The 56,357-nt window shown below is 59.2% G+C and carries 57 protein-coding genes and 3 pseudogenes; 20 read left to right on the top strand and 40 right to left on the bottom strand.

Features of this window, described 5'->3' with window-relative positions:
* From HHL24_RS26435 to HHL24_RS26450, 4 genes and pseudogenes are all read left to right on the top strand, one after another.
* Positions 1-438 (top strand): annotated as a pseudogene (locus HHL24_RS26435) (hypothetical protein); the annotation flags it as partial.
* Positions 439-1,138: 700 nt separating this feature from the next.
* Positions 1,139-1,813 (top strand): hypothetical protein, encoded by a 675-nt coding sequence (locus HHL24_RS26440; protein ID WP_169488303.1) that lies wholly within the window; start codon positions 1,139-1,141, stop codon positions 1,811-1,813.
* 951 nt (positions 1,814-2,764) lie between these two features.
* Positions 2,765-3,482 (top strand): annotated as a pseudogene (locus tag HHL24_RS26445) (transposase).
* Between the two features lie 30 nt (positions 3,483-3,512).
* Complete coding sequence (locus HHL24_RS26450; RefSeq protein WP_169488305.1) at positions 3,513-3,731, top strand: hypothetical protein; 219 nt, start codon at positions 3,513-3,515, stop codon at positions 3,729-3,731.
* A gap of 182 nt (positions 3,732-3,913) precedes the next feature.
* On the opposite strand, the gene HHL24_RS26455 is transcribed toward HHL24_RS26450, so the two are convergent.
* Positions 3,914-4,540 carry a tyrosine-type recombinase/integrase gene (locus HHL24_RS26455; protein ID WP_169488306.1) on the bottom strand — a complete coding sequence of 209 codons (627 nt, stop codon included), beginning with the start codon at positions 4,538-4,540 and terminating at the stop codon, positions 3,914-3,916.
* Between the two features lie 383 nt (positions 4,541-4,923).
* Positions 4,924-6,072: a peptidyl-alpha-hydroxyglycine alpha-amidating lyase family protein gene (locus HHL24_RS26460; protein ID WP_169488307.1), complete on the bottom strand. Its 1,149-nt coding sequence runs from the start codon at positions 6,070-6,072 to the stop codon at positions 4,924-4,926.
* 500 nt (positions 6,073-6,572) lie between these two features.
* On the opposite strand from HHL24_RS26460, the gene HHL24_RS26465 reads away from it, so the two are divergent.
* Positions 6,573-7,631 carry an NAD(P)H-dependent flavin oxidoreductase gene (locus HHL24_RS26465; RefSeq protein WP_169488308.1) on the top strand — a complete coding sequence of 353 codons (1,059 nt, stop codon included), beginning with the start codon at positions 6,573-6,575 and terminating at the stop codon, positions 7,629-7,631.
* Positions 7,632-8,015: 384 nt separating this feature from the next.
* On the opposite strand, the gene HHL24_RS26470 is transcribed toward HHL24_RS26465, so the two are convergent.
* Positions 8,016-8,582 (bottom strand): hypothetical protein, encoded by a 567-nt coding sequence (locus HHL24_RS26470; RefSeq protein WP_230417587.1) that lies wholly within the window; start codon positions 8,580-8,582, stop codon positions 8,016-8,018.
* Here HHL24_RS26470 and HHL24_RS26475 point away from each other — a divergent pair.
* A pseudogene (locus tag HHL24_RS26475) lies at positions 8,580-9,665 on the top strand (helix-hairpin-helix domain-containing protein); the annotation flags it as partial. The gene HHL24_RS26470 and the pseudogene HHL24_RS26475 overlap by 3 nt on opposite strands.
* 22 nt (positions 9,666-9,687) lie before the next feature.
* Here HHL24_RS26475 and HHL24_RS26480 read toward each other — a convergent pair.
* The 7 genes from HHL24_RS26480 to HHL24_RS26510 form a co-directional block, all read right to left on the bottom strand.
* Complete coding sequence (locus HHL24_RS26480) at positions 9,688-9,987, bottom strand: HigA family addiction module antitoxin (RefSeq protein ID WP_407947528.1); 300 nt, start codon at positions 9,985-9,987, stop codon at positions 9,688-9,690.
* Between the two features lie 240 nt (positions 9,988-10,227).
* The gene (locus HHL24_RS26485; protein WP_169488310.1) at positions 10,228-10,464 is read right to left on the bottom strand and encodes a hypothetical protein; all 237 of its coding nucleotides are present in this window, start codon (positions 10,462-10,464) and stop codon (positions 10,228-10,230) included.
* A gap of 178 nt (positions 10,465-10,642) precedes the next feature.
* The gene (locus HHL24_RS26490; protein WP_169488311.1) at positions 10,643-10,960 is read right to left on the bottom strand and encodes a hypothetical protein; all 318 of its coding nucleotides are present in this window, start codon (positions 10,958-10,960) and stop codon (positions 10,643-10,645) included.
* A 14-nt stretch (positions 10,961-10,974) separates the two neighbouring features.
* Positions 10,975-11,313, bottom strand: a complete 339-nt coding sequence (locus HHL24_RS26495) for a hypothetical protein (protein WP_169488312.1) — start codon at positions 11,311-11,313, stop codon at positions 10,975-10,977.
* A gap of 71 nt (positions 11,314-11,384) precedes the next feature.
* Positions 11,385-12,035 carry an RES family NAD+ phosphorylase gene (locus HHL24_RS26500; protein WP_169488313.1) on the bottom strand — a complete coding sequence of 217 codons (651 nt, stop codon included), beginning with the start codon at positions 12,033-12,035 and terminating at the stop codon, positions 11,385-11,387.
* On the bottom strand, positions 12,028-12,771 hold the full coding sequence (locus HHL24_RS26505) for a hypothetical protein (protein ID WP_169488314.1): 744 nt from the start codon (positions 12,769-12,771) through the stop codon (positions 12,028-12,030). The genes HHL24_RS26500 and HHL24_RS26505 overlap by 8 nt, the downstream gene beginning before the upstream one ends.
* Before the next feature lie 167 nt (positions 12,772-12,938).
* A complete protein-coding gene (locus HHL24_RS26510) occupies positions 12,939-13,934 on the bottom strand; it encodes a GlxA family transcriptional regulator (protein WP_169488315.1) in 996 nt (331 codons plus the stop codon).
* An 864-nt stretch (positions 13,935-14,798) separates the two neighbouring features.
* Between HHL24_RS26510 and HHL24_RS26515 the strand changes: the two genes are divergently transcribed.
* The 3 genes from HHL24_RS26515 to HHL24_RS44850 are packed head-to-tail and all read left to right on the top strand — an operon-like array spanning position 14,799 to position 16,699.
* A complete protein-coding gene (locus tag HHL24_RS26515) occupies positions 14,799-15,200 on the top strand; it encodes a hypothetical protein (RefSeq protein ID WP_169488316.1) in 402 nt (133 codons plus the stop codon).
* A gap of 7 nt (positions 15,201-15,207) precedes the next feature.
* On the top strand, positions 15,208-15,861 hold the full coding sequence (locus HHL24_RS44845; protein ID WP_329606747.1) for a DEAD/DEAH box helicase family protein: 654 nt from the start codon (positions 15,208-15,210) through the stop codon (positions 15,859-15,861).
* 46 nt (positions 15,862-15,907) lie between these two features.
* Positions 15,908-16,699, top strand: a complete 792-nt coding sequence (locus tag HHL24_RS44850) for a 3'-5' exonuclease (protein ID WP_329606748.1) — start codon at positions 15,908-15,910, stop codon at positions 16,697-16,699.
* Between the two features lie 287 nt (positions 16,700-16,986).
* Here the strand turns inward: HHL24_RS44850 and HHL24_RS26525 are convergent, their stop codons facing one another.
* The 5 genes from HHL24_RS26525 to HHL24_RS26545 form a co-directional block, all read right to left on the bottom strand.
* Positions 16,987-17,556: a phospholipase D-like domain-containing protein gene (locus HHL24_RS26525; RefSeq protein WP_169488317.1), complete on the bottom strand. Its 570-nt coding sequence runs from the start codon at positions 17,554-17,556 to the stop codon at positions 16,987-16,989.
* 130 nt (positions 17,557-17,686) lie between these two features.
* Entirely contained in the window at positions 17,687-20,008 is a 2,322-nt protein-coding gene (locus HHL24_RS26530; protein WP_169488318.1) for an AAA family ATPase, read from the bottom strand.
* The gene (locus HHL24_RS26535) at positions 19,996-20,532 is read right to left on the bottom strand and encodes a hypothetical protein (protein WP_169488319.1); all 537 of its coding nucleotides are present in this window, start codon (positions 20,530-20,532) and stop codon (positions 19,996-19,998) included. Before HHL24_RS26535 ends, HHL24_RS26530 begins: the two co-directional genes overlap by 13 nt.
* 79 nt (positions 20,533-20,611) lie before the next feature.
* Positions 20,612-21,958: a metallophosphoesterase family protein gene (locus HHL24_RS26540; protein WP_169488442.1), complete on the bottom strand. Its 1,347-nt coding sequence runs from the start codon at positions 21,956-21,958 to the stop codon at positions 20,612-20,614.
* A gap of 301 nt (positions 21,959-22,259) precedes the next feature.
* Positions 22,260-23,657, bottom strand: coding sequence for a recombination directionality factor (locus HHL24_RS26545; protein ID WP_169488320.1), 1,398 nt, complete (start codon positions 23,655-23,657; stop codon positions 22,260-22,262).
* 745 nt (positions 23,658-24,402) lie between these two features.
* On the opposite strand from HHL24_RS26545, the gene HHL24_RS26550 reads away from it, so the two are divergent.
* The 3 genes from HHL24_RS26550 to HHL24_RS26560 all read left to right on the top strand — a co-directional run bounded on the left by HHL24_RS26550 (position 24,403) and on the right by HHL24_RS26560 (position 26,863).
* The gene (locus tag HHL24_RS26550) at positions 24,403-24,996 is read left to right on the top strand and encodes an AcaB family transcriptional regulator (RefSeq protein WP_169488321.1); all 594 of its coding nucleotides are present in this window, start codon (positions 24,403-24,405) and stop codon (positions 24,994-24,996) included.
* A gap of 105 nt (positions 24,997-25,101) precedes the next feature.
* Complete coding sequence (locus HHL24_RS26555; RefSeq protein WP_169488322.1) at positions 25,102-26,112, top strand: hypothetical protein; 1,011 nt, start codon at positions 25,102-25,104, stop codon at positions 26,110-26,112.
* A 148-nt stretch (positions 26,113-26,260) separates the two neighbouring features.
* Positions 26,261-26,863, top strand: coding sequence for a bactofilin family protein (locus tag HHL24_RS26560; RefSeq protein ID WP_169488323.1), 603 nt, complete (start codon positions 26,261-26,263; stop codon positions 26,861-26,863).
* 299 nt (positions 26,864-27,162) lie between these two features.
* On the opposite strand, the gene HHL24_RS26565 is transcribed toward HHL24_RS26560, so the two are convergent.
* The 5 genes from HHL24_RS26565 to HHL24_RS26585 form a co-directional block, all read right to left on the bottom strand.
* On the bottom strand, positions 27,163-27,339 hold the full coding sequence (locus HHL24_RS26565; RefSeq protein WP_169488324.1) for a hypothetical protein: 177 nt from the start codon (positions 27,337-27,339) through the stop codon (positions 27,163-27,165).
* 5 nt (positions 27,340-27,344) lie between these two features.
* Positions 27,345-28,052 carry a hypothetical protein gene (locus tag HHL24_RS26570; protein WP_169488325.1) on the bottom strand — a complete coding sequence of 236 codons (708 nt, stop codon included), beginning with the start codon at positions 28,050-28,052 and terminating at the stop codon, positions 27,345-27,347.
* Between the two features lie 43 nt (positions 28,053-28,095).
* Positions 28,096-28,578: an adenylate kinase family protein gene (locus HHL24_RS26575; protein WP_169488326.1), complete on the bottom strand. Its 483-nt coding sequence runs from the start codon at positions 28,576-28,578 to the stop codon at positions 28,096-28,098.
* A 152-nt stretch (positions 28,579-28,730) separates the two neighbouring features.
* Complete coding sequence (locus HHL24_RS26580; protein WP_169488327.1) at positions 28,731-30,461, bottom strand: ATP-dependent helicase; 1,731 nt, start codon at positions 30,459-30,461, stop codon at positions 28,731-28,733.
* A gap of 5 nt (positions 30,462-30,466) precedes the next feature.
* Positions 30,467-31,399, bottom strand: a complete 933-nt coding sequence (locus HHL24_RS26585) for an ATPase (protein ID WP_169488328.1) — start codon at positions 31,397-31,399, stop codon at positions 30,467-30,469.
* A 157-nt stretch (positions 31,400-31,556) separates the two neighbouring features.
* Here HHL24_RS26585 and HHL24_RS26590 point away from each other — a divergent pair, with 157 nt between their 5' ends.
* Entirely contained in the window at positions 31,557-31,931 is a 375-nt protein-coding gene (locus tag HHL24_RS26590; RefSeq protein ID WP_169488329.1) for a hypothetical protein, read from the top strand.
* A 34-nt stretch (positions 31,932-31,965) separates the two neighbouring features.
* Here the strand turns inward: HHL24_RS26590 and HHL24_RS26595 are convergent, their stop codons facing one another.
* From HHL24_RS26595 to HHL24_RS26690, 20 genes are all read right to left on the bottom strand, one after another.
* Positions 31,966-32,499: a DUF4400 domain-containing protein gene (locus HHL24_RS26595; protein ID WP_230417576.1), complete on the bottom strand. Its 534-nt coding sequence runs from the start codon at positions 32,497-32,499 to the stop codon at positions 31,966-31,968.
* Positions 32,500-32,560: 61 nt separating this feature from the next.
* Entirely contained in the window at positions 32,561-32,821 is a 261-nt protein-coding gene (locus HHL24_RS26600) for a hypothetical protein (RefSeq protein WP_169488331.1), read from the bottom strand.
* Positions 32,778-33,257, bottom strand: coding sequence for a hypothetical protein (locus HHL24_RS26605; protein WP_206003034.1), 480 nt, complete (start codon positions 33,255-33,257; stop codon positions 32,778-32,780). The genes HHL24_RS26600 and HHL24_RS26605 overlap by 44 nt, the downstream gene beginning before the upstream one ends.
* A 44-nt stretch (positions 33,258-33,301) precedes the next feature.
* Complete coding sequence (gene traD, locus HHL24_RS26610; RefSeq protein WP_169488333.1) at positions 33,302-35,170, bottom strand: conjugative transfer system coupling protein TraD; 1,869 nt, start codon at positions 35,168-35,170, stop codon at positions 33,302-33,304.
* Complete coding sequence (locus tag HHL24_RS26615; protein WP_230417577.1) at positions 35,167-36,411, bottom strand: TraI domain-containing protein; 1,245 nt, start codon at positions 36,409-36,411, stop codon at positions 35,167-35,169. Before HHL24_RS26615 ends, traD begins: the two co-directional genes overlap by 4 nt.
* A 45-nt stretch (positions 36,412-36,456) precedes the next feature.
* Positions 36,457-37,656 carry a type IV secretion system protein gene (locus HHL24_RS26620; protein WP_169488334.1) on the bottom strand — a complete coding sequence of 400 codons (1,200 nt, stop codon included), beginning with the start codon at positions 37,654-37,656 and terminating at the stop codon, positions 36,457-36,459.
* Between the two features lie 72 nt (positions 37,657-37,728).
* On the bottom strand, positions 37,729-38,781 hold the full coding sequence (locus tag HHL24_RS26625; RefSeq protein WP_169488335.1) for a type IV secretion system protein: 1,053 nt from the start codon (positions 38,779-38,781) through the stop codon (positions 37,729-37,731).
* 36 nt (positions 38,782-38,817) lie between these two features.
* A complete protein-coding gene (locus HHL24_RS26630; RefSeq protein WP_230417578.1) occupies positions 38,818-39,582 on the bottom strand; it encodes a type VI secretion protein in 765 nt (254 codons plus the stop codon).
* 16 nt (positions 39,583-39,598) lie between these two features.
* The gene (locus HHL24_RS26635) at positions 39,599-42,061 is read right to left on the bottom strand and encodes a VirB4 family type IV secretion system protein (protein ID WP_169488336.1); all 2,463 of its coding nucleotides are present in this window, start codon (positions 42,059-42,061) and stop codon (positions 39,599-39,601) included.
* Between the two features lie 13 nt (positions 42,062-42,074).
* Positions 42,075-42,395, bottom strand: coding sequence for a VirB3 family type IV secretion system protein (locus HHL24_RS26640; RefSeq protein WP_169488337.1), 321 nt, complete (start codon positions 42,393-42,395; stop codon positions 42,075-42,077).
* A gap of 9 nt (positions 42,396-42,404) precedes the next feature.
* Positions 42,405-42,767 (bottom strand): TrbC/VirB2 family protein, encoded by a 363-nt coding sequence (locus HHL24_RS26645; RefSeq protein WP_169488338.1) that lies wholly within the window; start codon positions 42,765-42,767, stop codon positions 42,405-42,407.
* Between the two features lie 11 nt (positions 42,768-42,778).
* The gene (locus tag HHL24_RS26650; RefSeq protein ID WP_169488339.1) at positions 42,779-43,834 is read right to left on the bottom strand and encodes a CpaF family protein; all 1,056 of its coding nucleotides are present in this window, start codon (positions 43,832-43,834) and stop codon (positions 42,779-42,781) included.
* Between the two features lie 286 nt (positions 43,835-44,120).
* Positions 44,121-45,464: a vWA domain-containing protein gene (locus tag HHL24_RS26655; protein WP_169488340.1), complete on the bottom strand. Its 1,344-nt coding sequence runs from the start codon at positions 45,462-45,464 to the stop codon at positions 44,121-44,123.
* Between the two features lie 7 nt (positions 45,465-45,471).
* Complete coding sequence (locus HHL24_RS26660) at positions 45,472-46,401, bottom strand: hypothetical protein (RefSeq protein WP_169488341.1); 930 nt, start codon at positions 46,399-46,401, stop codon at positions 45,472-45,474.
* 107 nt (positions 46,402-46,508) lie between these two features.
* Positions 46,509-47,585, bottom strand: a complete 1,077-nt coding sequence (locus tag HHL24_RS26665) for an ATP-binding protein (protein WP_169488342.1) — start codon at positions 47,583-47,585, stop codon at positions 46,509-46,511.
* A 359-nt stretch (positions 47,586-47,944) separates the two neighbouring features.
* Positions 47,945-48,241 carry a hypothetical protein gene (locus tag HHL24_RS26670; RefSeq protein ID WP_169488343.1) on the bottom strand — a complete coding sequence of 99 codons (297 nt, stop codon included), beginning with the start codon at positions 48,239-48,241 and terminating at the stop codon, positions 47,945-47,947.
* Positions 48,242-48,310: 69 nt separating this feature from the next.
* Positions 48,311-48,853: a hypothetical protein gene (locus HHL24_RS26675; protein ID WP_169488344.1), complete on the bottom strand. Its 543-nt coding sequence runs from the start codon at positions 48,851-48,853 to the stop codon at positions 48,311-48,313.
* A gap of 72 nt (positions 48,854-48,925) precedes the next feature.
* Positions 48,926-50,719, bottom strand: a complete 1,794-nt coding sequence (locus HHL24_RS26680) for a phosphoadenosine phosphosulfate reductase domain-containing protein (RefSeq protein WP_169488345.1) — start codon at positions 50,717-50,719, stop codon at positions 48,926-48,928.
* 210 nt (positions 50,720-50,929) lie between these two features.
* Complete coding sequence (locus HHL24_RS26685; protein WP_169488346.1) at positions 50,930-51,205, bottom strand: hypothetical protein; 276 nt, start codon at positions 51,203-51,205, stop codon at positions 50,930-50,932.
* Between the two features lie 229 nt (positions 51,206-51,434).
* A complete protein-coding gene (locus HHL24_RS26690) occupies positions 51,435-51,989 on the bottom strand; it encodes a hypothetical protein (RefSeq protein ID WP_169488347.1) in 555 nt (184 codons plus the stop codon).
* A 549-nt stretch (positions 51,990-52,538) separates the two neighbouring features.
* Here HHL24_RS26690 and HHL24_RS26695 point away from each other — a divergent pair.
* The 7 genes from HHL24_RS26695 to HHL24_RS26720 all read left to right on the top strand — a co-directional run bounded on the left by HHL24_RS26695 (position 52,539) and on the right by HHL24_RS26720 (position 56,273).
* Positions 52,539-53,309 (top strand): hypothetical protein, encoded by a 771-nt coding sequence (locus HHL24_RS26695; protein WP_206003035.1) that lies wholly within the window; start codon positions 52,539-52,541, stop codon positions 53,307-53,309.
* Between the two features lie 29 nt (positions 53,310-53,338).
* Complete coding sequence (locus HHL24_RS26700; RefSeq protein WP_206003036.1) at positions 53,339-54,484, top strand: transporter substrate-binding and LysM peptidoglycan-binding domain-containing protein; 1,146 nt, start codon at positions 53,339-53,341, stop codon at positions 54,482-54,484.
* A gap of 194 nt (positions 54,485-54,678) precedes the next feature.
* On the top strand, positions 54,679-54,807 hold the full coding sequence (locus HHL24_RS44630) for a hypothetical protein (protein ID WP_268966741.1): 129 nt from the start codon (positions 54,679-54,681) through the stop codon (positions 54,805-54,807).
* A gap of 154 nt (positions 54,808-54,961) precedes the next feature.
* Entirely contained in the window at positions 54,962-55,354 is a 393-nt protein-coding gene (locus HHL24_RS26705; RefSeq protein WP_169488348.1) for a hypothetical protein, read from the top strand.
* Positions 55,355-55,393: 39 nt separating this feature from the next.
* A complete protein-coding gene (locus tag HHL24_RS26710; RefSeq protein WP_169488349.1) occupies positions 55,394-55,726 on the top strand; it encodes a hypothetical protein in 333 nt (110 codons plus the stop codon).
* A 56-nt stretch (positions 55,727-55,782) separates the two neighbouring features.
* Positions 55,783-56,013 carry a hypothetical protein gene (locus HHL24_RS26715; RefSeq protein WP_169488350.1) on the top strand — a complete coding sequence of 77 codons (231 nt, stop codon included), beginning with the start codon at positions 55,783-55,785 and terminating at the stop codon, positions 56,011-56,013.
* 14 nt (positions 56,014-56,027) lie between these two features.
* On the top strand, positions 56,028-56,273 hold the full coding sequence (locus HHL24_RS26720) for a hypothetical protein (RefSeq protein ID WP_169488351.1): 246 nt from the start codon (positions 56,028-56,030) through the stop codon (positions 56,271-56,273).
* Positions 56,274-56,357 lie beyond the last annotated feature (84 nt).

Here is a 56,357-nt window from a genome sequence, read left to right on the forward strand (position 1 = left end):
CGCAGCCTCACGGGTAGCAAAACCGGCCTGCTGCCGGGGGCCGGACTTTTTGCAAGGAACAACATGACGATCGCTGTCGATCCGCGTACGGACGAGTTATTCGTCTACAACCAGACCGCGGACGTGACGCAGATCCAGGTGAGCGTTTTCGCCGCCAAGGCGAACGGCGACGTGCCGCCGGTACGGACAATCAGCGGTCCAGCCACGGGAATCACTGGCTCTGGCTTGCCGGGAAACAAGATCGCCATCTCCTCGGACGGGCGGCTCCTTGATGCCGAGCCGAACCTGCGCATTCTCGCGTTCGCGCCGGGAGCAAGGGGGAATGTGGCGCCGTCTCAGGTCATCGAGGACTCCACCCCCGGTCCAGTCACCCTGGGCGGGATCGCGGTCCGGTCGAGAGGAGGCCGGCAACATGATGGAAATGACGATGATCAATGAAACGGACGAAGCTGGTGGCAAATAATCCGATCAAACTTAGGCCTCTAGCAACCAACGGCCGCTTTGGGTAAATCTGAAGGTCTGTTCAGGGTCGCAAGTACTCATCCGGTTGCGGTGAGACCGGTCATTCGCGTCCGCCGACGCGCGAATGACAGGAAAGCGATCCGTAGCCGCTTGACCAACGCCGATACTCGAATGACGGCAATGGCCGAACCGCAGCCCTTCCGTCGAATAGGACGCGCCTTAGGAAAACGCAAACGACAGGCGCCCTACCCCGGCCCGTTTGCCACGGTATCGCCACCACGCAATTGCCGCGATAATCCATCTCGCCACATCTGTTACCCGAGAATTGGGTGGCTCGCGGCCGCCCCCTTCAAGCCTCGAAGGCCCTAGATCGGGCCGTACCTTGCCGCTCGTCTAGCCATCGAACGGTGCTTACCAGGAGCGGCAGCACACGGACACATTGCCTTCGTTCGGACCAACGTCGCTACCCGTCCGCTGAAGAATCGAACCGGCCGGAAACTTTTGATGCCCCCTCTCCCGGGGCGGGGCCGACGAATGACTGGTTCGGCACGGGCTGTCAAGATGCGCACCGCCCCATCGAAGCGTTTGTGGCGAAAACACACACCGCATTTTTTGATCTGAATACCCGCAAACGATTGCTTATACTCTGTGCACCTCTTTCTCCGAGGCGCATCGTATGCGGCATGAATGGCTTGAATATCTCCAGCGACTCGACTGGAACACTCCGATGATTTTGGCGCTGGCGTCAGGGGCGGTCGGCTCTGTCATAACGCTCGCGTGGATCTCAGCAAGGGACGCCAAGGAGCGCAAGCGTCAACGACGCGAGACTGCATTGAACCTTGCGTTATCGCTGGAAAGCTACGCTCGAACCTGTCGAACAATGATGCATAAGGCCGCTTGGGCAACAGCGGAGTCCACCAGCCCTATCAGCCGCGATGCCAGCAAGGGCGTCGCCGTCCCGGCCTTTGCCTATCCGGACAAGGTTCAGTGGCACGTCCTGAGCCGCAAAGTTATCTCCGAGCTGCGCGAATACCCGGCTACGGTGCATGCCGCTCGGGAGTATGTGGAAGCGTTCCGCGAATTCGGTGAGCCGATCGACCTTTGTGGCCAGGTTGAATACGAATGTGCTAAGGCTGCGATGGCAGCGTTAGCACTTGCCCGGACCACGCGCCGGCGGCACGGAGGCGCGACGTGGAAACCGGGCGCCAAGGATTCAGCCATGGAGCGCGAACTGTCCGACTTCATCGCGAGCGCTGAAGAAAAGCGCAAGGCGTCGCTCGAGCATCGAATGGAGTCCACAGTTGGTCGGCGAGCTGATGCGCAACCGTTCAAACAGGCGCTAAGCGCCTGAGGCCTAGACGAGACAAGCGGATATCACTCTGTCAGGCGTTTCACGGCCCTGAACTGCCCTTCTTGCAGTCGTCACGTCACCGGCCGCTTCCTCGGTCTTACGGACATTAGTGTCGACGACCGTCCTACGACATGTCTTTGATCCGCTATACGACGAACTGGTCTTCCACGCTTCCTCGTAGTCAGCGTTGATAGCCGAGTTTCAGCGCGCCGTCATGGCAAGGATGTCTTGTGCGTTGGTACGCGGACCAGAGGGTGGCGCTCTCCGAGATGACGAACACTGGCTCGGTGACCCGGCAGGCAGCCCTTCCCCATTAGCACTAGCTGAAAGTCATGGCTGGAGGCAACGTGTGCGCCTCCAGCGCCCTGCTCGGCAATCCCCTCATCGCGCGTTGCGCGCCTTTACTTCCAGGCACCGAAGACGCCACCGGCGATTTATCCGGTGCGGTTAGACCACCGCTCCATGTGGCGCCAGTTTCCGGGTCTCGGCAATTTGTCTGTAGATTGCCTCTCGCAACGGCAGCCGAGTCCGTCCTGACATTGGCCGCCGCCCGAGGTCTCGGATTGGAGGCGATCGGTATCGTTCGGATACCTACCGATGAAATTCACGAACCACATTACACTGGGTTTTGACCGGTTCTGGTGGGATGCGAATGGCGACCGGGGCGCTTCGACCGCTGCACCGTCTTACTGCCCGATGTATTGGTGCCGGATGGCGTGCAGGCAGAGCATCTGGAGGTGTATAGCGCGGCGCTACTACTCAGCGGTGGCATAAAACAGATGCTTGTTGCGATCGGCAAATCAGCGAAAAGAGACCAGAAAAAAGGCCTGTTCGTGACACAAACGCGCGCATATGACCGATAGAATTTCGTCCTATACACACGTGACGCACTGTCGCGCGTTCGATATCTGTCAGATCACTTTCTCACATCGGATTTCCGGTTAATTCAGCATGACACGGCTTGCACGGCACTACGTCCCAGAACAACCGCAGCACGTTATCTTGCAGGGGCTCACGGGGCCCACATTCCTGGACGAAGGAGACTACCTGTACTTCCTCGCCTGCCTGGCAGACGCAGCGCGCGTCGCCGATCTGGCAGTCCACGCATGGGTACTCATGCCTGACGCGATACAGTTCCTCGTTACTCCTTCATACGAGTCAAGCGTGGCCGTGGCGATGCAGGCGATCGGCCGTCGCTATGTCGAGACCTTCAACCGCCGCCATGGACGCCGCGGTACGGTGTGGCGTGGCGGGTACCGGGCGACAGTGATTGAGCCCGATCGGTATTTCCTGCTCGCGAGCCAGGTCATCGATCATGCGCCAGTGCGCAACCGCCTTGTAGCCGAGCCGGGAAACTACCAGTGGTCTAGCTACACGCACCACATCGGGCTGCGTGTCGATAACTTCATCAAGGACCATCCACTCTACCGGGCGCTCGGCAATACGCCGTTCGAGCGCCACCAGGCTTACCGCGATTTGGGCGTACAGCCTATTGACGAACGCGAGGTCAATAACCTGATGCAGTCGACGCTCAAGGGCTGGGTGCTCGGAAGCGCCGCGTATTGCGAGTGGGCGGCGCAGACAGCCAACCGGCGTTTGATGCCTCTGCTGCTGCGCGACCGGCCGCCCCGAGGCTCGCACGACACGCGCCCTCGCACACGTGCGCTAACCAAAAGATAAACAAGCAAGGAAACCTTGCTTGTTTGAGAGGTGCTACGTCAGGTCAAAGCGTTTCAATCCGCCCGGCCGCGGTCCCGAAACCACCCTGCCCATCGCGTTCATCGTCGAACGCGGTGGCCGTACGGGAATACGCGGTCACGTCGACCGGTCTGTCCTTTTGCCCGAGCCGAACTCGAATATCCTCATTCTCGGGGTCGAAGAGTTCATGGCAGTGAAGGCATTCCTGCATGGTGACTGAGCGTGCCGCCGCACTTCCTGTTTTTGTCGTTTTCCGTACCACGTTGAGACAAACTACTGGGCCATCGAACATCGAACTACCGCAGCCGACATAAAGCAGCCATTCGAGTGGCCGCGCATTCAGTCGATCCGATGACCGGACATGGCCGGACAGTGTCCCCTTACTGTCCGGCCGATCGTGGCTTAAGCCTCCGTCTGCTCTGCCATCTCGAGCGCATCGTCGACCTCGATGCCCAGATATCGCACTGTACTTTCCAATTTCGCGTGGCCAAGTAGTAGCTGTACCGCCCGCAAGTTTTTCGTGCGGCGGTAAATTAGCGACGCTTTGGTTCGCCGCATGGTGTGCGTCCCGTATGCCGTATCGTCAAGCCCGATCGACCCTATCCAGCGATGCACCAGGCGGGCGTATTGACGCGTCGAAAGGTGCGGCGATCCGTGAATGCGACTCGGGAACAGAAAATCGGAAGGCGACAGTCTCGCTAACTTGATCCAGGCTTCCGCGCTATCTCGGGTTAGCTCGGTGATTTCGAACTGAACCGGCCGTTGCGTCTTCTGCTGCGTGACCGTTGCCCGTGAAGCAACGCGCTGACCAAGGCAGATATCACGCACTCGCAGCTTGGTCAGATCGCACGCTCTCAACTTGCTGTCGATGGCCAGATTGAACATCGCAAGATCGCGCGTTCTTGCCGCCAGTTGCAGACGGATCCGGATCGCCCAGATTTCTTTCAGTTTCAGCGGTGGCTTCTGCCCCGTCAACTTGCCTTTATTCCAGGGCACACGCGCTGCACTGAGAACGGTAGTCGCGTCCATGACAATCTCCTTTCAAGTGAAGGGAGTGCCAGTCTGCGCCGATCACCGGGGACGATAACCGACCCAACTCAGCCGTTCAACCCAGCGCAGCCTCGACGGCCGCTATCAGCGGTACAGCGGCCATCCGCCAGGGCAAGTCGAACAACTGGCGATCGAAAGCGGGCGATCGCCGTCCCACCGGCGAGTTGGCCCATCAACCACTTCCAGGTCAACAAGCCTGTTCTACACAGTGTCATTGCGCACCGACTTTCGCAAACTCGGTTGGACGCGACGCGCTGCGTTATTACCTCCTGATTCTTATCAGATCGTCCGGCATGCTGGGTAGCCGTCTGCCGGCTTGACTTCGGCAACTGATCGTTGGCCCTGTTCGACCCAAGCGCGGATCAAGCGTGCAGAATCAGCTTCTGCACGCGCCAGTTCAGCAGTTCGGCGACGAACAGCACATTCTCCGACGGGCACGCCATCTGATGAATCCAGCCGAATTGCTTCGGCTGCTTGCCTGATTTGCCGAGCATGCCGAGCAGCTTGCCGTCGAGCGTCATCTTGTAGATACGGCCCGGAAAAGCGTCGGCGCTATAGAGCACCTGATTCGGTCCGGGCGAGATGCAGATGGCCCACGGCGAGCCTGGCGCAAACGTGCCGGCCGCGATTGCCGCTTCATCCGGCATGTTGCCGATCGCCGGACGTGCATCGGGCGGCACGGGAACGTCGATCGTTAGTTGCCGCTGGAAATTACCTTCCGTGTCGAACACCTGAATGCGCCGGTTGCTGCGGTCCGCGACATAGATGTTGTCGTGCGCATCGAGCGCGATGCTATGCGGCGTATGAAACCGCCCCGGGCCGGTGCCGCGGTCACCCCAAGACTTGATCCAGTTGCCGTCGCGATCGACTTTCGCGACGCGCGAGTTGATATAGCCATCGCTGATGTACGTATTGCCTGCGACGTCCCACGCGACGTCGGTCACCTGGCGGAAGCGGCCGGGCTCGGCGGGCAGCGGCGGGTTCGGGTGCTTTAGCGGGCCGGTGTCTTCGTCGGCGGCTTCCTGCTTGCGGCCGAACACCATTGCGACGCGTCCATCTGGCGTGAACTTGATCACCATGTCGGAGCCTTTGTCCGTCACCCAGATGTTGTCCTGCCGGTCTATCTTGACCGTATGCGCGAACGACCATGCATACAGGTTGTGTCCTATCTCGCGGATGAAGCGTCCGTCGGGCGCGAACTCCAGAAGTTGTGCCGCAGCCGCGCCATAGGCTGGCCCATTCGTGTTGCCGCGTGACAGCACGAAGATGTGCCCATGCGAGTTGAGCGCGACACCGGAGCATTCGCCGAGATACGTGTCTTTAGGCAAATGAACGGGATCGGCAATCGAGTCGTAAGCAATCGACGGCACCGGTTGTGCGTCCGCGAAAGCCGGCGGCATCACGAGTCCGGCAGCGGTGCCGGCAATAAGGCTCATGAAAGTACGGCGACTCATTGCCCTATGCTCGGCGCTGCCACAGCACGGGCAAAACGGCCCATATTGCTCGCTCATCCGGTGTCTCCTGTGTGGTGTGTCACGTACTGCCTGGGACTAGCGTACTCAACGTACGGAACGTGCAGAGGCAATCGTAGTGCACAAAACGCTTAATAGCTAAGTCGCCTTTCGGGTCGCGGCCCGGCTGTGCGTTGAAGCTTGAGCGGTGACACCCGCACGCGGCCAAAAGGCGGCTTCCCCATGTGCACCGGACATCTGAGTGTCAGCTTTTGCGCAAAGCCTGGCGGCCGGAGTTGGCCGTGTTCGGGCGGATGCGTTGAGCGCATGCTGACCCGTCAACTGCCGTTCGCCGCGCGGCAGCGGTATCTCAAAAAGGTTCAATGGCCAAGCCTGACTTTTGTCCTCGTGTGCACCGTCGAGCTCGTACGGCCACTTGGGATCCGTAGCGAGCACCTTGTTATTGGTGTGCAAGGTGCTCGCGCCGTGCCCGAAACGCGGTTCGCGACTATGCTGTATGGGCGATGTGAGGATTGAACTGGATCCACGGAGGGCCGACCATGAACGCCAACGCAGCGCCTTTCTCGACCACGCTGACCCGCTTGCTGGCCTGCCGTCATCCGATCATCTGCGCGGGCATGGGCGGTCCTGCGCGCGCGGAACTGGCCGCAGCGGTATCGAAGGCGGGCGGCTTCGGTCTGCTCGGCATGGTGAGGGAATCAGCCGCGACGATCAAGCAGGAGATCGCGGCGGTGCGTGCGGCGACCGACCAGCCTTTCGGCGTGAACCTCATTCCAGGCGGCACGAAGCCCGAACTGCTCGATGCCGAACTCGACGCCTGCCTGCGGGCACGCGTTCCGGCGATGTGTTTCTTCTGGGACGTGTTTCCCGATGTCATCGAACGCGCGAAACAAGGCGGCGCGCTGGTGCTTTATCAGGTCGGCTCGCTCGACGATGCACTAGAGGCGGAGCGTGCTGGCGCGGACGCGATCATCGCGCAAGGCGTCGAAGCGGGCGGACATGTGAGAGGGAACGTGGGGCTGTTGACGCTGCTGCCCGAGATCGCGTCGCGCGTGCGCGTGCCGGTGGTGGCTTCGGGCGGAATTGCCAATGGCGCAGGTCTCGCGGCGGCGCTCGCGTTGGGCGCAGCCGGTGTGCATTGCGGGACAGCGTTTCTCGCGACGCACGAGTCGTACGCGCATGAGTATCACAAGCAACGCATCGTCGATGCCAGCGCGGGCGACACCGTTCATACGGACATCTACGCGATCAACTGGCCGGCTGGCTCGCCCGTGCGTGTGCTCGCTAACAGCGTGACCGACGAGGTACGTGATCATCCGTTCGGCAACGATCCGTATTCGTTGCCGGGCGAAGTGATCGCTGAAGACGAATGGGGACCGATACCGAAGTACAGCACGGTCTCACCGTTGCGGAGCACTACGGGCGAGTTGGAAAAGATGGCGTTATATGCGGGTCAGTCCTCGGCACTGGTTCATGCGCGTGAGTCGGCGGAAGAAGTCATCCAGCGGATATTGAGTGAGGCAGTCGGGACTCTTGATCGCTTGCAGGCTCAGCGCCTCCCCGCTCCGATCCGCCGCCGGGCGCAAGAAACGGATTGACCGGTCCTGCGCGCCTCCTGCGCGTTGCGCGTTGACCGGAACGCTCCAACCGATGGGCCCGCCGCTATGACGCCATCTGCGATTCGAATAACTATTGCCGGGTAGAGGGACTTTCGAACGTCCGCCTGCCAGAACCAGAGAACGGTGCTTCACGGCCGAACCCCTAAGTTCGTCCGCGCCTCAGGGGCCAGCCCCTTTGCCGGCCGCGAATTTCCGTAGCCGACCCTAAGCCGTCAATTGGTCAGAGTTCTGCCGAATGCCCGGTGTCGAACGTGCAACTGCCGTTCGCACATGACACCGCAAAACTACTGTGCTCCTCGTGATGTTCGATCGCGTCAAGCAGCGAATGGCACTCTGGTTTACGGAGCCTCGCGCAATCTGTCCTCAGGCATGCGCTCTGAAGTGAAACTGCAGTCGGCCGTCCGCGAAAGGTAGGCTCGACAGGTCGTCTGTTCCGACCTCCTGCTGGATCAGCAGGTTCAGCTTCGCGTTCATTTCCATCATGAGAGCGCCGTGCAGGTCAGATTGGGCCGCCAGGTTGTTCACCTTGCCCGGGTCGGTGTAAAGGTCGTATAGTTCGACGTCATTGTCGGCGAGCAGGTCCGCAAGCGTCGTCGGCTCGTTGAAGCGGGACAGCGCGAAATAGCGGCTGAAGCGGTATCGCCCGTCGAACACACTGCGAATTGCGCCACGTAACCTCAGGTCCGGCTGCAACGCAGCCGCACGACGATGCATCTCGGCTGGTGCGACGCCGCGCTCGCGCATCGTATTGAACTCGGCGAGCATCCACTCGCTATCGTAGTAGAGCAGCATCGCGTAGTTAAAGAGCGCCGCCTCGCGGATGGCGTTGACGTCGGCGCGCTCGGGCTGCGAGAGCAGGTGGGCGAAGCTTGTTCCTTTGGCAGCGAGGCCGGTAATGCGGGCGTGTGCATCGGATGGCGCACCCGTCAACGGCGGGCAATGGCTGCGTGGAAAAAGAAAGGTGGGCTCGAAAAGTACTATGAGCGAATCGTGAACGGCATGCTCGAGCGCGGCTACGATCGCGCATTCGCTGACAGCATTTTCGAACAGATCAAGGGGTTCGGCGAGTATGGGTTTCCTGAGAGTCACGCGGCGAGCTTCGCGTTGATCGTGTACGCAAGCAGCTGGCTAAAGTGCCACGAACCTGAGGCGTTCCTTGCGGCCCTTCTCAACAGCCAGCCGATGGGCTTCTACTCCCCTTCGCAACTCGTCCAGGATGCCCAGAGACGCGGGGTCAGCGCGCTGCCCGTCGACGTGACGGTAAGTGGATGGGACTCGTCGCTCGTCAGCGAGACGGGCACAGCGCGGCCCGCCGTGCGGCTTGGGATGTCGCTGCTGCGGGGCATGAAGGATGGCGCCGCCGAGCGCATCGAGATCGCGCGCGCGGTCCGGCCGTTCTCGAATGTCAACGACCTCGCTCGCCGCGCTGAGCTCGATCGGAAGGATCTGCGCGTACTCGCGGAGGCCAATGCGCTGGCAGCGCTCGCTGGCAACCGCCGCGAAGCGCTTTGGCAGTCGATCGCGGCAGTCCCCGACCGTGACATGTTGGCCGCGGCCGCCGTCGAGGACGAGACGCCCGAGCTTGGTGTCCCGACAGAGGGGCACGAGATCGTCGCCGACTACCGCTCCACTGGGCTGACCCTTGGTCGGCACCCCCTCGCGCTGCTGCGCCCCCAACTGCTGGCGAACCGGCTGATGCCGGCGGCGACGCTGCGCACCTATCGCGACGGCAGACTCGCCCGTGGCTGCGGCCTCGTGACGGTGCGCCAGCGCCCCGGTACCGCGAACGGTGTGCTCTTCCTCACACTGGAGGACGAGACCGGCAATGTGAATGTGATCGTCTGGCAGAGCGTCTTTGAGAAGCAGCGCAAGGAAGCGTTGGGCGCGTCGCTACTCGGGGTCTATGGCACCTGGCAATGCTAGGGGGAAGTTCGTCATCTGATCGCACAGCGGCTCGTCGACATGTCGCATCTGCTGGGTGACCTGCAGACGGCGAGCCGGGACTTTTGCTGACGGGCTGGAGCCCCGTGTCCGGTCAGGGTGCGACTTCGTGCGCGCGCTCCACGCGAGGCACGCCGCGCTCACGGGCTTTCCACAGATCGTATGCAGCCTGCTGGGCGACCCACAGATCCGCATTGCCACCGTTCTCGACGCCAATCCATTGCTCGATGCGCAGCGCCATCTCGGCCGAGAAGGGGCTCTTCTCGTTTACGATTCGCGAGAGCAAAGTGCGCGTGACGCCAATCTGCTCTGCTGCTTCAGAAATCGACCGTCCGAACGCCAACAGAATGTCTTCCCTGAGCGCTTGCCCCGGGTGCGGAGGCTTGTGCATCATTTCCATGTACCTCAGTGGTAGTCCTGCTACACGCGACTATCGCAGCGCATTCTCGACATGTTGCGCGCTCCAGCCGCTTTTCCCTTACCCAGTGACGATCAAGTCGTAGCGTTCGAGGGGCACGGTTTCGTGCCGATCGTCTCGTCGCGGTCGTCAACGTCGGCGCCCGAGGTCGACAAAGACGAACCGCTCCCCGTTCTCGCGGTACTGGATCGCTTCGCGCCAGCCGAGGGGATTTTCCTATGTTTGGTCGCTCGTCTGCTCGAATACGGTGCTGCGCAATCTCTCCAGGCGTGCGACATAGGCGGAACTGCTCAGACCGTACCGGTCGATGCGGGCCAGGATGAAGCCGGCCGCGTCGTCCATCCCAAGCTGCGCTGCCAACGTGGCCGTATCCAGCAACTGATCATCCCGCGAGCCACGATGCTGGCGCCCGAATGCGAACGATTCCATCACTTTTTCCAGGTATTCCGGCATAGATGCTTTTCCTCTTGTCAGACCTTCTCCCGACCCTAGCCAAAAAGGGCCTCGGGTCGGATCAGGGGTCAACCGTACTGTCCCCGACGCGGGCTGAGCCGTTCAAGATCGATCTGCCGAAAGGCGGCAGCATCGTAGAATTCATGTTTGGCCCGGGATCCGAGCTTGAGCATCGGAGCTATCGTGGGTGGCGGTCGTCGACCAATCCAACACGTTTAATGTGAATTGAATCGTCGCCGACTTCGACGCTGACGCCTAACAGGTCCTGATGCTGCTTAAGAAAGTCGCCGACCCATTTGAGGTCAACCGCAGCGCCGACCGAAATGCCGTTAGCCTCAGGCGCCTGCCACAAAGCATTGCTCACAGTCGCCAGGCCAATGCGAAAGGGTACTGGCTTACCTCCGCTCGTAATTGTCTGTACGTGCGCGTGCTTTGCGTCAAGTAGCGCAGCCGCATCCCCCACGATCCGCTCGAACGTCGCTTGTTCGATGTTCATCTTCAGCCCCCCGATTAACGGTTGCAAACGAAGCACAAACGCGAAACTGGCGCCATCGGGTCTGTGCGAGCAGCTAGCGCAGTGACGAGTTGCGCTGCCAGCAGAAGCGCAACACCGAACGCCAAATAGATGATCAATCGCGTTGCCGGCCCTCCCTCTTCCCGTGCAATACGACCGATCGCCGACTCCCGAAAATGCTCACTCGTCGTGACGCGAAAATCGACAACGAAGAGCAGCACCGCGAACAGGCCGAGGACCACCGTCACACCTGGCAGTCGCAGGTAGAACGCGAGCGCAGCGCGCGCCACGATGATCCAGTAAAACAGCTTCCACGTCCAACAGGCCTTTCCCATCTTCGTACCTCTTTATCCGGTTCAGGTGCAGCTCGCGAACGAGACCACGCTGGCTTCGAGCCGTTCTCATGCTAAGCGACGGGTGTCACCATCGCCCCCATCTCTGCCAGCAACTCGATGATCAGATCTTCGTGGTCCGCGATATGCGCCGTTTTACCCAGGTCCTCAAACGGCTCGGTCATCCGGTCGCCAAACAGCATGACCGCTTGGGACTGATTATCCTGCTTGGACATCCAGATAAGGCCCTGCGCGGCGGGATACTGCGCCCAGAGCCATAGCGCCCACTCGCGCGTGCGCGGGTAATCCGACTTGTCGTCATCGAACAGGTCCGAGTGCTTCAGGCCAGCCGCCCGCAAACCGGTCGACGTGAGGTTGACCAACCGCAGCGCCCCCACCCCGATAGCGCTCATGTGCAGGTTCGAGGCGAGATCCCTCTCGATATCGTGCACATATCCTGCAGAAGGAACCGGCACGTCGTGGAGAACGGTCTCCATGATGGCTCCCCGCATAGTGCTTGCCGCATAGATAGTGGGAACGACCGCATCGGTAGCCGGCGTCCTTAACGGACTGAAGCGGGCATTTCCCCGCCCGGAGTCATTGAAGGAGGAGGCGGCGTATGCTCCTGTTTCTGGATCGAGGTCATGAACCCGATACCAGACCCCGGGCGGCACAGGGAGCAGCTGAAATGGCGTTTCCGACGGAGGCTTCAGCACGCTACCCATGCACCGGTCCCACGATGTGATCCAGGGCGGCGGCGACCACCGCTTTCGGGTCAGTCGCGAGAACCTCGCGGGGCCGCTTGCCACGCAGCATGCTACTGGTTGACTCGAACCATGACGCGATCCTGAACGGGCGGTAGCCGTCGAAAATCTTCAGCACCTCGGCGACTTCGGGAACCGGGTTTCCGAATTCATCGAAAATGTATTTGGGATAGAGCGTCACGCCCTTGTGTTCGATAAAGAACACCTTGCCTTCCTTCTTCCAGCGACTCGCAACCGCATGCGGGTTCGTTGCGTCGGGATTCTGCCGCTGTCCTACCTCCTGCGCCGTGAGCCACTCGGTACCGGATAACACGGCCTCGATCGCCTTGCGCTCGAGATCCGCCCTTACCGGTGACAGACGACGTACAGGCGTCGCTTCGAAAAGCTCCTTCAGCGCGCTACGTTCCTGTTCGTTAATGATCATGCGGACACGGACGCCTTGGGCTTGCATAAACTGGGACCACAAAACACGTACGTTTTCCGGCATTTCATCGACCGTGGGTTCCCCGATCTGGTCGAGGATGATCCGGGCTACCTCACGTGTAGCATCCAGTTTCCGAACAATGAGATCCCGTTCCTGCAGGTCGTTTTCTGGTTGCGCCCAGTGCGGCAGGGCCGGTACGCCGGTCACTGACGCATCCCGCCCCTTTTTATCAGATGACCCGGCCCCGCGAGGCCCACCCAGATGCCTTGCCATGATTCCTCCGTTGCGATGGAGAATTGTGAGTAGTTAAATATACATCACAATTATCACAACGGCAATCCGGCAATGCGCGCGCTTCGCCTCGTATGGGAGCTTGCGAGCCCACCGAGGCTTCTTGTGGACCGGCGTCCGTGCCACCGCCGCCTTCGCATGGTTCGAAGTCAGCGGCAGTAGAACTGCCGCTTGTTGGCGCGGTACGTAGTCGGTGTCATCGCAAGTTTAGTGCGGAAGAGTTTGGAAAGTTGCCCGCCATTGCCGATTCCGCATCGGCGGGCAATCTTGTCGACCGGGAGGCTGGTTTCAACAAGAAAGCGGCAACTCATGTCGAGCCGTACCTTCAGCAAATAATCAGACGGGCTCAGGCCCACTTCCAACTTGAAGCGGCGCAGAAAGTTCCGTTGGCTCATCGCTGCGACTCGCGCTGCGTCGACGACGGATATTGGCTGGTCACTGTGGGCCTCCAGCCACCGTGCAGCTGCCTCAATTCGCTCAGTCAGAGGAGTAGAGGCGTCTTTGCGAAGCACGGGCAACGATGTTTCAACGAGCGGCTGGGCGCGCGCGGCGATCTGACCCGCGATCTCAGGACCGAGGTCGCCCTGAACAACGGCTAGTGCCTGTTGCAGAGGGCTTGAGGCGGCTTCAGGAAGTTCTGTGCCGCACGGCTCTCGGCCAGCCCCGGTGCTATTGGCACGCCTGCGATCATCAACAAATTGTGCGAGTCCAGCCGCCTCCAGCACCAGGTTCCCGCCAGTGGTTGGGCATATGTGCCTCGCGCTCTGCGAGGTCAGACGCAGCCAGTCGATCAAACCCACGTTGTGGAGACTACGGTGCAAGCCTTGGCCACCTGTAATAAATAGTGCGTGGAGATCGTCGGCCCGTCGGCGCGCTTCGATACTTTCAGTGCAGACGTGCACCGATGATGAACTGGCTACTCTTCCCCCGGATGCGGACAGCAAATGGACGTCATAACGGGTACTGGCGAGCGATTCGGTCTCGGCGAGACTGTTGGCTGACTCGAACACCTCAATAATTGAAGCCATCTCGGGCAGCGCAAAGCCGCTAAATAAAGCTACTCCAATGTGTTTAACGGCGCTGATTTGTGGCAAAACGTGCTGTCGCCGTCCGCCGTTATCTTGAACGGTTGAAAAGTTATGCATTTTGATCCTCGGTAATCAATCAACCGACTTCAGTCGGATTTTATTGGTATAGACGTGCGAGCGCCCAGCAGTCGTAGGCCGAACCGAAGTCGGGTGATTTGCCAAATCAAATGCTTTAGACCGAGGGTGGGTTTGGCCGGAACACCGTTGCTCGCACGGGAGTGCTACCGTAATTAAACAATTGTATTGCACTTTACCGTCTGTCTCATTTCAAAATAACTTTGTTATTTCAACAGGCCCGCTTCACAGCGTCCAAAGTGAGGATGAAATCCGCGGCTGAAATATCTCGGGTGGGCACAGACGGCCGCATGGAGATTACAGCACACTCCCACGCTGACGAAGGTCGCGGCACCGCCGAGGGCAACAAAATATAGCAATATCCGTGGCGGCAACTTTGAAAGCGCCAACAACCTGAGCAATCCAAGGCGCGCACGTACCCGACGTTTGGACACAGTCCAGCGCGCCCGCTCGGCTGCGATCGCGGCCTAGGTCCTCTGCCGAGCGGAGTGCGCGCTGCTGGCCGCAGCCTCGGAAGCTTGTTTGGCGAGGACGCGGCCTTTGCGCGTTTCCCGTCAGAGTTTTTCGGTTGACCGATAGATAGTCGTGTTGTCGTCGCGCAGCCACTTCTCTCGTGAAGCCTTTCGGACATGCGGCCCGTTTGCGCAGGAGATGCGCCCGACCTCGGAAAGAGAGCACATTTCCTTCGCCATTCCGTTGCTTCACGCGTGTCACCCGGCATAACCTGATCTTTTGACTCGCGTGCCACATATCCCTGCGTGAATTGCGGCAGGCATGATCCTTGACTTCGACAGGAGCGGGGTAGGCTCGCCGTGTTATCTACGGGACGCCCACATGTTATTCAATATGAATTACCGCAACGTTGTCTTCGCGACGCACAACGGGATGCCCGGCATCGCCAAATATGGGATTCAAATGATGGAGGAAGGCGGCAATCGCCTGATCGGGATCCACATCAAGCAGGTCGAAGATCCGGTCGACTTTCACGAGGACGCCGTCGTGCGTGACGGAGTTCTCAATCGAGTGCTTGAGCTCGAACTGAAGGGTATTTCCGTGCGCTACATCCGTCTCGTCGTCAGCAGCCTTCAGACGGCGATGGAATACGAGTTCGCCGCCTATACGATGATCGCCGACACGGCAAGCGGCGGTCTGGTGAAACAGCCGATCGAAATCCACAAGGCCGAAATTCGTGCAGGTGAAGTTTGGCTCTCATCGGTCAACCCGCGCTTCGTTTCCAACGCAGCCTGAGACGCCAATGGGAGCGCTCAATCCAACCGACGAACAGCAGGTCGTTCTGCAACGCGCCGAACGTGGTGCAACACTGAAAATCAAGGCCTATGCAGGTGCCGGTAAAACCTCGACGCTGAAGATGCTCGCTGATCGCCGGACGCACCTCCGAGGCCGCTTTCTGGCATTTAACAAGGCGATCGCCGAATCGGCCAAGGCCAAATTTCCGAAGAATGTGCAGTGCTCTACGTGGCACTCGCTCGCCTATCGTCAGGTGGATCCTTATCTTACTCAAAAGCTCAACCAGCCAAAAGAGCGTCCCCAAGACCTAGCGAGCCGATACGGCCTCGGACCGATGCGTCTACCGTCGATCATGGGCAAAACTGTTGAGCTCTCGGCTTACCAGCTGGGCGCGATCATCGCAGACAGCACGGGACGGTTTTGCCGCTCTGCGCAGAAGGAACCCGATACGCGGCACATCCAGGTCAGTGACATGCTGGACGACAGAACGGCCGACGAGTTCAAGGCATTTATTCTGCCGCACGTGAAGCGTCACTGGGAGGAATGTCTTTCCCGCGATAGTAGAGCCGGTATCTCGCCGGACGTGTACCTCAAAGTCTGGGAGCTATCACAACCGATAATCCACGCCGACTTTCTGCTCTGTGACGAAATGCCGGAATAGCGATGGCCTGATGCTATCCGTGCTGCGTCGGCAAACGCATGCGCAAGTGCTGGTGGTCGGTGATAGTCACCAACAGATTTACGAGTGGCGTGGCGCCGTCAACGCCATGGACTACGTGCGGGCCGAAGAAGTAAGGCTCACCGAGTCGTTTCGCTTCGGGCCAAAGTTCGCGCGACTGGCGACGCGCGTGCTCAACCTCCTGGGCGAGACCATCCCCCTCCGCGGCCAGGCCGGCATCCAGTCCGAGCTCTTTGAAGATCCGGACGTCCGCCCGGAAGTCGATGCGATTCTATGCAGGAAGAACGCGACGGTCGTCGGGGAACTGGCGGGCGGACTCGGCAAGGGACATCGCGTCGCTGTCCGTGCGAATGTGAGCGAAATCCTGGCCTTCGCCGATGGTGCGGACCAGTTAAAGCGTGGGGAACGCGCGTGGCGCCCCACGTCCCTGGCGCTATTCGAAAGCTGGAAAGACGTGCAAGATTATGCGAGAACTTTCTCCGGCCGCGACCTGCTGCCGATCGTCAACATCATCGACACGCAGGGGACCGCCTATCTGCGCGCATTGCTCTCTCGCATCGAGCCGGATGAGTCGAAGGCCTCCTATGTGATCTCGACGGTGCATGGTGCGAAGGGTCTTGAGTGGAACCGGGTGCGCGTCTGCGGCGACTTTCGCTTCAAACAGGAGGACGACGGCACTATGACACTTTCGCCCGAGGAAACGCGCCTGCTGTATGTCGGACTTACGCGTGCGCGCACGGTCATGGACGTGTCCGAGTTGAAGTACGACTTAGGCCGGGTGTTCGCCGATCACGCAGCCCGGCGGGCCAAGGCGGCATGATGCGTAGGCGCTTATCTGCCATTCTATTCAGATTTCTTCGTGGCTACGCCTGGCTCGTTCTGGTCGAGTACATGGTTTTCGCAGCAGTCACGGCTGTTCACGTCGAGCGTTGCTGCACCGCCGCCCTATGACGTCCCCACGTGCACCGCGCACCCGCGCATCCAACGCACCGTAACCTGCGTCATCTCTGGGCGTCCCGCTTTTTCGTTTAGCTTCACCCCAAAGGAAAAGGCCCACAACCCTCCGCGCGAGCGGAAAGGTTGTGGGCCTTTTGCATGAAGCTCCGATCACCGCACCGGCGTCGCCTCGTTCCAGAGGGCTTTCCAGTCCCGTACGAAGCGGTCCGCCATCTTCGGTGCATGCCGGAACACGCAGGCATTCTCTGCGTGCTTGTTCGACGCCGCCGTGGCCGTGTAGTTGAACGAGCCGGTCTCGACTGCCGTCTTGTTGAGCACAATGTACTTTGAGTGGAGCATCGCCAGTGTGTTGTCGAAGCGGACCGGGATCCCGGCCGCGATTAAATCATGCACCTTCGAATACTGCTTTTCGTTCTCGGTTGTGTCGGCGACGACTGCAACCGTCACGCCGCGCTTCTCCGCGGCGATCAGGGCTTCGGCGATCGGTCGCGAAGTGAACTCGTACGCAGCAACCAGGATCGTCGCGTTTGAACCTGTGACGGCCTCGATAGCGCGTGTTACCGTTTCGAGCGAAGTACCTTCCGGTGAGAAGCCGCAGTCCCACGTCATGCCAGGTTCCGAAACCTCATCGGCAGATGCATTGAACGACGTGGCCGCAAGACCGGCCGCGAGCGCCAGTGCCAGGCCGAGGGCGTTAAGGCGCGTTTTGAGAATGGACATAATTTCCTTCAGGGTTAGGTGGAATGAGGTGCTTCTAGTGGAAAAGCCCCGTCGCTCCCTGTGAGGGAAAGACGGGGCGGTTGAATGATGGGAATGGATGCCGCCCGCGTGGGGTACGGGCGGCATGGGCCTACAGAGCCAGTGCAGCAACATCGATCACTGCGTCGGCTTCTTCGAGCAATTCAGGCGTGTGCGTGATGAAGAACTCACGTGCATACCCGCCTTGCTTCAGCACTTCACGCTTCATGCGAATGAACTGACGCTTCTTCTCGGGGTCGAGAGGACCGTCCGCTTCGTCCGTAAAGAGCGTTCCGTACGGTTGTCCGGCGATATGCGCGATGTACAGCGCAATACCACGCGTCAGGGACTCGTTGATCCAGACCTTTTGACCACCAGACATGACGCCGACGACCTTGGTGCTGTCGTTGTCAGCGTCGTGAACGAGGATTTCGAATCCCTCGCGCAGTTCGCCGTTTGCCAGTGCCCGTTGAGTCCGAATTTCGACGGTGAAACGCATGCCATAGCACGCGAGCAGCAGGTTGTTGACCTCCTGCGTCAGCGCCGGTCCGGCGTCATCGATCGTGAGAGCGATCACACCGTCGTTGCCAAGCCCCTTCGAGAGCAGCTTCCACTTTGCGATCTCGTCCGACAGCTGGCTTGCACGCGCTTGCGTTGCGTCGCAGCCACCCAGTTCGGTCTTCATCGCGTCAGCTTCAGCCTGACGCGTAGCCTGCGAGCGGATCAGTGCTTCGATCTGCCCATCGGTACGTGCCGTCTCGTCGCGGTTTCTCTGTAGCTGCAGATCCAGACCAGCGATCTCCCCAGCTACATCGACAGCCCCCAAACGCGCAGCCTCCGCGTTGACCTGCTCAAGCTGTTCGTTGTATTGCTTCGCCTGCGCGACGAACCGGTTGGCAATTGCGGCCGCCTCCTTGTCAAGCAGGGCAATGTCGCTCTGACACGAGGCCAGTCCTTCCCTTGCTTGCTCAATGAGAGGAGCACGCGCCGCCAACTCCGTCGCCTGTTGCAGATCCCGACGCGCCTGAACCAGTCCGGCGTTCACCGTATCCAGTTCCGTGCGCGCGGCCTGAAGCTTAGCCAGTTCGGGCGCGAGCGCCTTTACCTGCTTTTCCTTCTGACCGTACGTCTCGCGGAGCTTGCTAATTTCCACGAGTTGCACGTCATACCTGGCGTTTGCATCGCCCGCCTGCTTGTACAACGGGCACGAACGATGGACGTCCATCTCGCTACATGGAACAGCCTTGAAGTCGGCGGCCTGCTGCTTGAAGGAGTCCAGCACTTCCTTCTTCGCCCGGCCTTGCTCCAGCAGGCCTCTGACCTCAGCCTCGAGCGTCTTCAGCGTGAGGGGCGTTTCTTCGAGCCCCTTGATCTGGGTCTGCAACTCCAGGGCTCGCGCTTCTCCGCGACTAATCCGAAGCTGGGCGTCTTCACGACGGGCCGTAGCACCCTTGATCACCGCTTCCTGTGCGAGCGTCGCGTTGTTTGCCGCAACCGCTTTCGCGATCGCCGCCCGACGCTGGTCGACGCGTTGGGTCGCCGCCTTCTCTTCGTTGACGTTCGTCGTGATCAAACCGGTGACTTCGGTCCGACGCTGCGTGAGCTCACGAACACGAGCTTCGACGGCCTTGCTTTCGGCCTGCTTTGCAGCGAGCGTCGAGCGTTGCTGACCGAGCGTGGCAGCTTGAGAAGCAAGCGTTTCACGCGCCTTGCGGGCAACGTTGAGCGCTTCGCCATCCTGGTCGATTGCCTTTGCCGTCTGACTCAGGCGCTCACGCTTCGACGCGAACAACAGAACCTCCTGTTGTGCGGCATCGAGACGACGTTGGAGGCTCTTTGCGACGTCGCCTGCCTTGGCAGCAAGCGCCTGCAACTGATCCACCTTGAGCAGTTCAGCCAGCAGCGACTTGATCTCGCCTGTGCCATACGACGCAAGCGGTCGCCGATTCTGTGCCGAAAAGACGCTGGTGAAGAACTGTTCGAGCGAACCGCACACGGCTTCGAGGCAGCGGTCATAGTTCTCCGCTTTCCCATCCGACGTGCGACCGTCCGGAAGCGTGACAGGCTCCCACTGCCCGTCGGCGTCCTGCACGGTCAGGTAGTAGTCGGCCTTGCCACTTTTCCCGGTCTTGCGGAACGAGAAAGTCGAGCGATAACGCCGGTTGGCGTGCTCCCAATCCATAACCTTTTCGGCCTTGGCGCCGTAGATGTGATCCCAGTAAGAGAAGGAGTCAACCGAGAGCTTCGATGCCTGGGAAGGCATGATGCGATACGGGTGCAGGTTGTCCATGATCGTCGTCTTGCCTGACCCGTTAGGGCCTGACAGAGCGATGAGCCCATTGGGCAACGACTGGAAATCGATCGTGATCGACTCACGCTTCATCCCGTCGCGCACACCGATGAAACCGGTCAGGGTGACAGTTAGAGGCCGCATGACTGACCTCCGTCAAACGGCACGTAGTCGAAAACCGGCTCCCACAAATCGTCAGGGTAGCTGTCGAGTTCCGGGACCACGTTGTCGACGGACGCGGCGGCTTGCGGCTCTTCCTTCTTGAGCGTGCCGGCAATGGCCTGTTCGACCAGGCTGACCGTCCAGCGGAACTTGCGGTTCGCGTCGATCAGCAGAGCGTCCCAGTTGTCGAGATTGCCGCCCATCATGACCTTGAGCTCGCGCCCAGACCACTGATCGGCATTGCCGGTGTTGTACGACCACAGCAGATGTTGCAGTCGCACGTCCGGCACCACGACAATCTCCGTCGCCGGGCCGCTCGTGTCCGCCATTACCAGGAAGCCGTGATGCGTGGCGATTACTGCCCCGCGCTGGGGGCCGAAGGGTTCGGTCAACGCTCCGGCCACCAGCCCGGCGAGTTGCGTCAGGCGCTCCTGAATGACCAGAGCAGCTTCCGACGAAGTGAACTGGCGGACCCATTGGGCGCCAGCGGGATAGATTCCAAACATGTTGCACTCCAGAGAATGACGGAGTGCTCCCCTGGCGGGGATACACCCCGTCAGGGTTTGAGATGGATCGTTCGTCGGGTTAAGCGGCGAAGAGATCGCCCCCGCTGAGCCAGTCGAGGTCGTCGGCCGCGGCCACCGTCGGCGGCGCTTCGCGTGACGCTTGGATCAAGGAAACGACCGCCGGGGCGGAAGTCGCCTCGACATTTGAGAGTCGCGCGAGAACTGCCTCGGCTATTGCTTCGGGGTCGTCCATCGCGAGCAGTTGCAGGCGCTCGATCAGGGGTTCCGCGCCGACGTTGGCGAGCTCACACCAGCGAGCAAGCTTTCGATCCACCGTTACTTCCTGGCTGATACCTTCGGCGCGACTCCTCATAACGGGCAGGATGCGTGCGTCGAGCTTCAGGCCAGCGGCCTTCGAGAACAGCGCCTCGATCGCACTCCGATCGACAATCTGGCGATGCTCCTCATCAATCTGCCAGCGCACACGCACGAAGCGATCTGCAGAAGAGTTGGCGAGTTCGGCGAGCTGCTCCATATCGGGCGGCCCGTCGAAATCGATCGTGACCATCTCTCGCGAGGGTGTCACAACGAGCTCGGATTGAGCGTCGCCGGCGGCGACCTGCCACATGAGGTATCCCTTGTCGCCCTCTTCGCCGTAGTGAAAGCGGCCGACCGAACCGGGATAGGCGATTTGCTGACCAGCAAGAGTCCAGAACTGGTACTTGTGGATGTGTCCCAGCATGAACGCATCGCACTGCGCTGCGAAGAGAGCCGTCACCGAGAACTCATGGTCGAAGCCCGCCATCATGACGCCGTGCTCGGTCGTGCAGCCATTGACCGTGCCATGCGAAACACCGACGGTCGGCACACCGGCCGCACGCAGAACCGCATTCACCTTGCCCGCCCTCACGAGAAAGCCCATCAGGACTTCCGCGAGTTCGGTCGAGGCATCGGCCGCACCTACGCTGATCGCAAGCTGACCCTTGTGGATGGTCGGCAGGCAAGTGAACACCACTTCCGGTTGCTGCGAGAGCACCGATTCCAGTTCGTCTGCTTCAAAGACGGGCCCGGCAGACGGGACGAACTTGCGGTTGACGAGCGCCACTTGCTGGACTCGATCTGCGACGAATACGTCGAAGCTGGCACCCATCAACGCGAAGTTGTCGAGGGTGCCCGGCGGCTCGTGCGAGAAAGTGCCTTGAAGCATGAGGACCGGCATCGCGTCAGCCATGCGGTGTATCTGCGTGGCCAGTGCGTTCAGTGCAGGAGCATGAGCATCGAGCCGATGATCCGTCGAGTCGCCTGAGATGACGCCGACATCAGCACCCCTCCGTATCGCGTCACCTACCGCGAAAGTGAAGCAGCGATCCGACTCGGCCAGATTCTCCGGTGAATAATGCAAGTCAGAACATTGAGCGATTTTCAAAGTCGCCTCCATAAAGACAAATGGCGGTCCGAAGACAGCCAGATGGATAGGTGCCAATCGGCACGAGATAAGGGGATGTCCGCGTTAGCGGGATGTTCGATGCGTCTTTGACGCTACGAATGTGGTGTGTTTCAGGAAGCCGGCACGACACCGCTCGGCTTTCCAAAAGGCACTGTTCATCGTTGGCAGGGGGCGTGGGGCACCGAGGGCATGCTGCGCCAATCCCGTCCTGCCGATAGGCCGGACGGGAAGCGCACAGGAGTTCCCCTTGTGGGGGAACCCAAAGAGGGAAAGACAAGACTCACACGTACTGGGTGACGCTGGCGACGACTACCTTCATCTCTTTTTCGAAGGCTGGACGATCGTGCCACGCCTCCATGAGGCGGTCGTTCACCGTGTCCAGTTCCTTCGCGCGAAGTGACCAGCCTTCACCGTACTTGACGCCCGCGTATTTACTGAACAGCATTCGACGTTCGTCCGTATCGACGCAGAGGTCCTTGAGGAGCCCCTTCAGACGCAGGCGTTTGTCCTCGATCGACTCGTCCGCCACGGACGGTTCGCCAGCGGGCGGAGGCGGATCGTCTTGATCGCCGTGGGTAGCTTGCGGAGCCGAGCTGTCCTCGCCTTCATCACCACCGGCCGGAAAATCCGGCGCAAGCGATTCTGATGCGCTGGAGTCCCCTGGAACGGAAAACGGATCGACCGGTTCGGCGTGGGCCTTGTCATCGGCCATGGACGCTCTCACGTCCGCGATGTCGACCACGTTGTCCGCGCGTGTGTCACGCAGTGCCGGTTGCCGGCTGTCTCTGTCTCTGGTGAGGCTTTCCGACAGATCGACCTCGGCGTTGAGGATCGGAATCCACTGCAGCGTGCGGACGTACTCGCCATCTTTCTGACGAGAAATGTCGATCTGCTTTTTGTTGATCCAGAGCACGTTGCCCGATAAACGACCGTTCGCGTGAGCGAACATCTCCATCGCCTCACGTGCTTTCCCGATGCCGTACATGGAAGTCGTCACCAACTCGATGAGGCCCAGGCCCTTGATTTCGGGGATCGCGAAAATCAGGGAGGCGTTCAACTTGCACTGACCGGACTGGAATTCAGGGCAGAGGTTTGTGTTGCAAACCCCGTCAGGAATATCGTCGTCCTGTCGATGCACTTCGATGCGCATCCCGAAGTTCTTTACCGCGCGCTTCGCACGTTCGTCCCGCCCGACTTTCGGGTAGGTCTTGCAATACCGCACCCCACCTTCGTACGCCGAGAAGAATTTGCGACCGCTTTGGGCCCACGTCGTCAACTGGTGAGGAGCGTTCTCCAGCCAGTCGTTGAACGCGAAGACCACCGGGAACTTGTACAGCTTGACGCCTTCACCGCGGTCCTCGCCATACCGACGAAGAATCTCGACAGCGATGTCGGGATTGGTGAAGTCCGAACGGCGACACGTGAAGTACTCGACGTTCTTCGGAACCAGCGAGTTTTTGATCCGGCACTGTCGATCAATGACCGATTCAATGGTCTCGAACGATTCGCCAGCCCCAACTAGATCGTCGTAAAGCTTCACCGCCTCAGCGTTGGCGCGAACTGCGGCTTTAAGCACCTTGATACCAGGTCGGATCTTTCCGATCGTCGGCGGACGCAGCGGGCGCTCTTCGAACATGCTGCGAGGCGCCACATTGGTCATGCTTATAGCATTACTCATGAGAACTCCTTCGGAGGATTGAGCGGCTTGCGTGGGCGGTCGACTGCACACGGACTACTCGGGAGAGGGGTGTGTCACTCTGGTCGTTGCGAGAACGACGGCTTGGTGACGGAGGGAAATGAACCTGCTTTTGGCAGACCAAAACGAAAAAAGCGCGACCATCCGTTGGGATGACGCGCTTTTTGCATAATTTGAAGCGGTGTTTGCCGCCGGGGGAAACCTACAACGCCCCGACCCTTTCGGGGTCGAGGCGTGCAGGGAGCCTAAGGCTCACATTCGGTACGAGTATGTCGTACCGCGCGCACATGTTCACGGCGCGAGAAGTCCCATTTCGAACCGAAGTTCGCCGCAGGAATCACGGATCAACCAACTACATCGCTCTACTTTGAAGGCCCTTTGAGAGAGACTGCCGATTCAAAGCTCAAGCGAGTCGCGGCGCAATCCATGCGGCCAGAGACGAGTTTTACGGTTGCGTAAGGGGAGCAGGGGCATTGCTCATAAAGAAATATATCCACACCGTTGCCAAACGGTCGGAGCATGCCAGAGGGCACGGCTTGTCAGAGGACGGATTCCGGGCTTCGGAATCAGGTCGATGCGTCGGAGACGCAGGAAGTAAGACTGAGTATCGGCCATGGCCGGTGCGTTTACCCACTGAATGATGCTGAAAAACGCATGTCTTTCGGAACTTAGCAAAGGGCGGATGTGAATACCATCAATCTCTGAGAGAGACTTCTAGCGAGACCCCATGGACGCGCCCATCCGTAAGACGGCTACATCTGGTGAAGGTCCTGACCAGGATGCCAACAAACCGAAGCAATCGGTCACCGGGCTGAAGCCGATAGAGCGGCTGACGAACGACGATCGCATCGCGCGGATCATCCCCACTGCCGACTACGGCATGGAGATCGAATACTACTCACAGTTCGCGCGGACCTTCATCCGTGCACACTACAACTTCTGCGCCGCGAAAATGACCGTTGCTCGCGAGGGCAAAAAGCTCGCGCTGGACTATCGCTTCAGGGAATCCGAAGAGTGGCTGGAAAAAGCGATTGTTTGGGCGAACAAATTCGAATTCCATCGGATCCCGATGGTGCCCGCATCCATTCACGTAAGCATCACGGTTCCGCTTGCTGGGCGCCTCGTGAACCTCATCAACGACTACGACATCCTGTTTATGAGTGTGTCGGGCGCGGCGTTCGCTGGCTCGATTACGAACGATGAGCGCAACGGGGTCTTGCTCAACGCCAGTCGACAAGTCCTGGCGATCCAGCAACTCTGCGTGCCCGACTCGGATCGCTACGACGTCGGTGGACGCCTGCTCGAAGCAGGTCAGCTGTAGGTCCGGCCGTATTTAACCCTGAGCGTCGGCGGCGATCGCCCGTGGGAAACGCTCGACAGCCCTGGGAGTGTGAAATTGCGAGTTGAAGACATCACAGATCTGCATGTGAGCTATGCCCGAGCGCAGATGAATCGCGGCGCGATACCCCTTCCGCCGATCAAGTCCAAACGCGCGTCTTTCGTCCCGGAACTGCCGCCTGTCAATGCCGTACCGGTCGAGCTTGCACTCGAGGTGCCGGGGCAACCCGTGCCGCCGCCACCTTCTGTCGCCGAGGCCGCGGCCATTAGCGCGCCCGCCCCATCCGTTGTCGACACCGTGGTCATCCAGAAGACGGTACCTGTTGTCGACGCGCAATTTGCTGATCTCCCTTCCGGTGCGACGGGCCCGACCGTGGGGACGGCCGAGCCGAACGCAATGACACCCAGACGGCCCGGGTTTGCGCTTAAGGCCAGCTATCTGGCCATCGCCGCCGCTATCGCCGCCAGCCTCGCGTTGCTGTCCTACCCGGCTGTGCACACCCATCTGCACGTTAGCGAGCCGCCGAGGAAGGTTGCCGCCGTCCAGGCGAAGCAGCCAAAGACGGAAATGACGATTCCAGTTGTGCCGACCGCTGCCTCCGCCGCAAGCGGTCAGAGCGGTGTCACCCTGCCGTACGACAACGTCGCAGCCCCGGGCTCCGGAACGCAGATGAATGCCGCACCGACCCGGCCGGTCATAGCCGCTGGGCCGCCACCGCCGTTCAAACCAGCACCGCCGACCGGGCCGCTATCTCACCCACTCACGGCGCAGGACCTCATGCCAGACTCGCCTAAACCTGATTTCGTGCGCCCGGCGAGCGGTCTCGCACATGTGGACCCTCGCGACTTTACCGGGCGTCAGAGCCGCGCCGCAGAGCCCGATACACGTGTCGTGGAGGTTCAGGCGGACGGGAGCGGCGACGCCCATCCTGCTACGGTCTATGAGGCTCCAATTCGCAAGGTGATCCGCTCGCTGCACCGGATGGTTCAACCGGCACCCACTGCCACGACCAAAGCGCCCGCAGCAGCGTCCGCCCCACCCGCTCGCCACCCGGACGCCGCCCAGACCGATCCTAGCGGAGACCAGCGACTGTTCTAGAACACTGTTGTCCGCACGTATCGTTTCACCTCCCGGAGCGGCCGGGTCGCTTGCAACCCTGCAGGCGGAATCGCCGGGACAGCAAGTAGCAGGTATCTCGAATACGTCCAAGGCCGCAACGTCAACCTCAAGCTGCAAGGAGCAAATCATGGAAGCCCAACTGAATTCCCCGAATGAGACGTCAGCCGAGCCGACGTACCGCCAACTGAGTGTCTCGATCATCGCACCCGGCTGCTCGATCGAGGGCAATGTTATCGCTGAGAAAGGCCTTACGATCCTCGGACTCGTGACGGGCGATGTCTACAGTCAATCTGACCTTTTGCATATCGGCGACACCGGCCTTGTGCGTGGGAACATCGACGGTGAGAACGTGCTGCTCAGCGGCAAGGTGGTCGGCAACGTGCGCGCGCGCGGCAACCTTTCGATCAACGGGCACGTACGCGGCGATATCAGCTACGGCACGATTCGGCTCGGCGAGGATGCTGATCTTGATGGTTGCCGCATCCAGCGCATTCGTCCTGAGGACGGCCAAACGGTAGAAAAGTCCGCGCAGGACACCGCCTCAGGGGAACGGGAAGGTCCTTTGCCAACGGTGTTGGCAGCCCCTCCTGCCCGCGACCTCGCCAGTGTCACGCAGCTCTCGCGCATGCCGCCACAGGAAGCCGCTTTCCCCGCTAACGCAACCGGTCACCCGAACTACAGCGACAGCAACGCTGTCCGGCCACTCACTCGTATACCTTCCGTAGGCTGAGTGTCTGTGGTTTGTCGGATACTTGTAACTAAGCCGGTGGAAAGACGACGGTTTGGTGTCGTCATTCTTCGTCTGGTCGTACATCCAGATTACCGACCCCCCTTCCGGGGCTTTGTGGCGATAGCGGTCTCGCGCATCGCCGGACTGCTATTCCAAGCGGTCGAAAAGGCTGAGTGTGACTCGGCGGGAGCGTTGCTGCAACCCGCCCCGGCACCTTGACTCCGTGAGTTCACCGGCTGGCAGTGGATCCTTGAGTTCGCGCTGCACGTGGCAAATGGGTAGCCCGTCATTCATGCGCATCAAAAGAGTCTTTTGATGACCCACACGCCCGCGATCAGCACAACAGCAATCAAAATCACCCCTGCCACGCTGTGGCCGCGCATGAGAGCGCCGACAGAATGGCTGGTCGCGCTGCGTACAACCGCTCCAGCGACCTGATCGCCGATCGAGCTATGGGTAAGTGCGTGGATCAGCATGTTTATCACCTGTTCTCTCTTCTCGTTGCCGCGCGCCTTTGCAGACGTCGCATTGCTGTCGGGGCTCCGCATTCGCGCAGCGCCAAAAACGTGGTCGTGAACATCAGAGCAAGGCCACAAGCTGTCGCCATGCTCAGGTAAAGGTAGCTCAGGACAAAGAGGCGACTCTCGTTATCGGCCTGACCGGTATCTCTAAGATGCGGGGTCTTATCGCAGGGGATTGGCGCATTCCTGGCGAGCGGCCCGCTCGTGAGGTATGTCTTCATATCCAGCCACTCGATCGTCGGGGAGCGCAGCGAGTCTTGATACATCGCCAGCGATGCTTCGCCGCGCTGTGCTGGGTCCAGGCGGCATGCCCCGAGAAAGTTTATGTGCATCGACACCGCCTCGCCGATGAGGTTTAACCTGGAGACCATCTGCAGATTGGACGTCACGCCGTACTGGGCGAATAACGTCGGCGTCATACCGGCGAGAAGTAGCACGATCATTGTGAGACGGTGGAAGCGGGGGCGGTTCCCGACGCTGACTGCCGCGCCTGCCGTCGCGCCGACCGGCGCTGCATCCGAACTGTCAATCGCCAGGCAGTCACGCACCAGGAAAACCGCTCCCACATAGATCACCAGCGGTAGCAGCGCCCACGCTATTGCTCCACCGTGATCCCCGATCACAAAGGCCAGCTTCGCAGTGGCAAGGGTTTCATTCAGACCAACCATTTACACAACTCCTTGTCGGTTGCGGTGCATTCAAGCAGCTCCGTCAGGTTGCTTTGCTGATGCCGAGCCCGTGAGAATCGCGCGGCGCAGATCCCTTTGCCAACGCTCGCCGCCGCGCGTTCGGAGCGCAAATCTCAGGCACCTCAGCGTCGCTCAAGCGAAGCGCTACGTATTCAGCCGAAGCCTGGGAAGTCGCCTCAGATGTTACAAAGACCTTCGCGCCAGTGTTTTCGAGCGCGGTCGAGAACAAAGCTAACTGCTCGTCGCTATAGCCGACATTGCGGAGATTCGGAACGGCGTGCCGTTCGCACCAGACCGCTGCCGCCGTGACGATCGCCTTTGCGCCTGGAAGGTAGTGGATGTGGTCAATCACGACGCCGCCACGTGAGCCAGTCTTCGGGTCAGCCCAAGTCTTTGCACCCTCGATGAACGGATCGATGACAGTCATCTTGCGCTGCCCTGCCAATCTTGAAAGAAGCGTGGTTTTTCCGACGCCAGTTGCGCCTGCAACCAGAATTGTCTGCATGTCTTGCCCCGTCTGCAAAAAATTGTGCGTCCGGCGACCCGCCGGCTGGGTACGCGTACCGCGGCAGAAACGCTTCCTGTTCAGCCACCCTAAGAACTACGGTGTTTCTGTGTTGTCCTCACCTCGTTCAGTGAGGACGCGCCAAAGTGCCCTTAGACGGGTTCAAGCGCGGAGGTTTCGATATTGGCTTCCTGTACGAAGCGCGACGAGACCCCTTTCTTTGTCGACGTAATCACCAATGCCTCCCGCGCGCGAGTCATCCCGACGTAGAAGAGTCGGCGCTCTTCGGAGATGGAGCTTTTCTCGTCGGGACAGACGCCCTCTTCCGCGCGGATGATCCACACGTTGTCCCATTCGAGGCCTTTCGAACTGTGCATTGTCGTCAGCACGAGGGCATCGGGTGTCGGCTCGTTGTTGTCCTGCCGCAGAAAGTTGATGCGGTCGGAGAACGATCCCTTCAGCCTGGAAAGGACATCGTGCGTTGTCCGGACCGCGCGGGAAGCCTGATCGTTCCTGCACGCCCCTAACATCCACTCAACCGCACCGTGCAATACGAGGTCGAGACAATTCCGCTTGTAGAGCTCTTTCCACTCGCCCAGTCGTTTCATGAACGCCCGGTATGACGTGGCAGTGTCCTCAGGAATACCGAGCGCAACGAGTTCTGCCTTCGACCGCGTCTTGAAAACTGGCCCCATCTCGTCATGCAGGATCGTGAGAACCTGAGTACTCATCCCGCCGAAGCCGAGCACGGACTCCAGACCGGAAGTCTTTGAACCCTGAATATTTTCCAGAAGCGTGCATAACCAGGCGCTTTCGGCTCGCTCAAGGATGGATTTTCCTGATGCACGGAAGTACTTGATGCCGTTGGATCGCACGACGCTTTCGACAGCGTCAAGGTGGCGATTTGTCCGTGCGAGGATGGCACAGGTCTGATTACCTTCCAGACGCGGCATGAGGAAGTTGGCCGCAGCCGTCGCCTCCTCGTATTCATCGTCACAGCGGTACACGATCACCTTGCCGCCAGTGCCCTTTTCTGCGACCAGCACCTTCTCGATGCGATCCTCGTTCTTCCTGATGAGCCGATCAGCGGCCGCAAGGATCTCGGCGCGGCACCGATAGTTGCTGCCGAGGACGATCCGTTTGGCGCGGAGTTCATCCGAGAAATTGTCCATCCCACGGTAGCCGAGCGCCGCCCGAAACCCGTAGATGCTCTGATCGTCGTCTCCAACGACGGTCACGATCGCGCCGGCCCTGGCGTGCGCCATGACCCACTTGTATTGAACGAGGTCGGTATCCTGAAATTCGTCGACGAGGAGATGCGAGAACGGGTACGGTTCGATCGTGCCCGCATCCATACCTTCAACCGCGAGACTGATCATGTCCTGAAAATCGATCTCGCCATTGCGCTGGAGCGCTGCCTGATATGCCTCGTAGATGATCGTCTCGGGTTGGCCGGGCACCGTTCGCCCAAAGTCGTTCTTGATCTTCTCGATGGCCTGAATCGCCTCTTCAACCTTCAGATCGCTGCCGGTGTCAAAGACGACCCGCTGCACGATCCCGAAACGGTCGCCATCCATGGCAACGTTCAATTTCTTTCCGCCAGCCTTCTTAGTCAACTGCTTATAGGCAAGCGAGTGAAAAGTGCTCCCAATCAGCCGCTTCTTCGCTCCCTCTCCGGCCAGTTCAAGAATGCGCTCGCGCAGTTCTTCAGCGGCATCCTTCGAAAAAGTTACGGCGCCAACGACAAGCTGCGGTTCCTGCAATAGAACCGCGGCTTTCGTGGCGATGGTCTTCGTCTTGCCCGCTCCCGGACAAGCAACAGCCAGGCACGGGGTGCGTGTTTCCACCACCTCCAGCTGCCGCCGATTAAGACCGTCGAGCATACGGATCAGCTGCGGCTGTAGATGGTCATCATCAGCTTGCGGTGGGTGTTGAGCCCACGCACGCCAACCGGGCGCAGCTTGTTGGAGAAGCGACTGACTTCGTCGTCCATGTCGCTCTGGTCCTTCAGACGGTTGAAAACCTGCCAGTCGAGGAGGTTCATCACCTTGTCGAACTCAATGATTGTCTGCAACAGATCGTACGAGTACGGAGTGAACGCTTCGACATCGATTACCAGCGACGGGCGCGTAACCGCCGGGCTGAGCGGCTTGCGGTTGCTCTCGATGATCATTTCGGTGCCCGTACGGCAGACCGCCTCCGCGAGATCCCTTTGCTCGCCCACGTACTTGGCGAGGCTCTTTTGCTGATCTTCGAACCACGCCTGGATCTTGTCTGAGTTTTTCTTGGTCTCGAACGTGTCGCGACCAAACCGACCGATGTTGACCGACATGCGGTTCAGGAAAGCCCACCACGTTAAAAGGACCGGCGTCAGACGGCCGTGATTCAGCGTCACCGTCTCCTGGACCACCGGAGCACCGGGCACCTGTTGTTCAAGCAGGCGCCGACCTGTGTCCTTCAGGCGGTTGTTGATTGCTTTCTTCTCGTCGCGCGTCATGTCCTGATAGCGCCGACGCTCATGCTCGACCTGCTCAATCTGTTCGGCTGCTTCGTCTGCAGTCAGCAGACCTTGCTCCCGCATAGCATCCGCCGTCTTCGACATATGGTCGAGTTCGGCCGTCACCGACCTGTCGTCGGCGTCGTCTAGCGTGGCTCCCCCGTCCGCCCCGCCCTGGCCATCACCGGCACCGGCGAGATCAGCCACGGTCCCATCGGTGACGGTAAGAACAGGGATGCTCATATCGACGATCGTGTGACCAGGTTCGGTCAGACCATGAACGTTGTGTTCGGAACCCAGTACCTCAGCACTTTCAGTTGTCATATTCACCCCTGTTTGTCAATGTTCCGCGCCCCACGCGCGGTATTGACCATTTTTACAAGATGGGATGTGTGTGACAGTCGGAAACAGCGGTGAATTTAGATGGCTTTCGCTCGATATGCCACTTTCCCGGCAAGCTTGACTATCATGGCACTCGTGTATGCTGGTTTTACGTACCCAACAAACCGCCGCTCAGGCGGGAGGAGAAAAGAAAACCATGAGCACCTTCGTTGAAAGGATCTTCCCGCCGTGGAAAAGGATTCCAAGACTCCTGAAGTATCCGATCGCCCTGTTCGCGGCCTTCTGCACGTTGAGGCTGTCGAACCTCCTGCTCAACCACGGATACGGCATTGGCCTGGCCGTCGAATTTTTGGCGATCTATCTGCTGTTCTGGGGTGTTGGCTTTATTTCTCTGCTCGTCGGGATCCGCAGGTTCAACAGGAGGCTGATCTGGGGCAAAGAAAAACCCACCCTGCGTAGATGGTATTGGCGCCACTACTGGCTTGGCACGTTTGACGACCGGAAGGACGACTAGCAGGCATGGGGCAGGCGGCGAAACGCCGGCCTGCTCACTGATAAGACGCGGCAGCGCGCCAGACGAGAAAGACAAGGAGGGCCGAGACGCCAATCCAGAACGGCGCGAGAATCGGCATGGGGATCATCAGGACCGAGAACACGACCCCGAGCACGAGCAGGATGCCGTGCGCGGCCACGTGGAAGTGCAGTGGCCGCACCACGCCGCCCGCCGCCGCATTCACCTTGCGCTTGCATCCCCCGTCGATGAAAGATGCGATGCACAGCAGGATCGTGCCCAGGAGCCACACTCTCATTACCGAGGCACGGTAGGTCATCCGGTAGATGAGATACCAGAAGTTGTGCGCCCACCGTCGCGCAAACTCATTACCAACCGCATCGCCCAGATCATTATGGTTTGACTGGTCCATCGTAGCTCGCACTGCGCCTGTGTCGACAAACCACGTTTTGAAATCGGTATTCGCCCGCTCTATCGCATCGTCCGCCCGATCTTGTCCCAGTAGAGCCGAGACCGAATCGGTCTCCGCCGGATAGACCTCGAACAGTTGTTCGTTGTCCAGCAGCGGCATCAGAAAAAGCGCCAGCAACGGCGCAATGAAGAACCACCAGCGGATATGCGATATGAATCGGCTAGACATGGACGTGAAGCGCGAATTGCCCGATCAGATAGAACGCAAAGAGCAGAATGCCGAAAGCGCCTATCCCGCTCTGGATCGGGTAGTGCCGAATCACAAAGGCAAGCGCGTATGCGCGCGCCTCCTTGCCTTTGGTGAACTCCGCCGGGATCGCATCCTTGACCGAATCCGCTTCACCGGCAGACAGCCATGCGCGGAGGGCCTGCTGCTGGTCAATGCGCGAGAGCTTCGCGATTACTGTGACGATGGCTGCCATCGAAGTCCTCGAGGAATTGGCGGAACAGTTCACCCGGAAGCGTGCGGGCCGCTAGTTGGAATGCTGCCGAATGCTGCGTGATCTCGTCGGGACAACGCTCTGCAATCGTGCCTATCTCCATCGTTTGGTACTTACTCTCGAACTGGGTGACCGACTCGATCATCGGCAACCAGACGAAGTACTTCTCACCCTGTTTCGCGACATGACGCCGTCGGTACAGCCGATCAGCGTACTCGAAGAGTCCGTGTAGAAAGGCAAGCTCGGGGTTGCACTCCTTGCGCGCGCTTTTGTAGCCCTCAACGGCGCGCGTAAGCAGCTCCTTGATAAGCGGATCCTTCTCGCCCTGAAAGCGCAGGCCAATGAAATCGGCGACGCGCCCACAGGCCAACTCGAGCTGCGGCGCCACAACGAAGATCTGGCCCAGTCTGCCAGCCATCTTGTGTTCCCGTACGGCGGTTTTTAGGAGTTCACTCACGGCGATTAATTTGAAAGGATTGGAATGCGGCCTTGGTAGACGGCGGCGCCCGAAACCCGCATGAAATATTGCAGGTTGGGCAAGCCGTGAATCAAGCGCGTCGGAATAAGAGGGGCCTTCTCCAGTTGCAAGGATCTCGAAATTGAGCCCTGGAATTCTCCAATATGCGACTCGGTACCGGTACTCGTGCTGCTGTTGATGACCAGATTGCGTATGGCCGTTTCTCCGACTTTGTCAGAAAACCACTTTGCCGTATCGCTGTCTTCCAATCTTAGGATGATCTGGTTGTTCAAATTCCCCAAAACCTGCAACATTTTCGACTCGTTTCCAAGTCTTGCCGTCAGATCGGACCGGGTCTGGAAGGCAACGAACGCTTTGAAGCCGGCGCCGCGCCCCTTGTTGAGCACCTGGATTACCTGCTCGTTGATAGCTTCCGCGATTTCATCAATGATCAGAACGACGCTCGGGTCCGTTTCGTAGAAGTTGTACACGGCACCACACACAGCCGAGACATCGGCGAGCATCATCGACGCGATGGCCTGCTCCACGATATTGTTCGACAGCGAATCGAGGCCCATGTACAGGACGGCCTTTTGCTTGATGACCTTGTCGATGTCCCATATCTCCCGCTCGTCGGAGAAATCGTCGGCCTTCGGGGCCAGCATCAGACCGGTTTCGCCCGTCGCCAGCATCTGCAACAACGGAAGCGCGGACGCGATGATCCGCATGTAGTGCTCCTTGTCGTGCGAGTGCGTAGCGATCAGCCCCTCCAGTGCCTCGTGCCTGTTGCCCTCATTGCCAAAGCGGGCCTTGTAGAGCTCGACCATGCCGTCCACACGACTCGCGCCCTTTTGCGCGAGCCTCTGCATACTGCTTGCCAGCTCTTCCTCCCAGCTCTCGAACCCTTGCTCCCGGAAGAACCTGATAAGTGCGCGCTCGAGCAGGTTGGCCACACCAGACTGCGCGTAGTTCAGGATTGATCGCAAGTTCGGTTTGTCCTCGACGTACAGTTCGCCTTTGACCGCACGGTCGATGAACAGGTATGCAAAATCCCGGAAAGGCCCCTCTTCCATCAACTGGGCAATGCGGTTCGGAATTTCCGAGGGCTGCGACCAGTTCTCAATAGGATTGAGGCGGATCGACAGCGAAGGCTTCGACTGGTTGAAGTAAAGGAACTTCCGGCCCGCCCGAGCGCACTCCTTCTCCACCCGGCGCTTCCAGTCGTCATCATTCTTCGGGTCGATGATGATCAGTACATCGTCCGGGGTATGGATCACCTGCGTGGAAATCACTTCGTAGGTGCGGGTCTTGCCGGAACCGGTGGTGCCGGCGACAACGGTGTGGCCGCCCAATGCCTTGTAGTGAAACGGCACGTTGACCTTCTTCTTCTCCATGCCGTGAATCCAGGATGATCCTTGCGGCATGAGGTCGAGCTTGCTATTAGGCGGAGCAAATAGCTCTTCGAGTTTCGCCTCAATCTTGCGGCCGGTTGGCGTCTTGTTAAGCCACCTCGGCAAGCCGGGGATGTCTGTGGTCGGCATGCGGAGAATGTCGTGCGCAATCTGACAATGCTTCTGTGTCCATTCAAAACCGATCCCGAGGTACATCGACTGGGACTCTTCGCGCATCTTTTTCTGAATTTCGAGCAGTTCCGCGACCTCTAGCGTGGTCAGCCACTTCGTGGAAATCGCCATGCGGAAGTTCAACGCAGACCAGACCTGCGTGGCGCGCAACAGGAACATCACCATCGCCAGCAGCGCGAAAACCCATCCGAGTGGCATCCCACTGAACGGAACGATGAGCATCGCGGCAAACCAGCCGATCATCGGTGTGGACTCGTAAACCGGGCGGAAGTGATTGATGTAAGGGATCATGGCGACGCCTCCTCACGAGCCTTGATAAGCCGGCCGATCCCCTGTGCGATCATGATCTCGGCCTTCCCGTTGTCAAGCAGTACGCCTTTCTTGCGCAGCACGTCGATCAAAGTGTCGCTGGCGATGCCGTACCCACCGAGGCTCTTCTTCGGGATGTTGAGTCCCAGCTTCGCCCACGTGACTTTCGCCTTTCCTGACGCGACATCCTCTTTGAGCGCCCGGAAGAAGTCGACAATCATTGCCGGGTAGTCTTTCAGACCTTCCTCCAGCGTTGGCACTGCCGCGAGCGTCCCGCCAGCAGTGCCAGGTTCTCCGGGCACTTCCTCTAGAAGGGAAATCTGGCGAGGATCTACCGGCTTGCCGCCGGGCGGTTTTGAGGATGGCGATGGGGCAGCCGTCGGCGACGCAACTGACCCGGCCGGTGGCGCTTCGTCCTCCGGAAATGGCACGGTGACTGGTTCCTGAACCGGCACCAGAACGTTCGCCACATCGATCGCGGGGGGCACGCTGAACTCCACGGCAGCGAATTCTGCGCGCTGAGCCTTCAGGTCGAAGTCGGTCGCGACCTTCACCGCATCACGCACGACTTTGTGCGTGATGGATTCACCTTGCATTGGCATCGGTGCGGGGTTGATCGCCCCGAATATCTGCGCGAGTACTTCGGTGTCGAGTTCGGACAGCAACTCGCGTCCGACAATCAATTGGGCAAGCACTCCTGTACGCATGCGCTCGACCGGTAACGCGACCTCGCGGCGTCCGAGCCGGTACTCGGACCCGTCGAGCCACGGGTTTAATGCACCATGCGCGGAGGGGTTCCACTCCGCATCGTCGTGCGCTCGGATAACACGGAAGTGCCGATGCGGTTCATCCAATCCGGAACAGACGGCGGCGATGAACACGCCGTAGTTATATTGCGGCTCGACGCGTCGACGTTCCTCAGACGTAAGGTTTGCTGCAAACTTTTGCGCGCCAGCGAGGCGCATCGCATAAAAAGCCAGCTCAATGGTCCACCGGAGCGCCCCGCCCGGCTCCCTGTAAAGTTCCGGACTGAGCGGCTGGCTTGAGTGCCAGTCGGCACACCTGACAAGAACAGCCATCCACTTCTGCTCGAAATAGACGGGCTTCGCTTCATTCGCGCACTGCCTGATGAGCTCGACCCGCTTGGAAAGCTCACCGAGCTTCTGCAAAGAATCGATAGATCTGAAGTTGGTCGGCGTCCGCGTCGCTGAGTCGATTTTCAATGCGTGTCTCTTAATATTGTTAGGGTGTCTGCGCGCGTGCTCTGGTCACACGTTGTTGCGGTCGTCCCGGCCGTCGTCACGGTCATCGCCATCGTCGTTATCGTCGTCATTGAGCGTGTCGGTCCCGCGATCGGGCTTCCCAAATGCGCCGGCGGTAGCCGCTACGACCATCTTCCCGACGAGGCTCGCGCCGCCCGCTGCGCCTCCCGACCCGAACATCCCCGCGATCTTTGGAATCTCCAGAGACAGCAGCATGATGAATACGGAGGAAACCGTGATATTGATGACCGTGCCAAAGCTAGTCGTGAAATTCAGCGTGCCAGCGGGTGTTAGCAACGCCCCGAGAAACTGGCTGATAACAAGAGTATTCATCGCCCCCGCGACCGCAGCGTACATTCCGGCGTGAACCATAAACGCGACCCATGACGAGAAGAAGCCTCGAGTCATCTGATGGAAGCCAAGCGCGATCGCAATCTTCCCGAAGACAATGCCAATGGCAGACTGCACGGCTCCGAGCATGGTGTAGTACAGGAAAATTACACCGGCAAGGCAGATCGCCACGAGGCACAGAAGCGCCAGAATGTCGATTGCAAAAATCTGGATGCACTGCGACAGACTCGCACCATCGAACGAATGGACAATACCGAGCCACACGGCTCCCGCAGCGGCCCCAATAGCCTGGATGGGTGTGGAGCCGCCGTTCAGGTGTTGAGCCAGCGTCAGAAACCAGTTATAAAACCCCGGAGCAGCTGTTCCGTATCCCACGTACACAGTGGCGAACATGCCAAAGACGAACAGGTTCTCAAATACCTTCACCCAGGCCTGTACCGGGTGATGAGTGCCGGCGTACTCGACGAAAGTGAGCACAACGACGATCACAGCAAGGCCCCCTGCGATCTTGTCGGATTCGGAATTGAGGGTCTGCGCAGCTGCGGTCGCATTCCCAATAACTGTGCTCGTGACCTGAGTGACCAACGCGCTGATTTTGTTAAAGGCGTTCGTGATGTCAGCGGCTGTCGCCGCGAGGCCCGCGCCAGTTACATTCGATCCAAGCGCGGCCGACACGACGTTCGCGGCAGCCGTACCCGCTGCGGTGACTGCTTGACCCTCTGTGTCGATGGAGATGCCGGTATTGGGATCGATGGCCGTTACGTCTCCGACCTCCGCGTGGCCGAATGTCGACAACACCATCGCGAGAATGAAGGCCAATCCCACGCCATAAAGAAATTTACTGACATTCAGCATGGGAAATCCCAAAGTCTCGAGTGCAATGACATTGCCGGCCGAAAAGGCTTTTTTTCATATCTTTCGGTCACCCTAATCGCCGAAGGCACCCATGGTCATCGCCGACGCGGCTTTGCCTACTATCCCCGGACCGCCGGATGCACCCGAGCCGAACATGCCTGCGATCTTGGGAATCTCCATCGACAGGAGCAGGATGAAAATCGAAATGACAGTCAACGCTATCACCGAGGCAAAGCTGGTCGAAAAATTAAGCGTTCCGCCTGGCGTATTGCTTTGCAGCGCTGAAATGAAGGTCTTGATGACGAGCGCATTCATCGCCGCCGATACGGCGGTGTACATCCCCGAGTGAATCATGAACGAAAGCCACGACGAGAAGAAATTTCGGGTCATCTGGTGAAAGCCCAGGGCAATGGCAATCTTTCCGAACACGATTCCAATGACCGACTGCACCAGTCCGATGAGGGTGTAATAGATAAACACGACACCGGAGAGACACATCGTCAGGAAGCAGATCGCGGCCGCAACGTCGACCACCAGAATCATCAGAACTTTCGAAACGTTTGCGATGTCGGTGATGCCCAGCCCATCCGTTGAGTGCGCGATGCCAACCAGAACAGCATCAGCGGCAGCGCCCAAGGCCTGGAACGTCGCGGTTCCTCCGTTCAAGTCAGTGGCAAGGGTCACGAACCAGTTGTAGAAGCCGGGTGCCGCCGTGCTATATCCAACGTAGACCGCCGCGAATATGCCAAGCACCATGATATTCATGAACACCTTTACCCACGCGGACACCGGGTGGCGAGTTCCCGCATACTCGACAAAGGTCAGGACGAGCACCAGAACAGCGAGTCCGCCTGCAATTTTGTCCGACTCGGAATTCAGCGATGACGAGGTCGTCACCGCGGTGCCTAGAATGGTCTGCGAGACCTGCTGGACCTCCTTGCTGATGTAGTTAAACGAATTCGTGACAATCGCAGTTGTAACTGCGAGCCCAAGCCCTGTCGGCTGGGTAGTTGACGCCGACGCCGCCGTGGAACCCGCAGTCTCGGCCCGGCTATAGGGCGAGAAAAGCAGCGCCATGACCACAAGGAGGCCCAGTGCGTAAAGGAAGGTGCGGGCTTTCAGCATGACTAGTTCCTGATTCGAAGCTGGATCGACTCCGACTCAATTAGTATTCGAAATACCCAGATTCGAGAGTTCCTGTTGCTGCGCCTGAAGCCGTTGCTGGAGAATCTGGGAATTCTCGTTCTGTTGCTGCGCGGCGGCCGCCTGCTTTTGAGCAGCTTGTTGCGCGGCCTGCGTTTGCAACTGGATAAGGTCGTTGTTCTGGGAAGTGACGATATCGAGGTAGTGCGTCGTCGCTTCCGCGGTGGCCTGTTGCGTCGGATTCAGGGTGATCGAGTCCTGCAGCTGCTGCCGACGCTGCATCAACTGCTGCTGATGCTGTGCGATGCTGTTGCCACTCTGGAAGAGGTTGACGGCCTGCTGATTGCCCTGACTGGCAAGAGTCGCTTGATCAGTAATGAACTGCTGGGGTGTTTTGCCCTGCGACGCGACCAGTCCCTGCACCTTGTTTATCCAGCCCTGTCCGCTTTGCAACTGTCCGTAGAGACTCTGCAGGTTGTTCACATAGCTCTGCATCGAGGTGATGTCAGACGTGATGGCGTTGTACTGAGTCATCAAGGCCGTCGCATTGATCCCTGTCGCCTGCTTGAGTTGATTCGCCTCCATCTGGTACTGGTAGACGATGTTGGTGTCCTGGTAGATCTCGCCCTGTATCGCCTTGGCAGCGGTAATTACATTCTGGGCGAAATTGGTCGGGTCGAACACGATCTCCTGCGCAGTCGCTGACTGACTGGCAAAAAGGAGAAGAACCGCGGCCGATGCGGACGAAATAAGCCGGTTGACGCAGCTATTCAGAAATTTCATGTCGATCTCCATACGCTCAGTCGAGCGCCATAATTTCGTGGACGTAGTTTTCGCGCCAGTGCTGGTCACCCGACTCATAATGCTTGTCGAGGATGGTCTGCGCGCGACCATCCGAGCGGAGATACGCCAGGGTTTCCTTGTCGAACTTCGCCTGCAGCATGCGGGTGCGTGCCTGCGTGACCAGCAGATAATCGCGGTTGGGGACCGCGTTCGAGATCATCTCCACCTGATTTCCCGTCAGCCCGAATACGTCGCAGTACAGGTGCTTGTTATTTCTCGCGTCGGCGTTCGGCAGGTAGATAATGTTAGGAATATTCTCTTTCAGTACTTCGAAATCCTTGATCCGTTCAAGCTGTTTGAGCGATTGAGTAGCGATCACGAGCGTTGCATTCAGCTTGCGAATGGTGACAGCCCAGATTTCCAGACGCTTGTAGAAGCGCTCGTACTCGAAGAAGAAGCCCCCCTCCTCGATTTCAATGACCGTGTAGCGGCCGGTAAGCCACTTCGTGATCCGGAAAAACGCGTACTCCATAAAGAGCGCCGCGGCCACCGGATAACTCTGGAACAGATCCCCGAGTTCGATCGAAAGATCGTCGGACAGCGCAAACGCATCTTCCACGTGGTCGAAAAAGCGACCGTATTTCTCGCCCTCGGTCCAGACGGACAGACGTTCGCGCAATTCCGCCGGCAGTAGCGTGATCAGAAACGAAAGCCGCCACATGTCCTTGGAATAGCCTGCACCGAGAGTCTTGACAGCCGTGTAGATCTGGCTTTCCTGCGCTTTCGTGCAAGTAAAGTTATCGTCCTCGATCGCCATCTGCACCCAGCCGGCGACAAAGGTGAAATTGTCTTCGTCTGCGAGCAGTGAAAGCGGGTTGACCGACGTCGCCGCCGAGAAGCGGCCGGTCACATCGATGAACTTGCCGCCTGCGAGCACGGTCGGGATACGCGTTGAGCGATCCTTGTCGAAACGGATACGCCGGGCGCCATGTCGACCAGACTGTGAAAGCAGAAAGTTGAGCAATACTGACTTCCCCGCGCCGATAGGCCCGATCACGAGCAGATGCGACTTGCCGCCCGGATGGTGCAGGTGTAGCCGCTGCAGCGTCTTGTGTTGAGTTGGCAAACAAGTGAGTGCACCGACCTTCTTGCCGGCCTGCGACGTTAGCCAGTCGTTGATCTCCCCACCGTCGAGCACGCCGCGGATCGGTGCAATATCGGACATGGCCGGCGTCTCGACGAACTGAAGGCGCTTTTGCTGGTGCCACTGCCCGGGGAGCGTTGAGGCCCACGCCGCGAACAGGTTGTTCTCTTCCAGAATCGCGCCGAAGCCTGCGTTGCCGACACGACCGACTACTTCGCGTGTTTTGTCCTCGCACTCTTCAGGCGTGTCGCCGTAGACGACGATAGATATATTGGCGAAACCATACTGCTGGCCGTCGGCCATTAGCTTCGTGAGGGCATTGTCGGCTTCGCTGGCAAGGCGTTCACGGCCCTTGTCGTTTTGCTGTTCTTCCTTGGCGAAATACTGCTTGATCATCGACCACGGATTGAAGGCCGCAACCTTGTAGAAGTTGCGTATCTTCCTGATGTAGGCTTCGGCGCGGCCCGTGTTCAGGAATCGAAACATGACGCACACGTCGAGCTCGGCATCTACTTCATTGAGGATGTCGAGCGCGGCCTCCTGGAAGCCCAGCCACTCCTTGATGCTAACGATGCGGGCGAAGCGCGAGCCATACGCAGATTTGAATTCGAGCGTGGTCGCGCCAATGTTGACCTGCGTCTCCGTCAGGTGCGTGTCGAGCATCGTGACCGGGTAACGAACGCGGCGAGGTGGTACGTTGGGGTTTGCAGTCTGGTGCAGGAATGCCATCATCTCCTGCATCTCCAGCCGTTTGAGTTTCAGACGTGTCACCCCCCCCATGAAGGCGTCCAGCACCGACTCGAAACGCTTGATGTCGCCCTGCATCTTCGTCAGGTCGAATGCGAGCGCACTACGCGCCAGGACCATATCCTTGATCGCTTCGATGATGGCGAGGGGTACTGGCTTACCGCCCACCTTCATGTGGTAGTTGATCTTTTCAAAAACCTTGTCGATGCCCGACTCAGGCGTATACGCGAGAGCGAGCGAGTGCGAATTCCTGAAGTACTTGCCGCTCGAAAGATTTTGCTGATTGATCGCGTCGATCCGGGAGTCGGCCGCAGAATGAAAATCGCCCTCCAGCTCAGTCCTGATTCGCCGGTGCGACAGTCGCCACCATGCTGTAACACGATGGTCAAAATTCTTGCAGGCGTGATCAAGATTGTCCCGCACGGCCGAGATATCCGTCAGATTCGGACTATCCGCGTCGATGCCTTCGAAGACCGTTTGCGTAAGAAGCGACCCGTCCTTGTTGAAAGTGAGCGTGGGCGTGACCATGGTTGCCCACGGAGCAACCTCCTGAATCGAACGAGTCGTAATCCTGTTTTTTTTCAGCATAGGGGCGGCGACGTTAGCAAGACAGATCCTGGTCGAAGCCATACGGGCGCTTGAAGCGGGCCGCGAACTTCGTCGTGGGCATCGGTTCGTAGATGTCCGGGTAGCGGTTGTAGACGAGCATGATTTCTCGCCACCACGGGTCCTTCTGCGACATCCATCGCAGAAACCAGTGACCCACGATGCCGACTGGCAAAAATGCGAGCGTCATGGAGGTATAGCAAAGCAGCAGCGTGAGCGTGCCGTTCGCAATTGCCAGACCGCGATCCGCGCCGCCCATCTGGCGAGGCAGTGAAAGCGAACGGCTGACCTTGACGGGTTTGCGGTGCGATGCCATGGCGCGCGCTCAGCAGGTGTAGCTCAGGCCGAGGTGGTTTTTAACGATCGGGACCGCGCATGCTGCGAGCCCGAGGCCGACGAAGACGGTCGAAATCATCTTGGAGATGCTGCTTTCCGACGACGAGATCGCAACGGCGCCGACGATGATGAGCACGATGCCGATGCCATACAACCAGGGGCCGCTGATGTAGTCTGAGATCATGCAAATGATCCCGGAAGCCGTGCTCAGGTCGGAGATGCTGGTTGAGCTCTGCGCCATCGATACGGGTGCGATGAACGAAAGGACGAACGCCAGAAGCGTCGTAACGATTTCTTTCGGGCAGAGGTACGTGCGATACAGGGACCGCAAAGGTTGTTTCATTGTTTTCATGTTTACCTTCATCAAAAGACGCGGTTGAGGATGTAGTCGTCGTCCCGGAAACCCTGGATTTCGACTATCTCTGAAATATGTCGAAGCTCTCCCGTGCGCTTCAGATGCACGACATAGTTAAAGCAGTCAGCTATGTTCTTTCGCATGTCCCGCAGGTCCCAGGACGAGCCGGGCGGAATGCCCAGCATCGCAAGGCTCTCGAGACGTCCAAGGGCCATCCGCGCGTTATTGGCGTGAATCGATGCCAATCCCCCATCGTGGCCAGTGTTCAATGCCTGCAGCAGGTCGTAGGCCTCGCCGCCGCGCACTTCGCCCACGATGATTCGATCGGGGCGGAACCGAAGGCAGAGCGCAACCAAAGTGCGCGTCGTGACCTTCTTTTCTTCGTTGGAGAGCAGCCGCACCCGATTGGGTACCTTCAGCTTCAGTTCCTGCGTGTCTTCGATTGTGATAACCCGCTGATCTTCAGGAACCTCCTGGATCAGAGCGTTCAGAAACGTCGTCTTACCCGTAGACGTACCGCCTGCTACCAGAATGTTCTTGCGCGCCCTGACCAACGCAGCAAGCGATTCCATCAGCACTTCGTTCTCCGCTCCCGGGGGGAACAGACTGTCGTCACTGTGCTCGGGCCGTGCGTTCACGCGCGAGAACGCCCCGCGTGCTACATAGTCCTTCAGGGACAACGTTGTATCCTTGTGCTTGCGAATCGAGAGCGCGTGGCCGTCGATCGCGGTCGGTTGCATCACGGCCGCAACGCGCAGGCCTTCATGACCCGCGTTAATAATCCCCTGGTCGGTGCCAGCGAAAGCCGACTTGTCGACGGACGAAGCCAACGACAGAATCGCACCGTTAACCTTTGCGTAATCCAGTTCCAGATCCAGCCGATGCATTGCGCCGCGGTGCTCGATCCACGTATTGCGGTAGTCATTGATCATGATTTCCGCAATGTCATGCGATTCAAGCTGTGCCTTCAGCGGCGACAGTGACTCGAAGAACATCTTGACCGCCGCTGCAGTCAAGGGCTGCACTTTCAAAAAGTCATTGGCTGGATTGGTAGATGTGCTCATGCGTAAATTCTGGTTCTTTCTGGCATGGACACATCTGCGAATGGTGCGCGAAATTCGCCTCCTTTCCGACCCATTCTTGCGGGCCGTCCTGGTCACCACGGTTTTTTCCTGCTTAACTTTTGGGCATTTGCCTTTCACCTCTCCTACACATGTAACTAATGCTCTTAAAAGACGACGCAACGGTGCCGTCATTCTTCGTTTGGTCGTACATCTGGATTACCGACCCCCCCTGTAAACGGAAAAAACCCCGACGAGTGCCGTCGGGGTTTTGAGATAAAAAGACGCGTCAGACAATCACCTCGATCGTTTCGCCGAACGGTGCCACGCGGGCTCGGTTCAGTTTCGTGGTCGAGGCCCAGAGGACCGGATAGCCCGGGTCTTCCGTGGGGAACGTCCCTTCCATGTCGGTCAGATAGACCAGAAAAGCCGGGTTGATACCCTCCTCGCCGACCCGGATGAATGGGGCGACGAAGCTGGTACCGCCGCCGCCGAGCACAGGCTTCAGTTCGATTGTGTCTCCCCTCTCGAAGATCTGCACTTGCGAAACCCGCGTGTCGCAATCCATCACGACAAGGCGTTTCGGCTGCAGCGTCTCGAACACGTTCACGATCTCTGCGTCGAATTGCGCTTGCGTCTCGCTCCAAAGAGACCCACTCGAATCCCGTACGAAGACCGCGTCCTCGACGGCGGGCTCATGCAGCGATGGCAGGAACAAACCGAGATGCAAAAACCGCTTATTCGGACGAGCGTACGTATAGTCGGTTGGCGCCGAATCCTGCGCAAAACGCATCAGCACGGAACGCCATTCGACCGCCGGCTCCGCGAGTCCTTGCAGAACACCTTCCAGCCAGCCAGGCGCTTGCCCGACCATCTGGGCCGCTTTTGCGGCTTGCATGACAGCGACCTTCCACTTCGCCTCCGCTTCCGCAGGGCGATCACCCGGATAGGGACGAACTTCGCCACAACCCGGATCAAAGTCACCTGGCTGGGGCTCTCCCTGACCGTCGCCGCGATTACCTGCGTCGTCAGTCTGGCCACTCTTCTGCCCGTTGCCCGGATTTGACTGGCCCTTGCCCTGACCGTGGTCTTGCTGCTGACCCTGATCCTGACCTTGGCCCTTACCCTGGTCCTGCTGCTGACCCTGCTGGCCTTTCCCGTGGCCCTGACCTTTACGTTGATCCTGACCGGCGCCCGACTGCTTTTGCTGATTGGGCGCGGACTGCGGCTTCTGCTCACGCTCCCGCATCAGCCTGGCGTAGTTCTCCTCGAGCGACCCGTCATATTTCGGGTCGATCAAAACGCCTTTGGGCAGCTTCAGACCGGATGCCACCACAATATGATTGACCGGGTAGTCACCAGCCTTGTTGGCAGTGTCCGGATCACGGCCTTGCATGCGGAAGATGTGTCCGAGTGCCGGATGTAGCGTCTCATGCGCAAGCGTCCCCTTCAGTTCGTCATCATCGATCGTGTCGAGAAAAGCCGGGTTGTAGCCCAGGCTGATCCCATCGACCCAGAATGTCTTGCACGTCGGGTCTTCAACGATGTCGAGCATCAGGAGAAGCGTCGCAAAGAAGCGATAACTGCGGTCCATGACCAGCGAATGCCGTGCCTTAGCTAAGCGTGGATGCATGGCGACCTCAGGCGACGAGACGAAGTTGCGAGGTCTCAGCGCGCGCCGGCGTATAAGCAGGGGCCGGAGCCGAACCCATGAATGCCGCCATCATGCTTTCGATCTCGGATGCCTTCGACGCAGCTTGCGCTCGCGCGAACGGCGATTCCTTGAGCTCAGCACCAGACAGGTTGCCAAGGTGATGCTCGGCTTCATCGAGGATCCGGTTGAGCTCGGGGTCCCCACTGAAGTTCAGCTTCGGCAACAGCGCACACAACGAACGGACATTGTTCGCCACGTCCAGCCGCGGACTCTCGTTCACATACAGCGTCGACGCGAGCTTTGAGACCGCCTCATACAGACGACCAACGATGTCATTGTTAGCCGCCTTGATCGAGTACTCGACGTGTTTGTCGATATCCGATCTCAGCGACACGAGCACATCCTCCGGCAGCGAAACGCCAAAGTGCTCCGCGTTCGGGAACGGCAGGATCGTGAGGCGCACGGCAAACTTCAGACGAAGCTGCGACTCCGTCGGATAGTCCTCCTCCCGGAAGAGAGGGCCGAGCGTTTCAGAGTTGCGGGCCGCTTCCACGAGGTTCGGATAGTCCGTTAGAAAATGCGCGACGGCAACTTCGAACTTCTCGCGCAATCGACGCGCCTGTTCCACAAAATCCATGTAAATCAGCGTCGGCAGCAACCGCACAGCGTCCTGCTTGTAGTTGAGCGTGAACTTTTCCCAGTGACGACGCATTTCGCCTTCGATGCGTGTCACTTCGTTATAGCTTTCCGCTCCTCTCAGCAACAGGCGCTTGTTGTAACGGCCAGCGTCGGCGACCTTGTGGGTGCGGTCGACTTCAGCCGTGATCTTGTCGTCGAACTTGCGGGCTTTCCAGACAGAAATGCTCAGGCTGCAAAGCATGACGTTCGATGCAACATCGGCAATGGTTTTGGACATGATGAGACTCCACGAGAAGTAGATTGATAAATCAGGAATGGAACGAAACAGCGCGTACCCCCGGGAGGGAGAACACGCGCGGAACCAGCGGCAGAAGATGAAAATGCTCAGGCGGTCTCGAGTTCGTGGCCGAGGATCTTGCAAAGCTCACCCGCCCACGACTCACGCTGGAACGTGTGGGTTTGCTGCAGCGACGGGTCACGTGTCGTGGCATCATGAATGTAGAAGCCGACGTACTCGCGCATGCCAGCGTCGATCATGCGGTTGACGTAGACCATGACCGTGTCGAAGTTCGTAGCCGTGGTCCGGCCAGCAAGCATCGATACGATCGCGGTGGCGGTTGCCGGCTTGGCTGTGTCCGGAAGGCGGGCGCCACGCGGGTTAAGCAGAATCTCTTCGAGCGTCGGAATTTCCTTGTAGACGTCGAGGAACGTCGCAAGCTCGTGCGCAGCAGCTTCACCAACCGAACCCGCATACTCGCGAAGCTCCTGGCCCTTCGGAATGATCGGCATCTTCTTTCCGAGGAACCCCCAGCTACGCGGCGTCGGGAAGTTCTCGATGTCACGCCCTTTCTTCGGGACGTAGAGCAAATCCTGGCGGAAGCGCAGAAACGCGATCAACTCATTGGGCGTGTTGTTCTCCACCGCCCACTTCGACCACGACTTGATATCCGGTACGAGGTTGACGATCGTCGCGAAACGCGAGATCACCGGGTCCAGAATTCCACTCACGGCCGCGTTATGGCTGCGGTCGTTGGTGGCCGCCAGGAAGGTCACGCAATCCGGCAGGACGTGGTCGCCTACGCGACGTGCTAGCAGCAGCTGCATGTAGGCCGCCTGCACTGCAGCCGAGCCTTGGCCCAGATCGTCCAGGAACCATATCGTCGGACGAGTGGCGCTGAGGATCTTGTGCATATTCCCGAATGGCAGGAATCGGGCGGATAGCCCATCTGCCGAAGGAAACGGCAACCCTTTCGGGTCGGTCGGGTCTTCAGTGACGGGGTGGCTAATCACAAGGTCATAGCCGAGCAGCGCGGCAACAGAGGCCACGATGTCGGACTTTCCGACCCCAGGCGCCCCGGTAATTAGCACCGGAAATTGGCGGCGGACGTACGCGACCAGGAGGGTTATCAGTTCGGCGGCGGTAATGTCGGCGAGCTTCGGCAATTTTGAAACGGCGTTCATGGTGGTTTCCTGAAAAGAAAGCCCCGTTGAGACGCCATTCCCTTTGGCGGGATGTGCGTCCCGCTGGGGATAGAGATGAAGTGCCGATAGACGGCGCTGGATGCGTCAGAGACGCGAAAATGCCAAAAGGCGCCACGGGGACGCCAGTTTGCGAAACAGATAAGGGAGAGGCTGGAAGCCGAAGTCGATGCGCCGGAGGCGCGAGGTGTATCTGCAGTCTAGGCCTCGAAACCCGCGGGTTTTTCACAGAATGAGCGCTGATTTGCTAGGGCTTTCGAGGGTCAGTCTGCGGCCGGCCCGGAAAAAAATAACCCCGACCGCTTGCGCGCGTCGGGGTTTGGGTACAGGTTGTCTGGGCTTCAGCGACTTCGCAGAAGTGCCTTTTTGTCAGCCAGGAACTTCTCTGCCAAGGAATCGAATCGGTCCGTCTCCTCGCTCGGCTCCTCGTAGGTGGTGCTGCCGCTCGGGTTAGCCCCCGTCCATGCGGCGTTAGCCGCTTCCTGCGTAGGATGCCCAACAGACGCCCAGTTGAAGGCGCTGTAGTCGTATTCGACATCCCATTCATGATCCTCGCCGGTCTGGTAGAAATCGAAAAATCCGCGTCCCCAGGTGCCGTCGCGACGCTTCCAAATGACGTTTTCGCGGTTACAGCTCATATCTGCCTCCAGCATGAGACGGAGCCGCCCCAACGGGGAGGCCCCATCGGGTAAGGTTGATCGACTTCTTCAGGAAACGGACACACCAGCCTCGTTCACCGGCACGCCGTTCACTTCCGAAAGAACGGGTTTGCTGTCGTTCAGGCTGGCTTCAAAGAGCACAGGGACTCCGTTCGGCCACACGCCACCATTGCAGTCCGCTGCATTCAATACATCGCGGAGAATGGCGTCGGCCTGCTCTCTGGTCTTCGCCTTGACTCGAATGGCTGCCGTCAAGGTGCAATCGAACGCGTATTCGTTGTCCAAGGCGCCGACAGCCATTCCGGGTTCAGTCGACGCAGCCCAGTCCGGCAGCACGTCGATCGCAACAAGATTGAACTCCTCCGGCGCTTCGCTCACGGTATTCGCATCGAACAACGAATCCGCCAGATCGGCTCTTTCGGGGGCCGATAGATCGACCCACTTCAGTCCGTCGAGCGCTTGGGCCGCGACAAGTTCAACGTTCGCCGCGTCGATGACGACACGACACGATGTTTCGGCACGGCCAGGCCCGAAAAGATGCGACCAATTCCCGGCGAACAGGCGCTGTACCGGCATTTCCAGATTATCCATTTGCTTCTCCTAAAAGAGTGCACGAGAAGCCTCCCCGGGGGGGGATCGCTTCCCGCGCGGGTCAATTGAAGCTCAGACCAGATCAAACTCGGTCTGCGCCGATGCCATCGTTGCCTTGTTACCCCAAGCGGTGCGAGCCTCATCCGGGAGTTCCGAAAACGCCACTGTCTTGCTAAGGAGCGTGTCGAGGTCGTACTCGAGTGTGAGCCCGAGGCGATCCTTGAACGATGTACGACGGCAGATTTCGTCGTGCTTACTCAGCATCGATCCGGAGAGGTTTAAGCTTCCGAAACCGCGGTACCACTTGTACGCTGCCGTGATGCCGCCCGGTTCGAACCGGGATTCATGCTTGGCCAGCAAGCGGTCGAGTTCGAAATCCTCGATCATGCAAACGCTTTCCATGTCGACCGAAAACTCAGGATGCTTCTCAGCGTTCCAGACGATCCGACCGCTCTTTAGCGTAACGAGCTCCTGCTCGCATCCACTGTCGTTGGTCAGACTTTCGATCAACGGATCGCGCAGCCCCGTCCATGCGCTGCCACCCGACGTTTCCTCCCACTCGTCGCCAACGTAGAGAAACCTTGCGTCGGGCGCCTGGCTCGGTAGCCCAGGTTCAATTTCAGGGATGCCGTAGCGCACGGATCCAGACCGGATTGCGTGGTAGTCCGCCCAGCATGAAAACGGGCGTGCAAGCCCCTGAAGCGATTGATAGGCGTCAACCCCTACCATCATGTCGAGCGGGAGAATCTGGAACTTCGGCTTCTCGCCTGCCCGCCCGGCACGCTGCTCCTCGTCGTAGTCGAGTTGGAGCATGAGGCGCGTCAGTAATCGAATCATCGCGGGACTGTAGGTGTCAGCCTCGATGGCAATATATCCACCGCGGATCGTACGGCCGATCCAGTTCCGAAGGGTCCAGTCGTACTGCGTATTGCGCAGGAAACGGTTGAAGCGATTCAGCCCGCGCGCATACTCGTAGCGTTCATCAAACTCGATCATGTTCGCAAGTGACTTATCCTCGGCGGCGACACAGGACCAGCAGCCCGTGCGGGCGCCGCACTTTCCCTGTCGTTGCTTCCCGCCACCTTCGTAGATCGCGTCCGCGACCACCGCGCACGACGTGCCCGCCGCGTGTGCATAGATCCGCTTCGTCTCCTCGAAGTCCGAGAACGTCGGATAGAGGTTCGCACCGTAAAGCGCGATCGCCTCCCACACATCATCAGAAGACCAGTCTCGCAGCGGGGTGATAACGAACTCGCCATCCTTGTTCCGGACGGGAACGTCGGGGCGATCCTGCCTCGCCTTCATGTGCAGGGCGCGGCGCAACGATTCGTCGAGACGCGTGCCAAGTAGCGTGACGGGCTCCTGCATGCCGCCGGCAATGAACGCCTTGAAGAGCTGCTTGCGCAACCGCGCCTGCGGCGTTACCTTGAGGTCGACTGAGCAGTCAGATGACACATTCGGGAAACTCGGCAGGCCACGCCCCGTCAGGATCTTCATTTGAAAAGTCGAGAGCAGATTTGGCTTCGCGATCTCGGTCTGGATGTTAAGACCGTGCCGTCGGCCAAACGCACGCATCTTCGCGAGCTCCGTCCGGTAGTGAACGGAGATTTCCGGGTTCTCGACCTCGGTATCCGAGGTGGTCACCACAATGAACGGACTCGCACCGCGTTCCTTCGCCTGCACGGCTGCGTGCAGGGTCAGCGCTGCAACGACAGATGAATCCTTCCCACCACTAAACGCGATCACAGTGGGGATTTGCTGCATGAAGATCGCGACGATCGCGGCAAGCGCTCTCTCGATGCGTTCCTCAATCGAAAACACCAACTCGTCGATGCTGAAGAGTTGGATGGTTCGCTCGTCCATCATGGTTTGCTCCTGAACGTCGACAGCCAACGCATTCCCGGACATAACTCCTCGACAGAGTGAGTTTCGCTGCGGGGCGACACCCCGTGGCACTGGGAAGTGGATGGGTCAACGAAGTGACATCAGGCGCCTCGTCCGCTCTGGGACGAGGCCCCAGAGGGTTTAATGGAATGCGCTCCGGTCCGGCCTATGGCAGGAATTCGGAGCGCCTTGTCAGGCTATTTCAAGGATGCTTTCTTCGGCGATCATTCCCTCAGAGAACAGACGCGATACCTCTTCACGCAGGCGATCCATGCTCGCCTCATCCCAGCAACCGACGCCGTCAGCCTCATCGATCAGATCAACGAGGTCGTTGCGGGTCAGCTTTCGAATCGCAGGTCCAAGCTGTTTCAGCTTCGCCGCTGTGATGACGGTAACGACTTCCGCATGCAAGACGAGTGCGGTCGCCCTATCGTTACCGCTGAGCCAGAGTTCCACCTTTTCCAGCATTGCTAGCGGCTCAAGAGGCACTGAAGGTTGTAGGCTCAAGCCCGGCTCTCGCACTGTCGTACCTGACCGGCGAGTCTTTTTAGACGATTTCATCTTTTGCTCCACACCAGGTGTGGCGGGGAGCGTCCCAGCCGGACAGCTCCCCGCGCGGGTTTAGTGCGCCGTCGATCGATTCAACGGAGCCTTGCTGATTGACGTCGACGTTCTGCGGTTGCTGACAACACGCCTTCTAGTGGGAAACGTACCGGCTTACACCTGCGCCGGAGCGCAGCGTTTCGATTGCGACGCGATTGCGTGGTTCGCTGACGTCATAACGGCCGGCGATGCGGTCGGCAAGCTCGAGCAGGGAAACCCGCTCGTTCCGCGCGATCAGAAAGCCGTAGATCGTCATGACGTACTTAAGGACCTGTTGCTCTTCGTCAGTCGGAAAGCAGTACCGGGCAACCAGCATGCCTTGGCAATTGCGTTCCGCGTAGAACCCCAGTATCGAGGCGGCGATAGGAAATTTGTCGAGCAGATCCGGGTAATCCGCGATCGCCTCGGCCGTCGGCAGCGAAGGCTTCGGCATGTCATTGGAGGCGAACTCCGAATGCAGGTAAAGCGCGTTGTTCACCTCGCGCTTGTGCGCCTGGCGGAGACCGCGATCACCCATCGCATCAACGAAACCCAGGTCTTTGTCCCCGTAAGAAACTGAGGCGACACGACCGTGTTTATTGAGTAACTGGATCGTGGCACCCTCGCGGAACTCCGCGAACGCTACGTGCTGGGGCAGTTTGGATTTCATAGTGTGCTCCTGGAGAATGTCCGTGGAACACGCCTCCCAACGGGATCGTGATCCCATTGGACAGTTGAAAAAGACCACCTTTCGAAGGTGGTCAGTCGATGCGCCTTAGGCGCGGGTGTGTAAAACGCTGGAACGAATAAACGCCTGGGGCGGTCCCGAGAGACCACGAGCCGGAGGAAGCGCCAAACGCCGTATATACGGGAGATCGATGCGCGGTAGCGCGAGGGTGTGGAGAGAGCTTACGGGCGCTGGCAATGCGTCTAGCCTCCGAATGGTGAACAAAATCGATCGGCTTTCGCTTCCCCATGCCCACGGTCTTCGCGGGAGACTGTGCGTACCGAACCAGATCAAGTGAGAAATGCGCGCCGCTCCAGCACCACGATTCGACATCAATGCGTATGCCGACGGCGTTAGCTCCCGTCTGGTGTTGTCCTTTCGCCTGCCCCTACTCGCCGCCGTCCGCGCGCAGCCATCCTTGCGGGCGAAGCCTTGACTTCCCCGGCAACGAGTTACGTTCAATCAGGATCACTCACCCATGAGGCCGCCTCTATGACTTCCGTAATCCCTACCGTCAGTCCCGAAACCGTTCGCAAAGCGAAAATTGTAAAGTGGCTCGTCATCGCGGCCGGCATCGCGATCGGCGCTCCCGCCGCTCTGCTCCTCTTGAAGGGCTTGATTGCCCTGATTGCCGCCGGCGTCATCGGCCTCGCTGCGATTTATCTCGGCCCGGTGGTCGAGATGAAGCTGCGCAACGCGCGCGTCAAGATGGTCGTTGCGGAAGCGCATTCCAACCCGATTGAGACTCTAATGAATCAATTGGCCGACAAGCGACAGTCCGCCGCCGAATTTGCCGATCGCATCACCGACTTTCGCACGGAAGTCAAGGGCTTCCAGGACAAGGTCGGCCAATTTAAGAAACAGTATCCAGACGATGCGCCGCGCTTCGATGCTCAACTCGCGACGATGCAGCAGTTGCTGCATTTCCGCGAAGATAGATACAAACAGGTCAATGCAGAACTCGACAACTTCTCTCATGCCATCGACCGCGCGAAGGCGATGTGGGACATGTCGCAAGCCGCGCAACGCATGAACAAGGTCGCAGGCCAGCAATCCGGGGACGCGTTCGAGCAGATCAAGACCGATGCGTCCATCGACTCCGTCATGAAGTCGGTGAACACCGCGTTCAGCCAGATGGAAACTGCGCTACTCGACAACCCGGAAGTGAAGCAGGCGCAGCAGGCCGCGCTAGAGCATGACGTACAGCCGGCGATCGCCGCTGCTCCGCGCGTCGCCATCGGTTCTCAGAGCCCGCAGCAGTAAGCCCCTTCAACAACATAGCGAGATCAAAAATGAATAACATCGGAAAGATTCTCGGCGGGGTTGCGTTCATCGTGGTCCTCGCCGTCGCATGGTTTTTCCAGCAAGGCGGGCTGTCCAAGCTGAGCGGAGCCAATCAGCAGACCGCGATTCAGGCGCCAGGCGCCCCAAACAGCATCGACACGGGCACGCCCACGTCGCCTTCCAACGCTGCCCTGCCCGTTGGCTACAAGCCTGACACGGACGCGCTCAAGGGTATCGTGAACAATGGCCTAGTGCGCGTCTCGGTGGAAAACCCGAGCGCTCCGTTCTACGACGACGAGAACGGCGGTCCAGCCCACGGGTTCAACGTCGATTTCGCGAGACTGCTCTTTGCCGACCCTTCCTTCAACACCGGCGGCAAACAGGTGACGGTCGACATGCATCATGAGGTCGATACATACGTTGGCGTGCCAAAGCAACTGCTCGCAACGGATGCGAACGGTAACCGCACCGTAGACATCGCGATGGACGGCCTGACTTTTTCGGACAATACGCCGCCGGGTGTCGTCTACTCGATCCCCTACGTCGACGATTTTGGTTACGCACTGATCGTCCGCAACGGCTCGCCCATCCACACGACGACGGACCTCGCCGGCAAGCGCGTGGGCATTCTCAAGGGTGACCCGAACGTCCGGGAGTTCGTGACAAGCCAGTACCCGAGCACGACGTTTGTGGAAGAAGACGATGCCGATCCGGCCTTTATCCAGAAGAGCGTAGACAGCGGTGCAGTGGATGCGTTTATCTACGACTACCCGTTCGCGGTGGACTCGATCAAGGGCACGGATCTGCAGTTCGCGATCACGAAGCTGGAAGGCTCGACTATCCAGTACAAGATCGGCGTACGCGCCCAAGATCAGAGCCTCCGGATTTATCTCGACGCGGCAATCGCCAAGGTCAAGCAGTCGCCCGCCTATCTCGACCTGCTACGCAAGTATTTTGTGAGCAGCCAGACCGAGACCCACGCAGCTGCGGCTGGCGAGCGCACCTATGCCGTGCGTCCGCGCGACACCCTGAACCTGATCGCCGCGAGCCAACTTGGCGACGGCCAACGGTACCGCGACATCCAGAAACGTAACAATCTCGCGAACCCGAACCTCATCATGGTAGGGCAGAAGCTGGTTATTCCGTCTCGATAACGACCGACCTGAACAAGAGCGATCGTACGCCTGCGCGAAGTCGATTACCTCAACGCGGGGCACCCGAGTAGGCGAGCGAAGTTTTAGGGTGTTCCGGACAACATGCCCCAGGCCTGCTCCGTGGACACTTGACAAAGGCGCACGACAGCTACGCTGAATAGCATGTTGACCCTTCACCGAATCGGGAGATCGCGATGGAATTCGTCGCTCAAGTGCGTGACGCTCATGGCAAGCAGGCCGTGATCGTGGAAGCTGAAACCATAGAAAAGGCTCGCAAGGAGCTAATCGAAATGGGCTACCTCGCAGTCATCTGGATCATGTAGTACAGAACTGCTGCATGAGCAGGGTGACGTAATCGACTACTGGGAACAGCCTGAGCGGCAAACTATTCATGACTCGTATGCGCGAGACCGGGAGCTTCCGGTGGATCTGAGGGTCACCAAGGGCTGTAAGTAACAACGGAAAAGGATAAGAACCATGCTCGAATTATTGATGGGTTTCTGGATCGGGCGCGCGACGAAGGGAGCTAATCCTTTCGTCGTGGTGGCGAGCTTCATCATCGCGCTGGCGATGCTCGCTCTGATGGCCGGGAGCTGGGTGGCGATTTGGCACTTTAGCCCTCAAGCCGTGCAGGTCGTCCAGTGGAGCGGCATCGCCAGGTACGTGCCGTTCCTCGACCTGCGCCTTCACGAGGTTGGCGTGCAGGGCCCTTGGGCGATCAGCATGGAGTTGCCGTCGCGACTCGCACTCTGCTCGGTCGCAATGCTGGTGATCGGCTTCATTTTTATGGCTGCGGTCATGCTGCTGAACATCACAACCACTGTTGTCGTGCAGGCGGTAAAACGCTTGAGCAACAGAGCACACGCATAACGCGGAAAAGTAGGTCTACGCTTAAGCCCCAAGGAGCCTATGAATATCCACGATATCAAACTCATCGCCAGTGCCGTTCGTGCCGGCGAGGAAAGCGCCCAGAAGGGGGAAGTCGGCAATCCATTCGACGGTGTGAATGAGCATCTGCGTCTGGCCTTCCATTTCGGGTGGTCCGCACAGCAACCCATGGGCGATAGCTTCTACACGGTGGAAACATTGCTGCGCCTCGCTACCTCGGTGAAACATCCCGTCCGGTTCCCCGTGCGCGGCGTCGACTGCGATCGCGCCGACTGCCTTGCCGAGATCGACAAAGGCGTTTCGGTCCATCCGCTCGCCCCAGGCGATCCGGTCAGCCCGCTCCAGCCGGTGTGAAAGGCGCCGATAGAGCAGCGCTGCGATCTATCAACCATCCAGAAGGAAATCAATCCATGAAAAAAACAGTCGTAGCATCTTCCGTCGCCGTGATCCTGATTTTCGGCGCCGGTCAGGCCCTGGCGGCAGGTTGCCTCAAGGGAGCCGCAGTTGGCGCTCTCGCCGGTCACGTTGCCGGGCATCACGCGGTTGTTGGGGCTATTGCTGGCTGCGCGATCGGTCACCACGTGGCGAAGGACAAGGCGAAAAAAGCCGCACAGGATAGCGCTACCGCGCAGGTCCACTAATTCGCAGGGCATAGATGCAAACCGTTGCCATTTTCGCCCTCGCATTGTGCACGCTGTCCATAGCGCAGACGCTCCGCACGGCTCGCCGGCATCTGCTCGCGATGGTGCACGCGTTGGGGTGCGCGGGCGTCATCGCAGGCGAACTCGTGCCTTGGCCGTTCGATCTGCGCATAGCGATCTGGATCGCGTTTGTGGGCAGCGCAATCTGCGGCGGCAGCAAGATGCGCAAGCGCGAATTCGACAGGAGGAGCAATCGGTGAGCAAAGACGATGGAAAGACGCTGCCGGGTTGGACATTGCTGGTCAACATAGCTGCGCCCGTCATGGCCACTATGATCCTGGTGT

The sequence above is a fragment of the Paraburkholderia polaris genome (assembly GCF_012927345.1).
GTDB lineage: Bacteria > Pseudomonadota > Gammaproteobacteria > Burkholderiales > Burkholderiaceae > Paraburkholderia > Paraburkholderia polaris.

Bases quoted from the DNA above. Each gene is read 5' to 3' on its own strand.
- HHL24_RS26440 (WP_169488303.1), top strand. From the start codon at position 1,139: ATGCGGCATGAATGGCTTGAATATCTCCAGCGACTCGACTGGAACACT.
- HHL24_RS26455 (WP_169488306.1), bottom strand. From the start codon at position 4,540: ATGGACGCGACTACCGTTCTCAGTGCAGCGCGTGTGCCCTGGAATAAA.
- HHL24_RS26460 (WP_169488307.1), bottom strand. From the start codon at position 6,072: ATGAGCGAGCAATATGGGCCGTTTTGCCCGTGCTGTGGCAGCGCCGAG.
- HHL24_RS26465 (WP_169488308.1), top strand. From the start codon at position 6,573: ATGAACGCCAACGCAGCGCCTTTCTCGACCACGCTGACCCGCTTGCTG.
- HHL24_RS26480 (WP_407947528.1), bottom strand. From the start codon at position 9,987: ATGATGCACAAGCCTCCGCACCCGGGGCAAGCGCTCAGGGAAGACATT.
- HHL24_RS26485 (WP_169488310.1), bottom strand. From the start codon at position 10,464: ATGCCGGAATACCTGGAAAAAGTGATGGAATCGTTCGCATTCGGGCGC.
- HHL24_RS26490 (WP_169488311.1), bottom strand. From the start codon at position 10,960: ATGAACATCGAACAAGCGACGTTCGAGCGGATCGTGGGGGATGCGGCT.
- HHL24_RS26495 (WP_169488312.1), bottom strand. From the start codon at position 11,313: ATGGGAAAGGCCTGTTGGACGTGGAAGCTGTTTTACTGGATCATCGTG.
- HHL24_RS26500 (WP_169488313.1), bottom strand. From the start codon at position 12,035: ATGGGTAGCGTGCTGAAGCCTCCGTCGGAAACGCCATTTCAGCTGCTC.
- HHL24_RS26505 (WP_169488314.1), bottom strand. From the start codon at position 12,771: ATGGCAAGGCATCTGGGTGGGCCTCGCGGGGCCGGGTCATCTGATAAA.
- HHL24_RS26510 (WP_169488315.1), bottom strand. From the start codon at position 13,934: ATGCATAACTTTTCAACCGTTCAAGATAACGGCGGACGGCGACAGCAC.
- HHL24_RS26515 (WP_169488316.1), top strand. From the start codon at position 14,799: ATGAATTACCGCAACGTTGTCTTCGCGACGCACAACGGGATGCCCGGC.
- HHL24_RS44845 (WP_329606747.1), top strand. From the start codon at position 15,208: ATGGGAGCGCTCAATCCAACCGACGAACAGCAGGTCGTTCTGCAACGC.
- HHL24_RS26525 (WP_169488317.1), bottom strand. From the start codon at position 17,556: ATGTCCATTCTCAAAACGCGCCTTAACGCCCTCGGCCTGGCACTGGCG.
- HHL24_RS26530 (WP_169488318.1), bottom strand. From the start codon at position 20,008: ATGCGGCCTCTAACTGTCACCCTGACCGGTTTCATCGGTGTGCGCGAC.
- HHL24_RS26535 (WP_169488319.1), bottom strand. From the start codon at position 20,532: ATGTTTGGAATCTATCCCGCTGGCGCCCAATGGGTCCGCCAGTTCACT.
- HHL24_RS26545 (WP_169488320.1), bottom strand. From the start codon at position 23,657: ATGAGTAATGCTATAAGCATGACCAATGTGGCGCCTCGCAGCATGTTC.
- HHL24_RS26550 (WP_169488321.1), top strand. From the start codon at position 24,403: ATGGACGCGCCCATCCGTAAGACGGCTACATCTGGTGAAGGTCCTGAC.
- HHL24_RS26560 (WP_169488323.1), top strand. From the start codon at position 26,261: ATGGAAGCCCAACTGAATTCCCCGAATGAGACGTCAGCCGAGCCGACG.
- HHL24_RS26565 (WP_169488324.1), bottom strand. From the start codon at position 27,339: ATGCTGATCCACGCACTTACCCATAGCTCGATCGGCGATCAGGTCGCT.
- HHL24_RS26570 (WP_169488325.1), bottom strand. From the start codon at position 28,052: ATGGTTGGTCTGAATGAAACCCTTGCCACTGCGAAGCTGGCCTTTGTG.
- HHL24_RS26575 (WP_169488326.1), bottom strand. From the start codon at position 28,578: ATGCAGACAATTCTGGTTGCAGGCGCAACTGGCGTCGGAAAAACCACG.
- HHL24_RS26580 (WP_169488327.1), bottom strand. From the start codon at position 30,461: ATGCTCGACGGTCTTAATCGGCGGCAGCTGGAGGTGGTGGAAACACGC.
- HHL24_RS26585 (WP_169488328.1), bottom strand. From the start codon at position 31,399: ATGACAACTGAAAGTGCTGAGGTACTGGGTTCCGAACACAACGTTCAT.
- HHL24_RS26590 (WP_169488329.1), top strand. From the start codon at position 31,557: ATGCTGGTTTTACGTACCCAACAAACCGCCGCTCAGGCGGGAGGAGAA.
- HHL24_RS26595 (WP_230417576.1), bottom strand. From the start codon at position 32,499: ATGCCGCTGCTGGACAACGAACAACTGTTCGAGGTCTATCCGGCGGAG.
- HHL24_RS26600 (WP_169488331.1), bottom strand. From the start codon at position 32,821: ATGGCAGCCATCGTCACAGTAATCGCGAAGCTCTCGCGCATTGACCAG.
- HHL24_RS26605 (WP_206003034.1), bottom strand. From the start codon at position 33,257: ATGGCTGGCAGACTGGGCCAGATCTTCGTTGTGGCGCCGCAGCTCGAG.
- traD (WP_169488333.1), bottom strand. From the start codon at position 35,170: ATGATCCCTTACATCAATCACTTCCGCCCGGTTTACGAGTCCACACCG.
- HHL24_RS26620 (WP_169488334.1), bottom strand. From the start codon at position 37,656: ATGCTGAATGTCAGTAAATTTCTTTATGGCGTGGGATTGGCCTTCATT.
- HHL24_RS26625 (WP_169488335.1), bottom strand. From the start codon at position 38,781: ATGCTGAAAGCCCGCACCTTCCTTTACGCACTGGGCCTCCTTGTGGTC.
- HHL24_RS26630 (WP_230417578.1), bottom strand. From the start codon at position 39,582: ATGAAATTTCTGAATAGCTGCGTCAACCGGCTTATTTCGTCCGCATCG.
- HHL24_RS26635 (WP_169488336.1), bottom strand. From the start codon at position 42,061: ATGCTGAAAAAAAACAGGATTACGACTCGTTCGATTCAGGAGGTTGCT.
- HHL24_RS26640 (WP_169488337.1), bottom strand. From the start codon at position 42,395: ATGGCATCGCACCGCAAACCCGTCAAGGTCAGCCGTTCGCTTTCACTG.
- HHL24_RS26645 (WP_169488338.1), bottom strand. From the start codon at position 42,767: ATGAAAACAATGAAACAACCTTTGCGGTCCCTGTATCGCACGTACCTC.
- HHL24_RS26650 (WP_169488339.1), bottom strand. From the start codon at position 43,834: ATGAGCACATCTACCAATCCAGCCAATGACTTTTTGAAAGTGCAGCCC.
- HHL24_RS26655 (WP_169488340.1), bottom strand. From the start codon at position 45,464: ATGCATCCACGCTTAGCTAAGGCACGGCATTCGCTGGTCATGGACCGC.
- HHL24_RS26660 (WP_169488341.1), bottom strand. From the start codon at position 46,401: ATGTCCAAAACCATTGCCGATGTTGCATCGAACGTCATGCTTTGCAGC.
- HHL24_RS26665 (WP_169488342.1), bottom strand. From the start codon at position 47,585: ATGAACGCCGTTTCAAAATTGCCGAAGCTCGCCGACATTACCGCCGCC.
- HHL24_RS26670 (WP_169488343.1), bottom strand. From the start codon at position 48,241: ATGAGCTGTAACCGCGAAAACGTCATTTGGAAGCGTCGCGACGGCACC.
- HHL24_RS26675 (WP_169488344.1), bottom strand. From the start codon at position 48,853: ATGGATAATCTGGAAATGCCGGTACAGCGCCTGTTCGCCGGGAATTGG.
- HHL24_RS26680 (WP_169488345.1), bottom strand. From the start codon at position 50,719: ATGATGGACGAGCGAACCATCCAACTCTTCAGCATCGACGAGTTGGTG.
- HHL24_RS26685 (WP_169488346.1), bottom strand. From the start codon at position 51,205: ATGCTGGAAAAGGTGGAACTCTGGCTCAGCGGTAACGATAGGGCGACC.
- HHL24_RS26690 (WP_169488347.1), bottom strand. From the start codon at position 51,989: ATGAAATCCAAACTGCCCCAGCACGTAGCGTTCGCGGAGTTCCGCGAG.
- HHL24_RS26695 (WP_206003035.1), top strand. From the start codon at position 52,539: ATGACTTCCGTAATCCCTACCGTCAGTCCCGAAACCGTTCGCAAAGCG.
- HHL24_RS26700 (WP_206003036.1), top strand. From the start codon at position 53,339: ATGAATAACATCGGAAAGATTCTCGGCGGGGTTGCGTTCATCGTGGTC.
- HHL24_RS44630 (WP_268966741.1), top strand. From the start codon at position 54,679: ATGGAATTCGTCGCTCAAGTGCGTGACGCTCATGGCAAGCAGGCCGTG.
- HHL24_RS26705 (WP_169488348.1), top strand. From the start codon at position 54,962: ATGCTCGAATTATTGATGGGTTTCTGGATCGGGCGCGCGACGAAGGGA.
- HHL24_RS26710 (WP_169488349.1), top strand. From the start codon at position 55,394: ATGAATATCCACGATATCAAACTCATCGCCAGTGCCGTTCGTGCCGGC.
- HHL24_RS26715 (WP_169488350.1), top strand. From the start codon at position 55,783: ATGAAAAAAACAGTCGTAGCATCTTCCGTCGCCGTGATCCTGATTTTC.
- HHL24_RS26720 (WP_169488351.1), top strand. From the start codon at position 56,028: ATGCAAACCGTTGCCATTTTCGCCCTCGCATTGTGCACGCTGTCCATA.